This is a genomic window from Paracoccus sigandri, assembly GCF_003709565.1.
Taxonomy (GTDB): Bacteria; Pseudomonadota; Alphaproteobacteria; order Rhodobacterales; family Rhodobacteraceae; genus Paracoccus; species Paracoccus siganidrum.
Genome location: NZ_QNRC01000022.1, coordinates 1 through 55534, shown reverse-complemented (window position 1 = coordinate 55534; position 55534 = coordinate 1). Strand labels below are relative to the sequence as shown.

General features: G+C 66.1%; 55 protein-coding genes and 3 pseudogenes (1 of these 58 cut by a window edge). 35 read left to right on the top strand and 23 right to left on the bottom strand.

Annotated features, from left to right (window positions below):
• On the bottom strand, window positions 1-245 hold the 5' portion of the coding sequence (locus tag C9E82_RS17390) for a Zn-ribbon domain-containing OB-fold protein (protein ID WP_119896788.1). 142 nt of this gene lie to the left of the window's left edge; only the first 245 of its 387 coding nucleotides appear in the window; its start codon is at window positions 243-245; the stop codon falls past the left edge of the window.
• A 10-nt stretch (window positions 246-255) separates the two neighbouring features.
• A complete protein-coding gene (locus C9E82_RS17385; protein WP_119896789.1) occupies window positions 256-1530 on the bottom strand; it encodes a CaiB/BaiF CoA transferase family protein in 1275 nt (424 codons plus the stop codon).
• A 171-nt stretch (window positions 1531-1701) separates the two neighbouring features.
• Here C9E82_RS17385 and C9E82_RS17380 point away from each other — a divergent pair, with 171 nt between their 5' ends.
• From C9E82_RS17380 to C9E82_RS17355, 6 genes are read left to right on the top strand one after another with little or no spacing between them, the layout of a single operon-like run.
• Window positions 1702-2463, top strand: coding sequence for an SDR family NAD(P)-dependent oxidoreductase (locus tag C9E82_RS17380; RefSeq protein WP_119896790.1), 762 nt, complete (start codon window positions 1702-1704; stop codon window positions 2461-2463).
• Window positions 2464-2483: 20 nt separating this feature from the next.
• Entirely contained in the window at window positions 2484-3764 is a 1281-nt protein-coding gene (locus tag C9E82_RS17375) for an aromatic ring-hydroxylating oxygenase subunit alpha (RefSeq protein ID WP_183154106.1), read from the top strand.
• Window positions 3751-4215, top strand: coding sequence for a MaoC/PaaZ C-terminal domain-containing protein (locus tag C9E82_RS17370; protein WP_119896792.1), 465 nt, complete (start codon window positions 3751-3753; stop codon window positions 4213-4215). Before C9E82_RS17375 ends, C9E82_RS17370 begins: the two co-directional genes overlap by 14 nt.
• Before the next feature lie 3 nt (window positions 4216-4218).
• On the top strand, window positions 4219-4971 hold the full coding sequence (locus tag C9E82_RS17365; protein ID WP_119896793.1) for a ThuA domain-containing protein: 753 nt from the start codon (window positions 4219-4221) through the stop codon (window positions 4969-4971).
• Entirely contained in the window at window positions 4968-5861 is an 894-nt protein-coding gene (locus C9E82_RS17360) for an alpha/beta fold hydrolase (RefSeq protein WP_119896794.1), read from the top strand. Before C9E82_RS17365 ends, C9E82_RS17360 begins: the two co-directional genes overlap by 4 nt.
• Window positions 5854-6657 carry an SDR family NAD(P)-dependent oxidoreductase gene (locus tag C9E82_RS17355; RefSeq protein ID WP_119896795.1) on the top strand — a complete coding sequence of 268 codons (804 nt, stop codon included), beginning with the start codon at window positions 5854-5856 and terminating at the stop codon, window positions 6655-6657. Before C9E82_RS17360 ends, C9E82_RS17355 begins: the two co-directional genes overlap by 8 nt.
• A gap of 97 nt (window positions 6658-6754) precedes the next feature.
• On the opposite strand, the gene C9E82_RS17350 is transcribed toward C9E82_RS17355, so the two are convergent.
• The 3 genes from C9E82_RS17350 to C9E82_RS17340 are packed head-to-tail and all read right to left on the bottom strand — an operon-like array spanning window position 6755 to window position 10065.
• Window positions 6755-8455, bottom strand: a complete 1701-nt coding sequence (locus C9E82_RS17350; protein ID WP_119896796.1) for a class I adenylate-forming enzyme family protein — start codon at window positions 8453-8455, stop codon at window positions 6755-6757.
• Between the two features lie 9 nt (window positions 8456-8464).
• Window positions 8465-9292, bottom strand: coding sequence for a ThuA domain-containing protein (locus C9E82_RS17345; RefSeq protein ID WP_119896797.1), 828 nt, complete (start codon window positions 9290-9292; stop codon window positions 8465-8467).
• 11 nt (window positions 9293-9303) lie between these two features.
• On the bottom strand, window positions 9304-10065 hold the full coding sequence (locus C9E82_RS17340; protein WP_119896798.1) for an SDR family NAD(P)-dependent oxidoreductase: 762 nt from the start codon (window positions 10063-10065) through the stop codon (window positions 9304-9306).
• Between the two features lie 181 nt (window positions 10066-10246).
• Between C9E82_RS17340 and lpdA the strand changes: the two genes are divergently transcribed.
• Window positions 10247-11686 carry a dihydrolipoyl dehydrogenase gene (gene lpdA / locus C9E82_RS17335; RefSeq protein ID WP_119896799.1) on the top strand — a complete coding sequence of 480 codons (1440 nt, stop codon included), beginning with the start codon at window positions 10247-10249 and terminating at the stop codon, window positions 11684-11686.
• Window positions 11687-11732: 46 nt separating this feature from the next.
• On the opposite strand, the gene C9E82_RS17330 is transcribed toward lpdA, so the two are convergent.
• The 6 genes from C9E82_RS17330 to C9E82_RS17305 all read right to left on the bottom strand — a co-directional run bounded on the left by C9E82_RS17330 (window position 11733) and on the right by C9E82_RS17305 (window position 18490).
• Entirely contained in the window at window positions 11733-13457 is a 1725-nt protein-coding gene (locus C9E82_RS17330; RefSeq protein WP_119896800.1) for an FAD-binding protein, read from the bottom strand.
• Between the two features lie 72 nt (window positions 13458-13529).
• On the bottom strand, window positions 13530-14711 hold the full coding sequence (locus tag C9E82_RS17325; protein WP_170161982.1) for a class I adenylate-forming enzyme family protein: 1182 nt from the start codon (window positions 14709-14711) through the stop codon (window positions 13530-13532).
• A 19-nt stretch (window positions 14712-14730) separates the two neighbouring features.
• The gene (locus tag C9E82_RS17320; protein ID WP_205962127.1) at window positions 14731-15612 is read right to left on the bottom strand and encodes an SDR family oxidoreductase; all 882 of its coding nucleotides are present in this window, start codon (window positions 15610-15612) and stop codon (window positions 14731-14733) included.
• Between the two features lie 5 nt (window positions 15613-15617).
• A complete protein-coding gene (locus tag C9E82_RS17315; RefSeq protein WP_119896803.1) occupies window positions 15618-16418 on the bottom strand; it encodes an enoyl-CoA hydratase/isomerase family protein in 801 nt (266 codons plus the stop codon).
• 3 nt (window positions 16419-16421) lie between these two features.
• Complete coding sequence (locus tag C9E82_RS17310) at window positions 16422-17648, bottom strand: aromatic ring-hydroxylating oxygenase subunit alpha (RefSeq protein WP_240643425.1); 1227 nt, start codon at window positions 17646-17648, stop codon at window positions 16422-16424.
• Between the two features lie 167 nt (window positions 17649-17815).
• Complete coding sequence (locus C9E82_RS17305; protein WP_119896804.1) at window positions 17816-18490, bottom strand: GntR family transcriptional regulator; 675 nt, start codon at window positions 18488-18490, stop codon at window positions 17816-17818.
• Between the two features lie 304 nt (window positions 18491-18794).
• Between C9E82_RS17305 and C9E82_RS17300 the strand changes: the two genes are divergently transcribed.
• The 9 genes from C9E82_RS17300 (at window position 18795) to C9E82_RS17260 (ending at window position 26801) form a co-directional block, all read left to right on the top strand.
• A complete protein-coding gene (locus C9E82_RS17300) occupies window positions 18795-19352 on the top strand; it encodes a VOC family protein (protein WP_170161983.1) in 558 nt (185 codons plus the stop codon).
• A gap of 24 nt (window positions 19353-19376) precedes the next feature.
• A complete protein-coding gene (locus C9E82_RS17295) occupies window positions 19377-19694 on the top strand; it encodes a 2Fe-2S iron-sulfur cluster-binding protein (protein ID WP_119896806.1) in 318 nt (105 codons plus the stop codon).
• Window positions 19695-19749: 55 nt separating this feature from the next.
• Complete coding sequence (locus C9E82_RS17290; RefSeq protein WP_170161984.1) at window positions 19750-21405, top strand: class I adenylate-forming enzyme family protein; 1656 nt, start codon at window positions 19750-19752, stop codon at window positions 21403-21405.
• Window positions 21406-21575: 170 nt separating this feature from the next.
• Window positions 21576-22703, top strand: a complete 1128-nt coding sequence (locus tag C9E82_RS17285) for an ABC transporter substrate-binding protein (RefSeq protein WP_119896808.1) — start codon at window positions 21576-21578, stop codon at window positions 22701-22703.
• A 67-nt stretch (window positions 22704-22770) separates the two neighbouring features.
• A complete protein-coding gene (locus C9E82_RS17280; protein ID WP_119896809.1) occupies window positions 22771-23661 on the top strand; it encodes a branched-chain amino acid ABC transporter permease in 891 nt (296 codons plus the stop codon).
• Window positions 23658-24557: a branched-chain amino acid ABC transporter permease gene (locus tag C9E82_RS17275; protein WP_119896810.1), complete on the top strand. Its 900-nt coding sequence runs from the start codon at window positions 23658-23660 to the stop codon at window positions 24555-24557. The genes C9E82_RS17280 and C9E82_RS17275 overlap by 4 nt, the downstream gene beginning before the upstream one ends.
• Entirely contained in the window at window positions 24538-25308 is a 771-nt protein-coding gene (locus C9E82_RS17270; protein ID WP_119896811.1) for an ABC transporter ATP-binding protein, read from the top strand. Before C9E82_RS17275 ends, C9E82_RS17270 begins: the two co-directional genes overlap by 20 nt.
• Window positions 25298-26002: an ABC transporter ATP-binding protein gene (locus C9E82_RS17265; protein WP_119896812.1), complete on the top strand. Its 705-nt coding sequence runs from the start codon at window positions 25298-25300 to the stop codon at window positions 26000-26002. Before C9E82_RS17270 ends, C9E82_RS17265 begins: the two co-directional genes overlap by 11 nt.
• Before the next feature lies 1 nt (window position 26003).
• Complete coding sequence (locus tag C9E82_RS17260) at window positions 26004-26801, top strand: sugar phosphate isomerase/epimerase family protein (RefSeq protein WP_119896813.1); 798 nt, start codon at window positions 26004-26006, stop codon at window positions 26799-26801.
• A gap of 12 nt (window positions 26802-26813) precedes the next feature.
• Here the strand turns inward: C9E82_RS17260 and C9E82_RS17255 are convergent, their stop codons facing one another.
• Together C9E82_RS17255 and C9E82_RS17250 are read right to left on the bottom strand one after the other, a co-directional pair.
• Complete coding sequence (locus C9E82_RS17255) at window positions 26814-27149, bottom strand: Rieske (2Fe-2S) protein (RefSeq protein ID WP_119896814.1); 336 nt, start codon at window positions 27147-27149, stop codon at window positions 26814-26816.
• A gap of 73 nt (window positions 27150-27222) precedes the next feature.
• Window positions 27223-28386 (bottom strand): acyl-CoA dehydrogenase family protein, encoded by a 1164-nt coding sequence (locus C9E82_RS17250; RefSeq protein ID WP_119896815.1) that lies wholly within the window; start codon window positions 28384-28386, stop codon window positions 27223-27225.
• Between the two features lie 126 nt (window positions 28387-28512).
• Between C9E82_RS17250 and C9E82_RS17245 the strand changes: the two genes are divergently transcribed.
• From C9E82_RS17245 to C9E82_RS17235, 3 genes are read left to right on the top strand one after another with little or no spacing between them, the layout of a single operon-like run.
• Entirely contained in the window at window positions 28513-29478 is a 966-nt protein-coding gene (locus tag C9E82_RS17245; protein ID WP_119896816.1) for a thiamine pyrophosphate-dependent dehydrogenase E1 component subunit alpha, read from the top strand.
• Window positions 29479-29487: 9 nt separating this feature from the next.
• The gene (locus C9E82_RS17240) at window positions 29488-30501 is read left to right on the top strand and encodes an alpha-ketoacid dehydrogenase subunit beta (RefSeq protein ID WP_119896817.1); all 1014 of its coding nucleotides are present in this window, start codon (window positions 29488-29490) and stop codon (window positions 30499-30501) included.
• 2 nt (window positions 30502-30503) lie between these two features.
• Entirely contained in the window at window positions 30504-31919 is a 1416-nt protein-coding gene (locus tag C9E82_RS17235; protein WP_119896818.1) for a 2-oxo acid dehydrogenase subunit E2, read from the top strand.
• Between the two features lie 45 nt (window positions 31920-31964).
• Here C9E82_RS17235 and C9E82_RS17230 read toward each other — a convergent pair whose 3' ends face one another.
• Together C9E82_RS17230 and C9E82_RS17225 are read right to left on the bottom strand one after the other, a co-directional pair.
• Window positions 31965-32438 (bottom strand): VOC family protein, encoded by a 474-nt coding sequence (locus tag C9E82_RS17230; protein WP_170161985.1) that lies wholly within the window; start codon window positions 32436-32438, stop codon window positions 31965-31967.
• On the bottom strand, window positions 32435-33001 hold the full coding sequence (locus C9E82_RS17225; protein ID WP_170161986.1) for a nuclear transport factor 2 family protein: 567 nt from the start codon (window positions 32999-33001) through the stop codon (window positions 32435-32437). Before C9E82_RS17225 ends, C9E82_RS17230 begins: the two co-directional genes overlap by 4 nt.
• A 98-nt stretch (window positions 33002-33099) precedes the next feature.
• Between C9E82_RS17225 and C9E82_RS17220 the strand changes: the two genes are divergently transcribed.
• Genes C9E82_RS17220 through C9E82_RS17205 form a run of 4 tightly spaced genes read left to right on the top strand, consistent with a single transcriptional unit; the run spans window position 33100 to window position 35903 of the window.
• A complete protein-coding gene (locus C9E82_RS17220; protein ID WP_170161987.1) occupies window positions 33100-33627 on the top strand; it encodes a PaaI family thioesterase in 528 nt (175 codons plus the stop codon).
• A complete protein-coding gene (locus C9E82_RS17215) occupies window positions 33627-34043 on the top strand; it encodes a hypothetical protein (protein WP_119896822.1) in 417 nt (138 codons plus the stop codon). The genes C9E82_RS17220 and C9E82_RS17215 overlap by 1 nt, the downstream gene beginning before the upstream one ends.
• Window positions 34036-34404, top strand: coding sequence for a MaoC/PaaZ C-terminal domain-containing protein (locus C9E82_RS17210; protein ID WP_170161988.1), 369 nt, complete (start codon window positions 34036-34038; stop codon window positions 34402-34404). Before C9E82_RS17215 ends, C9E82_RS17210 begins: the two co-directional genes overlap by 8 nt.
• Window positions 34404-35903 carry a class I adenylate-forming enzyme family protein gene (locus tag C9E82_RS17205; protein ID WP_119896824.1) on the top strand — a complete coding sequence of 500 codons (1500 nt, stop codon included), beginning with the start codon at window positions 34404-34406 and terminating at the stop codon, window positions 35901-35903. The genes C9E82_RS17210 and C9E82_RS17205 overlap by 1 nt, the downstream gene beginning before the upstream one ends.
• 19 nt (window positions 35904-35922) lie before the next feature.
• Here the strand turns inward: C9E82_RS17205 and C9E82_RS17200 are convergent, their stop codons facing one another.
• Genes C9E82_RS17200 through C9E82_RS17170 form a run of 7 tightly spaced genes read right to left on the bottom strand, consistent with a single transcriptional unit; the run spans window position 35923 to window position 42885 of the window.
• Window positions 35923-36705 (bottom strand): SDR family NAD(P)-dependent oxidoreductase, encoded by a 783-nt coding sequence (locus C9E82_RS17200; protein ID WP_119896825.1) that lies wholly within the window; start codon window positions 36703-36705, stop codon window positions 35923-35925.
• Window positions 36698-37630: an aldo/keto reductase gene (locus C9E82_RS17195; protein WP_119896826.1), complete on the bottom strand. Its 933-nt coding sequence runs from the start codon at window positions 37628-37630 to the stop codon at window positions 36698-36700. The genes C9E82_RS17200 and C9E82_RS17195 overlap by 8 nt, the downstream gene beginning before the upstream one ends.
• 12 nt (window positions 37631-37642) lie before the next feature.
• Window positions 37643-38170: a VOC family protein gene (locus tag C9E82_RS17190; RefSeq protein ID WP_119896827.1), complete on the bottom strand. Its 528-nt coding sequence runs from the start codon at window positions 38168-38170 to the stop codon at window positions 37643-37645.
• Complete coding sequence (locus tag C9E82_RS17185) at window positions 38167-38694, bottom strand: VOC family protein (RefSeq protein ID WP_119896828.1); 528 nt, start codon at window positions 38692-38694, stop codon at window positions 38167-38169. The genes C9E82_RS17190 and C9E82_RS17185 overlap by 4 nt, the downstream gene beginning before the upstream one ends.
• Window positions 38691-40058, bottom strand: a complete 1368-nt coding sequence (locus C9E82_RS17180) for an FAD-dependent oxidoreductase (RefSeq protein ID WP_170161990.1) — start codon at window positions 40056-40058, stop codon at window positions 38691-38693. Before C9E82_RS17180 ends, C9E82_RS17185 begins: the two co-directional genes overlap by 4 nt.
• A complete protein-coding gene (locus C9E82_RS17175) occupies window positions 40058-41701 on the bottom strand; it encodes a GMC family oxidoreductase (protein ID WP_119896830.1) in 1644 nt (547 codons plus the stop codon). The genes C9E82_RS17180 and C9E82_RS17175 overlap by 1 nt, the downstream gene beginning before the upstream one ends.
• A 53-nt stretch (window positions 41702-41754) precedes the next feature.
• Window positions 41755-42885: an ABC transporter substrate-binding protein gene (locus C9E82_RS17170; RefSeq protein ID WP_119896831.1), complete on the bottom strand. Its 1131-nt coding sequence runs from the start codon at window positions 42883-42885 to the stop codon at window positions 41755-41757.
• 211 nt (window positions 42886-43096) lie between these two features.
• Between C9E82_RS17170 and C9E82_RS17165 the strand changes: the two genes are divergently transcribed.
• The 4 genes from C9E82_RS17165 to C9E82_RS17150 are packed head-to-tail and all read left to right on the top strand — an operon-like array spanning window position 43097 to window position 46336.
• Window positions 43097-43987: a branched-chain amino acid ABC transporter permease gene (locus tag C9E82_RS17165; RefSeq protein WP_119896832.1), complete on the top strand. Its 891-nt coding sequence runs from the start codon at window positions 43097-43099 to the stop codon at window positions 43985-43987.
• Window positions 43987-44868 (top strand): branched-chain amino acid ABC transporter permease, encoded by an 882-nt coding sequence (locus C9E82_RS17160; protein ID WP_119896833.1) that lies wholly within the window; start codon window positions 43987-43989, stop codon window positions 44866-44868. Before C9E82_RS17165 ends, C9E82_RS17160 begins: the two co-directional genes overlap by 1 nt.
• On the top strand, window positions 44865-45623 hold the full coding sequence (locus C9E82_RS17155; RefSeq protein ID WP_119896834.1) for an ABC transporter ATP-binding protein: 759 nt from the start codon (window positions 44865-44867) through the stop codon (window positions 45621-45623). Before C9E82_RS17160 ends, C9E82_RS17155 begins: the two co-directional genes overlap by 4 nt.
• A gap of 2 nt (window positions 45624-45625) precedes the next feature.
• Window positions 45626-46336 carry an ABC transporter ATP-binding protein gene (locus C9E82_RS17150; RefSeq protein ID WP_205962130.1) on the top strand — a complete coding sequence of 237 codons (711 nt, stop codon included), beginning with the start codon at window positions 45626-45628 and terminating at the stop codon, window positions 46334-46336.
• A 30-nt stretch (window positions 46337-46366) separates the two neighbouring features.
• Here C9E82_RS17150 and C9E82_RS17145 read toward each other — a convergent pair whose 3' ends face one another.
• Window positions 46367-47548, bottom strand: coding sequence for an NAD(P)/FAD-dependent oxidoreductase (locus tag C9E82_RS17145; RefSeq protein WP_119896836.1), 1182 nt, complete (start codon window positions 47546-47548; stop codon window positions 46367-46369).
• Window positions 47549-47919: 371 nt separating this feature from the next.
• On the opposite strand from C9E82_RS17145, the gene C9E82_RS17140 reads away from it, so the two are divergent.
• From C9E82_RS17140 to C9E82_RS17105, 8 genes and pseudogenes are all read left to right on the top strand, one after another.
• Window positions 47920-48960 (top strand): ABC transporter substrate-binding protein, encoded by a 1041-nt coding sequence (locus C9E82_RS17140; RefSeq protein WP_183154105.1) that lies wholly within the window; start codon window positions 47920-47922, stop codon window positions 48958-48960.
• 54 nt (window positions 48961-49014) lie between these two features.
• Window positions 49015-50982: an oxidoreductase gene (locus C9E82_RS17135; RefSeq protein ID WP_119896838.1), complete on the top strand. Its 1968-nt coding sequence runs from the start codon at window positions 49015-49017 to the stop codon at window positions 50980-50982.
• Window positions 50983-51117: 135 nt separating this feature from the next.
• Window positions 51118-51948 (top strand): annotated as a pseudogene (locus tag C9E82_RS17130) (IS110 family RNA-guided transposase); the annotation flags it as partial.
• 2 nt (window positions 51949-51950) lie between these two features.
• Window positions 51951-52166, top strand: a pseudogene (locus tag C9E82_RS17125) (IS5/IS1182 family transposase); the annotation flags it as partial.
• A 78-nt stretch (window positions 52167-52244) separates the two neighbouring features.
• Window positions 52245-52653: pseudogene (locus tag C9E82_RS17120) on the top strand (IS21 family transposase); the annotation flags it as partial.
• A 151-nt stretch (window positions 52654-52804) separates the two neighbouring features.
• Entirely contained in the window at window positions 52805-53962 is a 1158-nt protein-coding gene (locus C9E82_RS17115; RefSeq protein WP_119896839.1) for an ABC transporter substrate-binding protein, read from the top strand.
• The gene (locus C9E82_RS17110) at window positions 53959-54723 is read left to right on the top strand and encodes an SDR family oxidoreductase (protein WP_119896840.1); all 765 of its coding nucleotides are present in this window, start codon (window positions 53959-53961) and stop codon (window positions 54721-54723) included. The genes C9E82_RS17115 and C9E82_RS17110 overlap by 4 nt, the downstream gene beginning before the upstream one ends.
• Before the next feature lie 3 nt (window positions 54724-54726).
• Window positions 54727-55284: an EthD domain-containing protein gene (locus C9E82_RS17105; RefSeq protein WP_119896841.1), complete on the top strand. Its 558-nt coding sequence runs from the start codon at window positions 54727-54729 to the stop codon at window positions 55282-55284.
• The last annotated feature ends 250 nt before the right edge of the window (window positions 55285-55534 follow it).

The following is a 55534-nucleotide window of genomic DNA, read 5'->3' as shown; positions in this document are numbered from 1 at the left end:
ATCTCGACGATGGCGATGATGCGGCTGGGCGCGGGCGGTTTTTGCGGCTGCTCGGTCACGGCATGGACCCGGCCGCGGCCCGAGGATTGCGCCCATTCCAGCGCCGCCCCGTCGCCGGGCGCGGCAAGGCGCGGCGGAAACACCGCCCGTCCCGCGGCCGTGCGCTGGAAGCAGAAGCGGCCCTCGCGCAGGGCTTGCAGATACTCAGCCTCGGGGCCCAATGACGCTGTGGATGGTGCTGCCATGGCCGGCCCCTCAGATGATCGCTTCGGCGCGCAGCTTCTCCAACTCCTCGGCGGAAAGCGAGAGGCATTGCCGCAGCACCTCGTCGTTATGCTCTCCGGCCAGCGGTGGGGCCGAGCGATAAGCCACTGGCGTCTCGGACAGCCGCAGCGGGCTGCCGACCAGTCGCACGGTGCCTGTGACGGGATGCTCCATGCTCACGAACATCCCGCGCGCCTGAAGCTGGGGATCCTCCTCGATGTCGGGCATCTCGTTGATCGGCCCGCAAGAAACCTTGGCGGCAAGGATCCTTTCCATCCAATGCGCGCGCAGGTTGGTGGACAGGACCGCGTTCATCTCGACCGTCAGCGCCACGCGGTTCTCCAACCGGTCGCGCGAACGCAGGAAGCGCGGATCCTCGGCCCATTCCGGGTGGCCCAACGCGCCGGCCAGCCGGGCGAACTCACGGTCGTTGAAGGTCGCAATCAAGACAAAGCCGTCCGCGCATTCGAAAACGCCGTTCGGCACTGCGGTCGGATGTTCGTTGCCGGTGCGCGGCAGCGGTGCGCGCGCGTTCAGCCACGACCCGATATTGTTCATCAGCAGCGCCACCTGGCTGTCGAACAGCGCGATGTCGATATGCTGGCCCGGCCCGCCGTTCTGACGATGCAGCAAGGCAGCGAGGATGGCGATGGCGGCGTTGTTGCCGGCGGTGATGTCGGCGATGGGCACGCCGACGCGGGTCGGGATGCCGCCATCGGCCTCGGGCTGGCCGGTGACGGCCATCTGCCCGCCCATGGCCTGCACCAGATAGTCATAGCCAGAGCGGTCGTTATAAGGCCCGGTCTGCCCGAAGCCGGTAATCGAGCAATAGATCAACCTGGGATTGACCTTACGCAGATCTTCATAGCCCAGCCCGTAACGCGCCAAGGTGCCGGTACGGAAGTTCTCGATGAACACGTCCGATTCGGCGGCAAGCCGACGCAGTAGCGCGGCGCCCTCGGGGCGCGCGAAATCCAGTCCGATCGAGCGCTTGTTGCGGTTGACCATCTGGAAATAGGTCGATTGCTCGGGCGCGCCAGGACGGCCTTCGATCCAGGGCGGGCCCAGGGTGCGCAGATCGTCGCCATCGCCGACCCGCTCGATCTTGATGACGTCGGCGCCCAGGTCGGCCAGGGTCTGCGCCGCCAGGGGTCCGGCAACGACCCGCGTCAGGTCCAGCACCCGGATACCCGTAAGAACGCCCCGGTAGTCGATCCGCCCCTGGCCGCCCGCCGCATCGGTGGCGTCGCCGTCGAGTTCTTGCATGTCTGTTTGTAGGGTCATGGTTCCTCTGCCCAAGGCTGTTGCCAAGCGACTTCCGCTTGTTTGAATATACAATAGTAACGTCTCATTATACAAGAGGAGTATTTATATTGTTTTCCATCGCCGGGCATGTAATATTCCGGCAGCAAGCGAAGAACGTCAGCGGAGTGCGGAATGGATCTGCGGTTGAAGGGCCTCAAGGCGGCGGTGACCGGGGGAACGCGGGGAATCGGCAATGCGATCGTGCATGTCCTGGCCGAGGAAGGCTGCGCCCTTGCCACCTGCGGCCGGGCGCCCGAGCGCATCGAATCGCTGCGTCGGCAGATGGACGCCGCGGGAGTCCGCTTCCACGGCGAAACCGTTCAGGGCCGCGATGGCGAGGCCATGCGCAACTGGACGCGGAACTCGGTCGAGGCGCTGGGCGGGCTGGACATCTTCGTCGCCTCGCTCTCGGCTGGCGGCGGCACGGACGAGGAACGCTACTGGTATCGCAATTTCGAGATCGACCTGATGTCCGCCGTCCGCGGCGTCGAGGAGGCGCTGCCCGCCCTGCGCCAGTCGAAATGCCCCTCGATCCTGATCCTGGCGACGATGGCCGCGTCCGAGACCTTTGTCGCGCCGATGGCCTATAACGCCATCAAGGCGGCGCTGGTCACCTGGTCCAAGCAGCTTTCCCAGCAGCTTGCCCCCGAAGGCATCCGCGTCAACTGCCTGTCCCCCGGCCCGACCATGTTCAAGGGCTCGAACTGGGAAATGATCCGCGTCGCCCGCTCGCGCATCTACGACAACGCCGTCCGCCAGCAGCCCACGCGCCGCATGGGGACGGCCGAGGAGATCGCGCGCTCGGCCGTGTTCCTGGCAAGCCCGGCCGCGTCCTGGTGCAACGGATCGCATCTGCTGGTGGACGGCGGCTTTTCCAAGCGCGTCCCGTTTTGAATCTCAGGAAGGTTCCATTCATGCCCGTCGAACGCATCAAGCCGACCGATTTCACTCGCACGCCGGCCACGCCTGCCGCGAAGCCAGATTTTGGCTCGGCGACGATCCCGAAGGAGCGTTACACCTCGGCCGAATACATGCGCCTGGAATGGGAACGCATGTGGACCAAGGTCTGGTTGCTGGGCTGCCGGATGGACGACATTCCGAATCCCGGCGACTATCACGTCACCTCCATCGGCAAGGAAGAGATCATCCTGGTCCGGCAAAAGGACATGTCGGTGCGCGGCTTCTTCAATGTCTGTCTGCATCGCGGAAACCGCATCATGGTCGGCGAGGGCAATGCGACCAGCTTCAAGTGCCAGTATCACTTCTGGGAATACGGGCTGGACGGCGCGTTCGAGAACATCCCCGACCTCGAGACCTTTCCGCAGGGCGCACCGCCCTGCAAGGGTCTGCGCGAGGTGAAATGCGACACCTGGAACAGCTTCGTCTGGTTCTCGATGAACCCCGAGGCCGAGCCGCTGCTGGACTATCTCGCGCCCCTGCCCGAGCATCTGGAGCCCTATCACTTCGAGCGCATGGTCAAGGTCGCCGACATGACCGTCGAATGGGACTGCAACTGGAAGACCTCGGTCGATGCCTTCAACGAATCCTATCACGTGCAGGGCATCCACCCGGAGTTGCTGTATTTCATTGAGGACAAGGACGTCCAGATCGATTGCTATGGCCGGCACAACCGCTATCTGGTGCCCTTCTCGACCATCTCGCACCGGGTCGAGGAAACCACCGAGATCCCGCATTTGATCAAGCACGCCATGAAAGAGGCGGGGATGAACCCGGCCGATTTCGACGGCCGCGTGACCGAGGTGCGCAAGGCGCTGCAAGCGTTCAAGCGCAAACACGGCCCCGCGATGGGGCTGGATTACAGCGACCTGAACGACGACCAGCTGACGGACGATTACCACTACAACATCTTCCCGAACCTGACGCTGAACACCCATGCCGACGATCTGATGCTGTTCCGCCAGCGCCCACATCCAAGCGATCCCAACAAGATGTTCTTCGACGTGTTCATCTTCAAACTGCTGAAGAAGGACGAGCCGCGCCCGAAAAAGCCACGCCACGAACAGTTCAAGCATGGCGAGAAGTCGCTGGGCCTGGTGCTGGACCAGGACGCCTACAACCTGCCGGGCGTGCAGGCGGGGATGAACTCGGACAGTTTCGACGGGCTGTGGATCGGCGACCAGGAACTGCGCATCCGCCACTTTCATCACGTGTTGGAATCTTATGTCGGATCGTGACGCGAAGCCGCCCCGCCGCTGGGAAGACCTGGTGGTGGGCGAGGAAACCCGCTCGCGCGAGATGCTGGTCGAAGAAGGGCCGATGATCGACTTCGCCACCCGCTACGACCCGCAATTCTTTCACATGGACCCGGCGACCGCCGACCAGTCGCTGTTCGGCGGTGTCATCGCCAGCGGGCTTTACACCGCCTGCCTGTGGCGCATCCTGGACCACGAGGTGAACGGCGACATCGCATGGGTCTGCGGCGTCGCCTGGGACAATGTGCGCTGGTCGCGCGCGGTGCGGCCGGGCGACCGGATTGTGGCGCATTCCCGCATCGAGGCACTGCGTCCCTCGGCCTCGCGGCCCGCGGTGGGGATGGCGACGCTGCGCCACGCGCTTACCAACCAGGACGGCGAGACGGTGTTTTCCTTTGTCTCGACCGACATGGTCTATCGGCGGGAGGGCTAGGTCATGCGCCCCGTGCGCCGGGTTCTGCTGGTGGTCGGCGGGCTTTACCACGACTTCGATTTTGTCCGGCTGGAACTGCTGGCGCAGCTGGCCCGGCACGAGCATCTGCGCGTCGATCTGCGCCACGATTATTCAGACCTGGCCGCGCTGGAGCGTTGCGATGCGCTGATCACCTATACCAGCGCGCTTTTGCCCGACGCGGCGCAGACTGCGGCGCTGGCCGACTGGGTGGGGCGCGGCGGGCGCTGGTTCGCGCTGCACGGCACCAATTCGGCGATCCAGATCCGGCCCGACGGCAAGGTGCTGACTCCGGAAATGGAGCCGCTGCTGTTCGACCTGCTGGGCAGCCAGTTCCTGGCCCATCCCGTACCCGGCCGCTATCGCATCCGCCCCGTTGAGGCCCATCCGCTGACCGAAGGGATCGAGGCGTTCTTCCTGGAGGACGAGCATTATCTCCAGCGCCATGCCGAGGGGAACCTGGTCCTGCTGGCCTCGGAGTTCCAGGGCGAGACGACGCTGTTTCAGACCCGCGACTGGCCCAAGGGGCAGCATCAGAGCTTTTACCTGCGCCCGCGCGGCAAGGGTGGCGTTCTGTATCTGACCCCCGGCCATGCCAGGGGGCGCTATGACATGCAGCCCCTGGCCGAGACCTATCCCTTCGTCGAGCGCGGCGCTTGGATCCTGCCGGTATTTCACCGGCTGATCCGGCGCGGCATCGCCTGGCTCGACCGCGACTTGCCGGAGACCATGCCATGACCAAGCCCGAGATCCTTGAACTTCGCACCTCGGACGGGCTGCGGCTGGAGGCGGAAAGCTATGGCGCGGGACCGACGATCCTGTTGGCGCATGGCGGCGGGCAGACCCGCTATTCCTGGCGAGGCGTGGCGCGGGCACAGGCGGAAAAGGGTTGGCGCACCGTCGCGCTGGACCTGCGCGGGCATGGCGCCAGCGACTGGGATCCGGCGGGGGATTACGGCTTGGAACGCTATGGCCGCGACATTGCCGAGGTCGCGCAGCAACTGGGGGGTGGCATCTATCACGTCGGCGCCTCGCTGGGCGGCAATGGGGCGCTGGCAGCGGTCGGCCGCTATGCGCCCGAACTGTTCCACGCGCTGGTGCTGGTCGATGTGGTGCCGCAAGTGGACAAGGCCGGCGTGGCCGAAGTGCTGGGCTTCATGGGCAGCCACCTGGACCAGGGCTTCGCCGACCTGGACGAAGCATCCCGCGCCGTCTCGGCCTATCGCAAGCAGGCGCCGCGCCCGGCCGGCCAGGCCACGGGGCTGGCGCGCTATCTGCGCCGGCGGGACGATGGGCGGCTGGTCTGGCATTGGGACCCGGCCTTCGTGCGCGGCCGGCGCCACGGCCGACTGACCCCGGATCTGGCGCAACGGCTGGACCAGGACCTGCGCAACATCACCTGCCCGGTCCTGCTGCTGCGCGGGATGGACAGCAACCTGGTCACGGACGAGGCCGAGGCCGCCTTTCGCCGCAGCGCGCCTCAGGCGCTGGTCTGGCATGTCGAGGATGCCGGGCACATGGTCGTCGGCGACAACAATTCGCAATTCGCGGGCGATCTGGACCGTTTCCTGAACCTGGTCCGCAACCGCGAAACAGCCATCGCAAACCAGGGGAGAGCGAATGCCTAGACTCGAGGGAAAGCGCGCCGTCATCATTGGCGCCGCCGGCAAGGACAATCTGGGCCAGGTGCTGGCCCGCCGCTTTGCCGCCGAGGGCGCGCAGGTCACCGTCGCCGGCCGCCACCAGGACGTGCTGGAGGAACTGGCGGCCGAGATCGGCGGCCATGCCGTCACCGCCGACATCACCCGGACCGAGGACAACGAGGCCTTGGCCGAGGCCGCCGTGGCGCGGATGGGCGGCATCGACATCGCGGTGAACTGTACCGGCTGGGGCCTGCTGGTGCCGTTCCTTGACACCAGCCGGGACGAGCTTGAGCGGATGACGCGGCTGCAATTCATCGGCCCGTTCGAATTCTTCCAGTCCATGCTGCGGCGGATGGCGGACGGCGGGTCGATCGTGCAGGTCTCTTCGGCCACGGCGCGGATCATGATGGACGACCACGCCGCCTATATGGGCACCAAGGCCGGGATGGATCACGTCATCCGCTGCATCGCCAACGAGTTCGGCGCGCGCGGGATCCGGGCCAACTCGGTCTCGCCGGGCTTTACCGCCTCGCCCATGACCGGGCGCGCGGCCAGGAACGAGGCACTGGTCGGCGCATTCGCGCGGGAATATCCGCTGGGCCGCGTCGGCACGCTGGAGGACACGGCCGAAGCGATCACCTGGCTTTGCACCGATGCCTGCTTCCTGACCGGCGAGAATCTTCAGGTCAACGGCGGGCTGACCCTGCGCCGCAATCCCACCAATGCCGAGATCGCCGGCGCCGTCCGGGCCGCGAAAGCCGCCCGCGCCGCCGCGGAATAGTTCCCTCCGCCGGCGGGCCGCGCCTTGCCCGACGGCACTTCAAGGCCCCGATCCAATGGACCGGGGCCTTTTTTATGCGCCGTAGAAGGGGGCGAACTCAGGCCGACCGGCGTTGGGCCATCAACTGCTTGACGTCGAAATATTCCTCGGCTGCAAATTCGCGCGGCAGCCGGAATTTCTGGATCTTGGTGGTGGACATCGGCCATTCGGTCACGAAGCGCACATAGCGCGGCACCTTGTAGCTGGCGATGCGGCCCAGACAGTAATCCACCACCTCCGCCGCCGTCAGCCGCGCGCCCGGCCGCAGCTCGACATAGGCCGCCGCCACCTCGAACAGATGGCCGTCGGGCACGGCGATGACCTGCGCCAGCTCGATGTCGGGGTGGGAGCAGAGATAGCTTTCGATCTCGAGTGCGGCAACATTCTCGCCGCCGATCTTCAGCATGTCCTTGAGCCGGCCGTCATAGGTGACGATCCCGCCGGCATCGACATAGCCGAGATCGCCGGTGCAAAGCCAGCCGTCGGCGCGCAGCACCTGCGCCGTCGCCGCGTCGTCCTTGAGATAGCCGCTGAACCGGCAAAAGCCGCGCAGCCTCAATTCGCCGCGGGTGTCGGGCGGCAGGCGCCGGTCGGTCTCGGGGTCGAAGGCGGCGATCTCGAGCCCGTCGAAGGCCTTGCCGGAATGGGTAAAGGGATCGTCGGCCGGATCCCAAGGATCGGACCAGACCGGAACGCCGCTGCCCTCGGTCAGCCCATAGGCATTGACGAAGCGCACCCCCGGCAGGCTTTCGCCATAGCGCCGCAACAGGTCCGCCGGCCCCACGCAATGCAGCAGCCGGACCGAGGACAGGTCGGCCTGGGCAAAGCCCGGATCGTTCAGGATACCGCCGACGATGGTCGGGAAGGACACATAGGCGAAGGTCGCCCGCTCGTCCTGCATCTGGCGCAGCGCCTCCTGCGGCTTGAAATGGCCGGTGCAGATCTGCATCGCGCCCACGGCCCGGCAGGCGGCCATCGGCAGCATCGAGGACATGTGAAAGAACGGCATCGGGTTATAGACCACGTCCTCGGGACCCAGCCGGAAGCGCCGGGCAAAGGACATGCCGATCTGCGACAGGTTGCGATGGCTGAGGATGCAGGCCTTGGGATGCGCCGTCGTGCCCGAGGAATAGATGATCAGCGCATCGCTTTGCGACGGGATTTCGTCGCGCAGCCGCCGGGCCTGGTCCAGATGCGCGGGCGTCGCGGCAGAAAGGAACGCGGCCTCGTCGGGCCAGACCGTCTCGTCCGGGTCGCCGAAGTTGAACAGGCGGCGCAAGTGCGGCGCCGCCGCCAGCGACAGCGGCGCCTTGCCGTCCCAGCCCTCCAATTCGGGATAGATGCGCACCAGCATGGCGCGGAAATCCATGAAGGACTTGGCCTGGCCGCCGATGAACAGGAAACCGGCCTCGGCATGGTCCAGCGCATAGACCAGATCCGCCTCCTTGAAGCGGGCGTTCAGCGTGATGGCGCAGGCGCCGATCATGCCCGCCGCGTAAACCAGCTTGACGTATTCGACCGAGTTCGGACCCAGGATGCCGATGCGCGTGCCCGGCCCCGCCCCCTGCGCCAGCAGCGCCGCGGCATAGCGTTCGGCCTCGGCCAGCATCTGCGCATAGCTCAGTCGTTCGCCGTCCAGCAGCAACAGCGGCCGGTCGGGCCAGCGGGCTGCGGATTGCGCCAGAACCCGCGCATTGGTGTGCTGCCCCGCGGCTTCGACTTCGGCCGGGGGCGTCAGGGGATTTTCGCTTTGCGACATGGTCTTTCCTTACACTTGGGCGCTCTCGCCCGCCGCCCATTCGCGCGCGTCAGGGCTCAGCAACCAGTCGAGGGTGTTTCTCAGCAGCTTGCGGAAGGCCGGATGGGCGAAAGTCGCACCGTCGTTGCCGCATTGCAGCGTGACCGTGGGCGACCGGCCGGAAACCTTGGCCCAGCCGATCAGGTCGGTCCCCCGCGGCGGCGTCCAGCCGTCCGAGGTCCACATCCGCGCCGCAAGCGCATTCTTGGCCGAGTGGAACCGCGCCGGGTCGAAATCGGTCTTGGCCCGCAAAAGCGGCACCACCTCTTCCAGCATCTCGAAAAGATAAAGCTCGTCGGTCAGCTCGAAACCGTCGCCCAGCCCCTCGGTCACGGGATGCGCGCCCACCGGCTCGGCCCGGTAGGTGACGGGGAACAGGTAGCCGGAATCGGGATGCGCCCGGCCCTTGTAGCACCCCGGTTGATAGAAGAAGCGCGCGCCGATCACCTCGGCATATTCGTCCCAAAGCGGCCAGCCGGCGATGGCGTGGTGCAGAAACAGCAAGGGCTTGCCGCTGGCTAGCAGGGCGCGGAACCCGGCCTTGAAGCCCTCGTCCGGCTCGATCAGGTCGGGCGGGTTCGGGGTGCGGAACTGGATGCCCGGCACGTCGTAGAACAGGATCAGGTCATGGTCCTGCCCGCCGCCGCAGGCGATCAGCTGCGCGGCGGCGGGTTGTTCCACATGCGTCCAGCTGATCCCCTTGAGCGAATCAAAAAGCTCGCAAAAGGCCGTGCGATCATAGGGATGGCCCTTGGTCACCACCAGAAGCCGCACCTTGGCATCGTAACGGATCAGCATCGGCGCGGCCGTCAGAACTGGACGCGCTTGGTGAAGCCGCCGTCCACGACAAGGTTGACGCCGTTGATCCAGCTTGCCGCGTCCGAGGCCAGGAAGGCGATGGCGCGGGCCACCTCGTCGGCCTCGCCCATGCGGCCGTCGGGCTGCTGCGCCAGGATCGAGCGGAAGAACGCCTCGTCCTGCTGGCGCACCTGGTCCCAGGAGCCGCCCTCGATCATGATCGGGCCGGGCGAGACCGTGTTCACCCGCAGCCCGCGCTTGGCATGGGCTTGGGACAGTTGCTTGCCATAGGTGATCAGCGCGGCCTTGAGCGCGTTGTAGGCCATCGGCCCGATGAAGGTCTCGACCGCCGCCGTGGTCGAGATGAAGACGACATTGCCCGAACCCTGCGCCTTGAAGGTCGGGAACAGCGCGTCAAAGCCGCGCACGCAGCCCATCAGGTCGATCTCGAAGGCCTTGTACCAGCTTTTCTCGCCATCCATGCCGCCGCCCGCCGAGACGCCGGGCACGAAGATATCGACGCCGCCGAGCTCCTCGGCGGCCTGTTGCAGCCAGGACTTGTAGCCCTCGGCATCCTTGACGTTGGCGGTCCCGCCGATGATTCGCGTGCCGTAAGGCTTCAGCGCCTCGACGGTGGCATCGACCTCGTCCTGCTTGCGGGCGCAGAAGGCGATATCGGCGCCTTCCTGCGCCAGAATTTCCACCAGGCTGCGGCAGATGCCGCGGGTCGCCCCCGTCACGATGGCGCGCTTGCCCTTCAGTCCCAGATCCATCCGTTCCTCCTTGGTTTTCGCGCCTTGCCGTCGGCATACGCGTCGATTGGAAAAGCCGGCGCTATGCCGGGCCGGCCGCCTCGATCAAACCGAAACTGCACCGGATCGGGCCGAATTGCAATATACAATAGCTACATTGTTTGTATAACAAACTGCAGAATCTCCTGAAACAGAGGAAGCCATGCAGGATTATGATGTCATCGTCGTGGGTGCCGGGCCGGGCGGCTATGTCGCCGCGATCCGCGCAGCGCAGCTGGGCCTGAAGACCGCCATCGTGGAACGCGAGCATCTGGGCGGCATCTGCTCGAACTGGGGCTGCATCCCGACCAAGGCGCTGCTGAAATCGGCCGAGGCGCTGGAAATCGCCCGCCGCGCCGCCGATTACGGCGTCCGGGTCACGGGCGAGGTCGCGGCCGATCTGGGGGCGATGGTCGAACGCTCGCGCGGGGTCGCGGGCCGCATGGCCGGGGGCGTCGCCATGCTGATGCGCAAGAACCGCATCGACGTGATCTGGGGCCAGGCCCGGCTGGATGGGCCGGGTGCCGTCACGGTCGAGCCCGCCCAGCCGCATCCCCGCAACGCAGCAGCCAAGCCGCCCAAGGGCGCGCTGGGGGCCGGCCGCTATACCGCGCGGCATGTCATCCTGGCCACCGGGGCGCGCCCGCGTGTCCTGCCGGGGCTGGAGCCCGACGGCCAGCGCGTCTGGACCTATTTCGAGGCTCTGGCCGCGACCGACCTGCCCGGCCATCTTCTGGTGGTCGGCTCGGGCGCCATCGGCATCGAGTTCGCGTCCTTCTTTGCCGCGCTTGGCGCGCAGGTCACGGTGGTCGAGGCGGCGCCGCGCATCCTGCCAGCCGAGGATACCGAGATCGCGGATTTCGCCCGCCAGCAATTTGCCCGGCGCGGCATCGCCTTTCATACCGACTGCACGGTGACACAGCTTGATCGGGGCGCCGAAGGCGTGACCGCCACGCTGCGCGACGGCAAGGGCGAGACGCGCAGCATCGAGGCCAGCCATGTGCTGGTCGCCGCGGGGGTTCAGCCCAACAGCGAGAACCTGGGCTTGGCCGAGGCCGGCGTGGCGCTGGAGCGGGGTTTCGTGCGCACCGACGACCTGGGCCGCAGCAATGTCGCGGGTATCCATGCCATCGGCGATCTGGCCGGCGGCCCGATGCTGGCGCACAAGGCCGAACACGAGGCGGTGATCTGCGTCGAGGCCATCGCCGGCCAGAATCCCCATGCGCTGAACCGCAACCGCATTCCCGGCTGCACCTATTGCGATCCGCAGATCGCCTCGGTCGGGCTGACCGAGGAGCGGGCGCGGGCCGAAGGGCACGACATCGCGGTCGGCAAGTTCCCGTTCTTGGCCAATGGCAAGGCCATCGCGCTTGGCGCCGACCAGGGGCTGGTCAAGGTCATCCACGACCGCAAGACCGGCGAGCTTCTGGGCGCGCATATGGTCGGGGCCGAGGTGACCGAGATGATCCAGGGCTTCGTCCTGGCAATGGAGCTCGAGACCACGGATCGCGAACTGGCCGAAGCGGTCTTTCCGCACCCGACCCTTTCCGAGACGATGAAGGAGGCGGTTCTCGCCGCCATGGGCCGGGCGATCAACATCTGACGGCCGACCGCCGGGGGCCGGATCGTTCCGGCCCCCGGCGGTTTCGTCAAGCGCCGCCAGGCACTTCGCGCCCCGCCTGCCGGGCGATGTCGCGCGCGGCGATCCAGCCGAAGGTCACGGCCGGGCCGATCGTCGCCCCTGCCCCGGGATAAGAGCCGCCGAACACGTTGGACTGATCGTTGCCCGCCGCGTAAAGCCCGGCGATGGGCTGGCCGCCCTGCCCGATCACCCGCGAATGTTCGTCGGTCTTCAGGCCCTTATAGGTGCCGATTTCGCCCGGATAGATGCGCACCGCGAAATAGGGGCCCTTGTCCAGCGGCCCCAGAGCCGGGTTGGGGCCGTGATTCTCATCGCCCTGATAGCGGTCATAGGCTGATTCGCCGCGGTGGAACTCTGGGTCGCGCCCCTCGGCGGCATGGCGCGAAAAGTCGCGGATCGTCTGGGCCAGCGCCTCGGCGTCGATGCCCAGCTTGCGCGCCAGCGCCTCGGGCGTGGCGGCGCGGGTCAGGTAGCCGTTGCGCAGATAGCGGCCCTTGGGAATCGGGAAGGGCCGGACGAAGCCCATGCCCCAGCGCCGGATCGCGCGGTCGTCGCCGATCAGAAAGGCACGATCGGCGCCGCGCCTTTCGAAGGCGTCCAGCATGGCCGGCACAAGGTCGTGATAGGGCGCGCTTTCATTGGCAAAGCGCCGGCCATCCGGCAGCACCATGATAAAGCCCGGCTTGTTGCGGTCGGTCAGATGCGGCCAGACGCCGTTCTGGTCCACCGCCCCCGGCAGGCGCGAGGTCGGCAGCCAAGCGGCGGGCTGCAACAGATCGGCATTGAACTGCGCGCCGACCTCCTCGGCCATGCGGATGCCGTCGCCGACATTGGTGACGGGCGCGGGCGTCACCGGCTCCATCGTCCGGGCATGGCCGGGGTATTGCCGGGCGCGGCGGTCCTTGTCGCGCGGAAAGCCCCCCGCCCCCAGCACGACGGCGTGGCGCGCCAGCACCCGCACCGGCTTGCCGTCGCGCAGGATCTCGGCCCCGGCGACGCGGTCTCCCTCGCGGATCAGCCGCTGCGCCGGGGCGTTCAGCCAGAACGGCACGCCCAGGTCATGCGCCGTCCGCGCCAGCCGCGCGATCAGCGCCCGGCCGCGCACGATGCGCTGCGACGATCCCTTCAGCGCCAGGTCCATGAAATGCCGCGCCATGCGGCGGATCACATAGGCCATCGCCATGGGCGAGCGGCCCGCCGCCAGGAACTGCTTCATCTCCAGCGTCGAGCCGATGGCCAGCCCCAGGAACAGCGTCTGCGGCAACTCGCCTTTGAGCGTCTTCATCAGCTCGCCCATTTTGCCCGCGTCGTAATCCATCGTCCCGACCGAGCGGATGCGCGAGCCGCCCTCGGTTTCGGGGTGATAGTCGGGAAATTCCATCGGATAGAATTTCACCTCGGTATGGTCTTCCAGGTAATCGACCATGCGCGGGGCATGCTCCAGATAGGCCTCGATCCGCGCCTCGTCATAGCAATTGCCGGTCTCGTGCCGCAGATAGGCCCGCACCAGGTTGCCGTCGTCCTGAACCCCCAGACGGGCGCCAAGCGCCTTGGCATGCCGGCTGCCCGGCACCCACAGCACGCCGCCCGAGGTCGCCGTGGTGCCGCCGAACTGGCCGGCCTTTTCGGTGACAAGCACCTTCAGCCCCGCCTTGGCGCAGGTCACCGCCGAGGTCAGCGCCCCCGCCCCCGAGCCGATGACCAGAACGTCGCAGGTTTCTGTCTGGGCCATCCTTGCCTCCTCCATGAAATGTCTGGCCGCTGCACGCGCCTCGCGCAGCGGTCAAAAGAAAAACCGGCAGGTTCAGATCTGCGCGAAGGCGTCGCGGCAGACGATCACGCGGCCCTCGGAATCGAGATAGCCCATCTCTCCGGTCTTGAAGAAACCGCTGCGGTCCAGCACCTTGCGGCTGGCGCGCAGGTCGTCGTGATAACGCAGCATCAGCGGCGCGCCGCGGATCCAGATCTCGCCGATCTCGTAAAGCAGCATGTCCATCGAGGTGCGGGGATCGACGATCATCACCTCGACCCCGCGCAGCGGCCGGCCGGCGGTGGTCTGCGCGGTATGTGGCGGGTCACGCGGGTCCGAACAGATGGCGATGCCCGCCAGTTCGGCGCGCAGGTAGCTGTTGAAGATGCGGCTCTGCGGCAAGGCGCGCTGCCAGCCGCGGATCAGCCTTGCATCGCCGCTGAGCAGGACCATGCCCGGCTGCATCTGCGGCGGGGGCGGGGCTTGCGGCGGCGCGTCCGCGTCCGCCAGGATCAGGTGGCTTGCCGGCGCCGAAAAGGCCGGCAGGTCGCACAGCGCCGCGCCGGCCACCAGGACGGCCAGTTCGGCGGTCAGCCGCGCAGTGTGATTCAGCGGCAAGGGCACCGCCAGCCGCGACCCCGCCCCGATGCCATAGCGCGCGGCCAGTCCCTGCGCCGCGCACAGCAGCGCCCGGTGGCTCAGCACCACGCCGCGCGCGGTGTCCTGCCGGCCCTCGCCGTAAAGCACGACGGCGGGATGGTCGGGCAGGACGCGCCCGGCGCGTTCGGCCAACTGCGCAAGGTCGGGCGCATCGCCACGAGCGAGCAGTTCCTCGCAGCCCAGATGGCGCACCGCCGCAAAGCTTCCGCCGCCGCCTGCGCCTTGCGGGTGATGCACCAACAACCGCAACCCCGAGCCTTGGAGCGCCATGGTCAGCCGGGCTTGCGGCAAGCTCGGCTCCAGCGGCACCACCACGCCGCCCAGCCACCAGATCGCCGCGCAAAGCGCCGTCCGCTCGGCCGAGGGCGGCATCCAGACGCCGACCCGCTGGCCGCGGCGAAGCTCGGCCGACAGCAGCCCGGCGGCAAGGCGCAGGATGCGGTCGCGCATCGCCGCATGGCTGATCGCGCCCCCGGCCGCGACATGCGCGGGCAGGTCGCCCCAGGAGGCACCCGTCAGGGCGGCACCGATCACCGGCTCGCCCAACCGAAAGCCCGTGCCTATCGCCCTGTCCACGCCCATGCCCCGCCTGCCGTCATACCACGTTGAAATGCTCGGGCACGCCGGCGGGCCAGACCGTCCCCCACATCTGCATGCCGCCGTCGATGGTCAGCACCTCACCAGTGATGAAATTGCCGGCATCCGAGGACAGGTAGGCCACGCCCTCGGCAATGTCCCAGCCGTTGCCCATGCGCCGCTGCGGGTTGACGTTGCGAAAGCGCGCGGTGGCATGCTCGGGATATTTCGACAGCCCTTCCGAGGCGATGGCGCCAGGCGCGATGCAATTCACCCGGATGTTCAGCGGCGCCCATTCCGTCGCCACCGTCCGGCTGAGATAGATCACCCCCGCCCGCGCCGCGCAAGTATGCGCGGCCTGCGGCATGCCGCGCCCGACATGAGCCACGATCGAGATGACGTTGCCGGCTTCGTTCCGGTCGCGCCAGCGTTGGGCGGCGCCCTGCATCATCCACCACGTCCCGTTCAGGTTCAAATCAATGACCGAGTTCCAGCCCTTGCGCGAAAAGTCGATGGCGTCTTGCGGAAACTGACCGCCGGCATTGTTCACCAGCGTGTCGAGCCCGCCCCATTCGCCGAAGACCCGCTCCAGCAGCACGTCGACCTGATCGGGATCGCGGATCGACATCGAACAGTAATCGACATGCTGGCCCGTCAGGCGCTTGACCGCATCCTGCGCATCGGCCAGCATCTCTTCGCGTCGGCCGGCGATCATGACCTTGGCGCCCAGCCGGGCCAGCAGGAAGGTCATCGCCCGGCCCATACCGGTACCGCCGCCGGTGATCAGGAAGCGCTTGCCGGCGAAAAGATCCGGGGCATAGATCGTCGGCCGGCTTGCCAGTTCCTTATCGGTCAGGAACCACTGAAACCCGTGCGGGTTTCCCGCCGAGGGCTGTGCCATGTCATTCATATCCGTGTCCCATTGGCGAAATTTGCGTCACGGCCCTGGTTGAAGGCCGCAATCCCCTCGCGGCTGTCAGTCGAGTTCATCAGCGCGGGACCGTGCCGGTGACCCCAGTCGATCGAAGCTTGCAGCGTCTCGTCCCGCGCCACCTCGTAAAGCTGCTTGGCCAGGCGCAGGCAATGCCAGGAATTGGCCAGCACTTCCTCGGCCAGGGCGACGGCCTCGTCCAGCACCCGCTCGCCCGGCACCACGCGGTTGACCAGCCCCAGCGCGGCGAATGCCTGCGCCGGGTAGTGGGCGCCCGAAAAGATCACCTCGAAGGCTTTTTGCCGCGGCAGGATCTGCGCCAGCCGCTGCACGCCGCCAGCAAAGGCGACCATGCCGCGGCGGATCTCGGGCAGGCCGAAGACCGCGTGATCGGCGGCGACCACCAGGTCGCAGGCCAGCGCCGCCTCGCAACCGCCGGCAACGGCCGCACCGTTGACAGCCGCGATCAGCGGCTTGGGGCAGCGCCGCTCGGTCACGCCCAGGAAACCCGCGCCCGGAACCAGCCCGGTGCCCGAGCCGACCTGACCGGCCTCCTTCAGGTCCATGCCGGCGCAGAAGGCTCGCTCGCCGGTGCCGGTCAGCACGATGGCGCCGACGCTATCGTCGGCCTCGGCATGGCACAGCGCCTGATGCACGCCATAAGAGGTCGCGCGATCCGCGGCGTTGCGCAATTCGGGCCGGTCGATGCGGATGATCGCCACCGCGCCGCGCAGTTCATAGCGAACGGTCGGGGGAAGGACGGGCAGGTCCGGCATGGCTCAGGCCCGCTCGGTTTCCGCAGCCGTCTTGGCCGGTTTCCAGTTATCATCCCAATAGGGCCGCAACAGCGGCTTGATGCGCAGCGCCTCGGGCACGCGGTCGGCACCGATGCGGCGGTCGAGCTCCTCGTGCCAGTGATAGATCCGGCGCTCCTGATAGTTCAGCGGGAAATCCCGCAGCCCGCTGGACATGGCGGCGATCTGGATCTTATCGGCGAATTGCAGGTCTTCTTCCAGGATCGCGGCGAAATTGCGGATGCGCATGTCCCACACCTCGGGGCGCGGGCCTTCGCCCCAATGCGGCGCGAACCAATAGACGTCGATCGACATGGTGTCGATCGTCTCGGGCCAGAAGGCCAGCACCGGGATCCCCCAGGGCGAAACCGGCGTGACCAGGTTCGGATAAGCCAGCAGCGACAGGTTGGTGTCGCCGAACCAGGGATCGACGCCCTCGATCTCGGGCAGGCCGCGCACGCCGGGGTCTTTCCAGCCCTCGCGCTTGAAGGGCGTGACCATGCGGGAATGGCCGTGTTCATAAAGCGTGATCGCCGAGCCGCGGTGATCCAGGAAACGGTCCACGGTGTTCTGGTGGATCGACTTGAGGTGATAGACCTCGAGGAAGGCGTCGATCAGGATCTTGACGTTGCATTTCACCGTGATCGTGGACTTGTCGATCAGCGCCAGCGTGTCGGGCTTCATCTCGTCCAGCGCCTGCGCCACCGGGCCGAGATAGTCGCGCAGGGGCATGGCATCGGAATCGAGGTTCACGAAATACAGGTTGCCGATATTCTCGCAGCGCACCTCGACCAGAGAACGGCAGCTGAGATCCAGCCCCACGAAATCCCGCCGGTCGCGCAGGTTGATCAGCTCGCCGCGCGTGTTGTAGGTCCAGCCGTGATATTTGCAGGACACGCCGCGCGACTTGCCCGAAGGTTCGGTGACGACCGGCGCGCCGCGATGGCGGCAGGTGTTGTAAAAGCAGCGGACCTTCTGGTCCTCGCCGCGGATGAAGAACAGCGGCTCGCCCAGTCGCGACCATTGGATGTAAGAGCCGACCTCGGGCAGTTCGTCGGCATGGACGGCATAGAGCCAGGTCTTGCGCCAAAGGTGCTCCATCTCCAGCGCGAAGAAGGCGGGATCGGTATAGCGCAGGCCCGGCAGGTCGGGAAATTGCGGGAATCCCTCGGGTGGACCCCCGCGCGCGCTTTCATAAGCCTGCTGATCCAAGATGCGCTGCTTTTCTTGCGGATTCATCGCCATTCCTCCCCAGAAGACGCTGATGCGCCCAAGCCATCGGCGGAACAGCATCCGACCCGGCCCATCAATATGTATTTTTATAGATCATTACTGCATACGCAAGAACAAATTTTGTAGATCGAATCTGAGGGGGGGAATCAGCTGGCGCGCACGCGCTCCTCGTTCATGGCAATGTAATCGGCCAGGATGTCGCCCTGGACCTTGGTATGCTTGCGGAACTGCTCGGCCGCCTGCTCGATGTCCTGGGCCAGGATCGCCTCCAGAATCGCGCGGTGATCCTCCAGGTTGGACTGCGACTGGCCCGGATAGCCCAGCTGGAAGCGGCGATAGGGTACCAGCTTACTGCCGAGCTTGTTGGTCATGTCGATCAGTTCCTTGTTATGCGTGCCGTCGATTACCAGCAGGTGGAACTTGCGGCTCAACGCATAATAGCTGTCCTGGTCGCCAGCGGCGAAGGCCCGCTCGGCCTGCGCATGCACATCCTTCAGCGCCGCGCGCTCTTCCGCGGTCATCCGCCGGGCCGAATATTTGGCACAGATGGATTCCAGTTCGGACATAACCTCGAACTGCCGGATCAGGTCGGTGACATCGGTCATGGTGACGACTGCGCCCTGCCGGGGACGTTTTTCCACGATACCGGATTCAATCAACTGCAGGATGGCCTCGCGCACGGGGGTGCGTGAAACCTCGAAGCGGCGAGCAAGCTCCTCTTCGTCCAGCGAGCTTCCCGGCGCGATGGCGCCTGAGAAGATGTCCTGTTCGAGCGCAAGCCGAACCTTCTCCGAATGCGTCATTCCCGCAGATCGTGCCATTTTTCTTCTCCTTCTCTGCCCATGAGTTCGACCCCGGCCCCAACAGGCCTCACAAATACTCCGAGTAGCGGCAAATTGTATGCTTACCCGTCATGTCCAGCGTATTCCAAGCCCGAGTCACTCTGCAATACTGTTGCCGCCTGGCAAGCGTTACTGTTGCCGCTTGGCAAGCGTTCATACCGGCAGGAAGCAGTCCGCTTTCGCATTCTGGCGGCCTTCAGGGAGAAAATCTTGCGCCCGAAGTGATTGTATATTGAAGGACGGTAAAAAATACACAATAATTCGGCAGAGGAGGAGAGGATCAATGCCAGACAGCTTCGATCCCGCGGGAAGCAAGGCCCAGTCGCGCTTGGGCGCCATTGTCCAAATGGGCTATGTCGTGCCCGACTTGGAGCGCGCGCTGGCACATTGGACGCAGACGCTAGGCGTTGGCCCGTTCCTCGTCACCCCGCGAATCGATTATGCCGAGTTGAATTATCGCGGCCGGCCGATCCAGGTCGAGAACGCGGTGGCGCTGGCCTCCTGGGGCGGCATGCAGATCGAGATCATCCAACAGACCGGGGGCGACGATTCGATGTTCACCGATTTCATCGCGCGGCGCGGCGGCGGCCTACATCACGTCTGCCTGCTGTCCAGAGATCTGGACGCCGACCTTGCCGCCTGGCAGGCCGAGGGCATAGGGGTATTGATGGGCGGGCGCACAGCGGCCGGCATCCCCTTTGCCTATCTAGACAGCGACCCACTGGACCAGGGCCGGGTGATCGAGATCGTGCAGCCTTCCGCCGGGTTGGAACGTTTTTTTGCCCGGCTGGAGTCGCTGGCGGCCGCTTGGGACGGCTCCCGACCCATCCGCTATCTCTAGCCGATCGACAGACAAGGACGCCAGATGCCACGAATCACAGCCACCGATCGCGACGGAAGCGTGAAGGAGTTCGACGCAGCACCCGGAATCAGCCTGATGGAGGCCCTACGCGATGTGGCCGGCCTTGACGTCGCCGCGATCTGCGGCGGCTCTTGCTCTTGCGCGACCTGCCACATCTATGTCGCGTCCGATTGGCTCGGCCGCCTACCGGAGCAGCAGCCCGACGAGCGGGAGCTGCTTGAATTCATGGAAACCTACCATGAAACATCGCGGCTGAGCTGCCAGATCCCCGTGACCGACGACCTTGCCGGCCTCCAGGTGACGCTGGCGCCCGAGGAATAGCCGCAATCATCACAACAATATGGGGTCCGGCGCGAACGGGCCGGGGAGGGAAAAATTGTCAGCTACGCTCACCTACACGGCCATCACCACGGTCGGCGATCTTCTGGTCCGGGCAACGGCACGGACGCCAGACAAGGACGCGATCCGGTTTCCCGACCAAAAACGCAGCTTTCGCCAACTGCACCAGGCCGCCATGCTGCGCGCCCGCGAACTTTACGGTCTGGGCGTGCGGCCCGGCGACCATGTCGGGATCTTCCTGCCGAGCTGCATCGAATATCTGGAGTATTACTTCGGACTGGCCTATCTGGGCGCGGTTTCGGTGCCGATGAACGCGCGCTACCGCGAACACGAACTGCGTTACCAGACCGTCAACGCCGACCTCGTACATATCGTCTCGACGACGCGGGTGGCCGAGGGGCTGGACTTCCGTGCGCGGCTGTACCAGGCCTTTCCGGCTCTGCGCGACGCGCCCGCGGACCAGCCGATCAACCTGGCCGAGGCCCCTCACCTGCGCGGCATCACCCTGCTGACCGACGAGCTATCGCCCGGCTGCCTGCGCCAGTCGGCGTCGCAGGGCTTCGCCGCCGCTGTCGAGGATACACTGATCGACCGGCTGCGTCGTGCCGTCACGCTGCGGCAGACGGCGTTGATGCTGTATACGTCGGGGACGACCTCGAATCCGAAAGGCTGCATGATCAGTCATGAGGCCCTGGTCCGCACTGGCATGGGCCTGGCCGAGCGTTACGGGATGACCGAGCAGGACGCGTTCTGGTCGCCGCTGCCCATGTTCCATGTCGGCGCGCTTTTCCCGCTCTGCGCGGCCTATCATGCCGGCGCCACCTATATCGGCATGCAGCATTTCGACGCCGGCGCGGCGCTGCGGCTGGTGCGCGAGGCGCGGCCGACCATCGGCTATCCCAGCTTTGCCCTGTTCCTGTCGGACATGGTCTATCATCCGGATTTCCGTGCCGAGGACATGGCATCGCTGCGGCTCATCAACTGCTCGATGGCGCTGAGCCCGGAACCGTTCCGCGACCTGATGCGCAAGAGCTTCCCGAACGCGGTCTTCGTCGGCACCTACGGCATGACCGAAACCGCCGGCACCGTCACCACCAGCCACCCCGCCGACAGCGAGGCCGAGCGTTTCAACCGCCTTGGCCGCCCCTTCGACGGGCTGTCAGTGCGTATCGCGCGCGAGAACGGAACCGAGGCCGCCCCGGACGAAATCGGCGAGATCTGCGTCAAGGGGTTCTCGATCTTCACCGAATATTATGGCGATCCCGAAAAGACCGCCGAGGCCAAGCGCGAGGGCTGGTTCCATACTGGCGACCTGGGTTCGATCGACGCGGCCGGTACGCTGATGTTTCACGGCCGGGCCAAGGACATGCTGAAAGTTGGCGGCGAAAACGTCGCCGCGCTGGAGATCGAGATGGTCTTGGCCCAACACCCCGCAGTCAAGACCTGCCAAGTCGTCGGAAAGCCCGATCCGCGGCTGCAAGAGGTGCCAGTGGCCTTCGTCGAACTGGTGCCGGGCCAAAGCGTGGACCCTGCCGCACTGATCACCTATTGCAAGGCGCGCATCGCCAGTTTCAAGGTGCCGCGCAACGTCCATTTCATCGCGGAATGGCCGATGTCCGCCAGCAAGATCCAGAAGTTCAAGCTGCGCGACATGGCGCAAGAGATGGCAACGGATAGCTGCGCCGCCCAATAGCCCATCACAAGTATTTTTACTTCTCTATGCAATATTTTTATATCCATCTTTGGTATACGTAGTATTGTGGGAGGAACTGAGAATCCGTCACGGGTCGCGAGGGATCGCGATCCGGTACCGGGCGACCACAAGGTCAACCCGCTGTTATCATTCCTGGGGAGGAAACCGTCGTGAAACTGTCCAATCTGTTCACCACCTGCACCGCGATGGCGTTACTGCCCGCCATGGCCGCCCAATCCGACGAATACCACGTCGTCGTCCTCCAAGCCCTTACCGGTCCCGCCGCCTTCATCGGCACTGCCGTCGCAGACGGCATGCGCCTGGCCGAGCAGCATATCAACGAACAAGGTCTTTTGGGCGAGGGCAACACACTCAAGGTTACCTATGCCGATGACGCAACCGATCGTACACAGACCATGACGCTGATCGCGCGCTATGCCAACGATCCCTCGATCCTGGGTATCCTGGGTCCGACCAGCGGCGCGGTCGCGATCGCCGGCGCGTCCTCGGGCAACCAATACGAGATGCCGGTCGTCACCACGACGAACACGCCCGAGGTGCTGGAACAGGGACCCTGGTCGTTCATCCTAACCCAGCCGCCGGAAATCACCATCCCCTATCTCGTCGATTACGCGGCCGACGTGGCAGGCGCGAAAGAATGCGCTGTCATCGGCATTCGCGACATCGAGGCCTATGTTGCGCTGCAAAAACAGTTCGAGAAGCTGATGATGGACAAGGGCGTGAAGATCACTACCGTCGAACAGGTCGGCGGCACCGATTCCGACTTCTCGTCGGTGGCGACCAAGATCGCCACCTCTCAGCAGGATTGCGTCTTCGTCTCGGCTTCGGCCTCGCAAGGGGCGAACATCATCGTCCAGCTACGCCAAGCGGGGCTGGACCCGGCGACGCCGGTCTTTGGCCACAATGCCTTCGCCTCGCCCGAGTTTCTGGACCGCGGCGGCGCAGGCGTCGAAGGCGTCACCTTCATAGCCGACTGGGTGCCAGGCGGCTATGATGATTTCACCACGGCCTTCGCTACCGAATTCCGCGAGAGGTTCGGCCACGAGGCCGACAACTGGAACGCCGTCGGCTATGGCGGGATGCTGGTGATGGCCAATGCGTTGAAATCCATGGAAGAACCTAGCCGCGAGGCGTTGCGTGACCAGTTGGGCAAGACCAGCGAGGTCCGCGTGGCTGCCGGCCAGGGCAGCTATTCGGTGGACGAGAAACGCTATCCGCATGTCGGCATGAATGTGCTGACGGTGCAGGACGGTGCCTTCGTCCAGGCTCCGCGCTGATCGCTCCCGCGCCATGGGCCAGGGCGCCTGGCGCGCTGGCCGCAACCCTTTTGGACGGACCACCGAAATGCTACTGCAACAGATACTCAATGGAACGGTGTCCGGCGCGATCTATGCCCTGTTCGCGCTTGGCTTTACGCTGATCTTCGGCGTGCAGAAACTGCTGAACCTAGCCCACGGCGCGATCTTCATGGCCGGCGCCTTCATTGCTTATTACGCGACGGCGCAGGGACTGCCCTTCTGGTTCGCGCTACTGCTGGCGACCATCGCGACCGGGACGATCTCGGTCGTGGTGGATTTCGTGGCCTTCCGGCAATTGCGCAAGGCGGGCCATGCCGAATTCGCCGCCATCGTCACCTCGATCGGGGTAGACCTGATCCTGATGAACATCGCCCAGCAGGTCTCGAACACCAAGGTGTTGAGCTTTCCCTTCGGCACATTCCCGGTCAAGTTCTTCAGCTTCTGGGGGATGCGCATCTCTCTGTTGCAACTGACTATCCTGGGGCTGGTCCTGTTCCTGGTGCTGGCACTGGCCTATTACATCAACCGCACCAGCTTCGGCCGCCAGGTGCGGGCGGTGTCCAGCAACGAACACGCTTCGGCGCTGCTGGGCGTCTCAGCCAGCGCAGTCTATCGCCAGACCTTCTTCATCGCCGGGGCGCTGGCGGGGCTGGCGGGCGTGCTCATCGGGCTGTCCTTCAATTCGATTCACTTCATGATGGGCGAGCCCTTCCTGCTGCAAGCCTTCGTCGTGGTGGTGATCGGCGGGCTGGGCTCGCTTCAGGGCGCGGTGGTCGCAGCAATCCTGATCGGTATCGTGCAGTCGCTGACCATCGCCTATCTGTCCAGCGAACTGTCCACCGCGATCATCTTCGCGCTGCTGTTCGTCACGCTGCTGTTCTTTCCGAACGGCCTGTTCGGACGCGCCAGCAACTATGCAGGAGGAAGCCGCAGATGATGTCCTTTTACTATTCCTATCAGCCCCTCATCGACTTCTTCCTGATAGCGGTCGGACTGGGCTACAGCCAGCAACTGGCCCTGCGTGCGGGCGTGTTCTCGATCGCGACGGCGGGCTTCTCGGCGCTTGGCGCCTATGCCACGGCAATCCTGGTGACGCGATACGGCGCGCCGGTGCCGCTGGCCATCCTGGTTTCGGCCGTGGTGGGGATGGCGGTCAGCTATGTGCTGTCGGTGCCGCTGGCGCGGCTGCGCGGCGCGTTCCAGGCCATCGCCACGCTGGCCTTCGTGCAGGTGGTGATCGCGCTGCTGTTGTATTTCGAAGGCTTCACCGGCGGCGCCATCGGCATCTCGGGGATCCCGCGGGTGATGAACACCGGCTGGCTGCTGCTGGCGGTGCTGGTCACGATCTACGTGATCTGGTCGATCAACCGCACCTCGGTCGGTCGAGTGTTCAACGCGCTGCGCCAGGACGATTCCGTCGCCGCCTCGCTCGGCGTGCCGATCAAGTCCTATTACGCGCTGGCCTTCGTGCTCTCGGGGTTGATCGGCGCGGTCTTCGGGGCGCTGCGCTCGCTTTACGTCTTCAACATCGAGCCGGTGGATTTCGGCTTTCACGCCATGGTCGCCAGCCTGACCGTGGTGGTCCTGGGTGGGCGCAACACGCTGTTGGGCCCCATCGCCGGGGCGCTGATCATGGCAATCCTGCCCGAACTGGCGCGCCCGCTGGCCGAAAACCGTGGCATCCTGAACGGGGTGATCCTGATCCTGGTCATCACCTTCCTGCCGAACGGCGTGGGCGATGAACTGGTCTACTGGCTGCGTCGCCGCCTGCGCCGCACGCCCAAAACCATGTCCAAGCGGGAGGAGGGGACCGATGTCGTCGCTGCGGATTGAGGGCGCCTGCAAGTATTTCGGTGGGCTGAAGGCCGTCGATGGCATCAACATGACCGTCCCCGCCGGTCGGATCACCGGGCTGATCGGCCCGAACGGGGCCGGCAAAAGCACCGTCGTCAACATGATCTCGGGCGTCTACAGCCTGACCAAGGGTGAGGTCTACCTGGACGACCAGCAACTTACCCGGCTGCATGTGGACGAGGTGGCACGCCGCGGCATCGCCCGCACCTTCCAGAACATCCGCCTGCTGCCCGAGGAAAGCGTCCTCGACAATGTGGTGATCGGCTATTTCCGCAAGCAGCACAGCGGCGTGATGTCCAGCCTGATGGGCCTGCCCGCCGCGCTGGCCGAGACCCGCCGCCTGCGGGAGCAGGCTTGGGAGTTGCTGGGCCGCTTCGGCATCCAGGCATATGCCGATTACGAGGCGGGCAGCCTGCCCTACGGCCACCAGCGCCGGGTCGAGATAGCCCGCTCGATCGCCGCGGAGCCGCTCGTCGTCATGCTGGACGAGCCGGTCGCCGGCATGAACGAGGTCGAATCCGCCGAAATGGCTGAGATCTTCGAGGATCTGGCACGCTCTGGTATGGGGCTTTTGCTGATCGAGCACAATGTGACCTTCGTCTCGCGCCTGTGCAACCAGGTCTATGTGCTGGATTCTGGCCGCATGATCGCCGAGGGCCCCCCCGACGCGGTCACCCGCGATCCAAAGGTCATCGAAGCCTATATCGGAGGCAAGGCTGATGCTGCTTGAAGTCAGGAATCTGAGCGTCTCCTACAAGGGCATCCAGGCGCTGCGCGATGTCAGCCTGCATGTGAACCGCGGCGAGATGGTGGCGCTGGTCGGCTCGAACGGAGCGGGGAAATCGACGCTTCTGAACGCGCTGAGTCGGACCGTGGTACCGCAAAGGGGACAGGTCGTCTTTGACGGCAAGGATCTGGGGCGCATGGCTGCCTTCCAGGTCTCGCGCCAGGGCCTGCTGCATGTCCCCGAAGGGCGGCAGGTGCTGGCCGACATGTCGGTCTGGGAAAACCTGCAACTGGGCATGCTAGCCCTGGGCCAGCGGCCGGCGCGCTACAGACTGGAACAGGTCTACGCCCTCTTCCCGATCTTGGAAGAGCGCACCGAACAGATCGCCGGCACGCTCTCGGGCGGCCAGCAGCAGATGCTGGCCATAGGCCGCGCCTTGATGGGCGCGCCCGAGATCCTGCTTCTGGACGAGCCCTCGTTGGGCCTGTCACCACTGATGAGCGACCAGGTATTCGACGCGCTGACACGGCTCAACCGCGAGGGACTGACCATTCTGCTGGTCGAGCAAAACGCCTATCGCGCGCTGGAATGCACGCAGCGGGCCTATGTGCTGGATCGCGGCCAGATCGTGATGGAGGGCGCCTCGGACGTGCTGATGCGTGACCAGCGGGTGATCGAAAGCTATCTGGGCGCCTGAGATGGTCGAGCGCATCCTGACCCTGCACCAGCTCAGCCTGCGCGACACCGATCCGATGGCACTGGTCCACACCGCCGCGGCGACGGGCTTTCCCTTCGTCACGGTGTTCCTGCATCCGCCGGCGCCGCAGCTCGACATCTTTCCGCGGCTGCTGCCCGGCGCCCCCACACGGGCCTTCGCGCAGGCGCTGCGGGCGGACGGCGTTCAGGTCCACAATATCGAGGCCTTGCCATTTTCCAGCCGCACCGATCCCGCCGACTACCTGCAGGTGCTGGACCATGCCGCCGAGATCGGGGCGCGGCGCACCACCGTGCTGATCTATGACCGCGACCTGGCGCGCGCCTCGGATCGGCTGTCGCAGACCTGCGACGCGGCGGCCGCGCGGGGAATCGCCCTGTCCATCGAATTCATGGCGTTTTCCTCGCTGTCCACGGTGGGCGAGGCGGCGGATTTCGTGCGCCAGAACGGCCATGCGAACCTGAGCCTGCTGGTCGATCCGCTGCACCTGGCGCGCACCGGCGGCAGCCCGGCCCAGCTTGGCCCGCTTGCCGACACCATCGGCGCGCTGCAATTCTGCGACGCGATGCTGGCCACGCCCGAGGACGCCTTTCGTGAAGCGGTCGAGGATCGCGCGATACCGGGCGAGGGCGAGTTGCCCCTGCAAGCCCTGCTGGACGCCACCGATCCCGGCCTGCCGCTGGATGTCGAGGTGCCGATGCTGCGGCTTCAGAAGCAGGGGCTGGACCCTGTCGCCCGCGCGCAGCTGCTGAAACGGGCGCTGCAGCACTATCGGTTGTGAAGCACCTGGCCGTCAGCCGCGCCGCACCAGCACACGGCGGCCGGAAATCCTGACCTCGACCCGGGGCAGGTCGCTGCACAGCGAGGACAGCGCCTTGCCGGTCGAACAGTCGAATCGGGCGCCATGTTTGGGACAGATCACCACGTTGCCTTCGACCGCACCCTCGGACAGGCGGGCGAAGTTATGCGTGCAATTGCCGGAAAAGCCGACGATCTCGCCATCGCGCCGGCACAGGATCACCTCGCGCCCGCCGGCGGTGACGAACCAGGGGCCAGCAGTGGGCACCTGCATGACCGCGCCGACATCGACGAATTCCTCGGCATCGGCGCCCAATCCTCTCGGGATCATTCCCTGCCCTTTCTCTTCTTGCCGCCAAATTTCGGGGGAAACGCCGGGCCGGTCAACCCGGCCCGGCGCTTGGTCAGGCGCGGCGCTGGTTGAAGCGGCGTCCGACCATGGCGGCGGTGATGTTCACCTTCTGGATGTCCACCGCGCCGCCGGCGATGCCCCAGCCCCAGGAATCGCGCAGCCGGCGCTCCATCGGATATTCCTTGGAATAGCCATATCCGCCCATCAACTGCACGGCATTGCCGGTCACTTCGCGCGAGATCTCGTTGGCAAAGCATTTCGCCAGCGAGCTGTCCAGGATCGAGGGCATCCCGTCCTGGGCGTTCTGCGCCGCGCGATGGATCAGCAGCCGCGCCGCATCGACGCGCAGCCGCATCTCGGCCAGCTTGATCTGCACCGCCTGGAAATCGACCAGCGGCCGGCCGAACTGATGGCGCTCCTGGACATAGTCCAGCACATCCTCCAGCGCGCCCGAAGCCTGGCCCAGCGACATGGTGGCATTGCCGCAGCGCTCCAGGTCGAAGGCTTCCATCAGCCGCTTGAAGCCGCCGCCGGGCACGACGACATTCTCCAGCGGCAGCTCGACATTGTCGAAGAACAGGTCGCTCGACGGCACGCCGCGGAACCCCATCAGCCGCTCCTGCGGGCCGAAGCTGAAGCCGGGCGTGCCCTTTTCCACATAGACAGCCCCGATCGACCCGGCGCCCGGCGTGTCGTCGAAACGGGCATAGATCAGGTAGCCCTCGGCATGGCCGCCGCCGGAACACCAGCGTTTCGTGCCGTTCAGCACGACCTTGTCCGATTCGATGCGGGCGCGGGTCTTCAGGTCGGTCAGCGCCGATCCGGCATCGGGTTCGGACATGCCGATGGCCACCACCTTTTCGCCGCGGCAGACGGCGGGAATCACGCGCGCCTTCAGGCTTTCGGGCGCGAAATGCTCGATGGCGCGCACGGGGCCGACGCAGGATTCGAACACCGGGAATGCCACGGCCGAACTGATCTTGGCGAATTCCTCGACGACCAGCAGCGCCTCGAGGTTGCCCAGACCCATGCCGCCATAGTCCTCGGCCACGTTGATGCCAAGGAAGCCCAGTTCGGCATAGCGCCTGACCCATTCATGCGGGACGGGCTCTGCCTTCTCCTCGAGTTCGCGGGCAAGATCCACCAGTTCGCTGCGGGCGAACTTGCGTGCCGCCTCTTGCAGATCACGCTGGATCTCGGTCAGCCGGAAATCCATGCTCTCCTCCAAAAATACATTTTATGCCATCTAAGTATACATAAGACCCATTGCTTGAACATATATAAATTGACACGCCCGCAAGAATCGACCAGTTTCCGAGTGCAAGACGAGCGGGAGGGGGCCATGCAACAAAGCCGCACCGACATCCTGAAGGCCTATCGGCAGATGCGGATGATCCGGGAATTCGAGGAAAGACTGCATATCGAGAATCGCAGCGGCGAAATCGCCGGCTTCACGCATCTGTATGCGGGACAAGAGGCGATCGCCGTCGGCATCTGCGAGCATCTGACCGACCGCGACTATATCAGCTCGACCCATCGCGGGCATGGCCATTGCATCGCCAAGGGTTGCGACCCGCGGCTGATGATGCACGAGATCTATGGCCGCGCCGACGGGCTGTGCAAGGGCCGCGGTGGCTCGATGCACATCGCCGACATCGACAAGGGCATGCTGGGCGCCAACGGCATCGTCGGCGGTGGCCCGCCCATCGCGGTGGGCGCGGCGCTGGCCTGCCAGGCACGCGGCGACGGCAGCGTGGCGGTGTCCTTCGGCGGCGGCGGCTCGTCAAACCAGGGCACGGTCTTCGAAGCAATGAACATGGCCGTCGTGCTGAAGCTGCCCAAGATCTTCGTCTTCGAACTGAACGGCTATTCCGAACATACCGGCGAAGGCTATGGCATCGGCTCGGACCTGGCCGGGCGGACGCGAGGCTTCGGCCTGCCGGTCTTCGAAGCGGACGGCTTCGACTATTTCTCGGTCTACCAGGCGATGGCGGACGCGCTGGAGCATGTGCGCGCCGGCAAGGGCCCCTGTGCCCTGATCGCCGAGGCGACGCGCTATTTCGGCCATTTCGAGGGCGATCCCCAGAACTACCGCGCCAAGGACGAGGTCAAGACCCTGCGCGAGACCCGGGACGCCCTGCTGCGCTTCCGCCGCAAGGTGACCGAAGCCAAGCTGATCGAGGCAGCCGAGCTGGATGCCATCGACGCCGAGATCGTAGCCTTCATCGAGGATTGCGTGACCTCGGCCCGCAAGGCCCCGGCGCCGGGGGCCGAGATCATGCTCTCTGACGTCTATGCCGATTACTAGGACCGCATCATGACCGTGAAGACTATGCGAGAGGCGCTGAACGACGCGCTGTTTCAGGAGATGCGCCGCGATCCCGGCGTCATCGTCATCGGCGAGGACGTATCAGGCGGCGCCGGCGGGTCGTCGGGCAGCCGCGATGCGGCCGGGGGCATCTTCGGCGTGACCAAGGGGCTGATGGGCGAGTTCGGCGACAAGCGCGTCATCGACACGCCGATCTCGGAAAGCGCCATCATCGGTCTGGCCAATGGCGCGGCGCTGGCCGGCATGCGCCCGGTGGCCGAGCTGATGTTCGCCGATTTCGTCGGCGTCGCCATGGACCAGATCTATAACCAGATGGCCAAGTTCCGCTATATGTTCGGGGGCAAGGCCAAGGCGCCGATCGTCGTGCGCATGTCGATGGGCGCCGGCATGAACGCCGCTGCCCAGCACAGCCAGACCATCTATTCCATGCTTTCGGCCGTGCCGGGGCTGAAGGTGGTGGTGCCGTCGAACCCGGCCGATGCCAAGGGCATGCTGGCGGCGGCGATCCGCGACGACGACCCGGTGATCTTCCTGGAGCACAAGGCGCTTTATTCCAGCAAGGGCGAGGTGCCGGACGGCGAATATGTGGCACCGCTGCATGGCGCAAGCCTGGTGCAATCGGGCAAGGATGCCACCGTGGTCGCGCTGGGCCGCATGGTCTCCTTTGCCGGCAAGGCCGCGGCCAAGCTGGCCGCGGACGGGATCACCATCGATCTGATCGACCTGCGCTCCACCTCGCCCATTGACGAGGAGATGATCCTGGAAAGCCTGTCGCTGACCGGGCGGCTGGTGGTGGTGGACGAATCGAACCCGATCTGCTCGATCGCCTCGGAAATCGCCGCCATCGCGGCCGAAAAGGGCTTCGCCTCGCTGCGCGCGCCGGTGGCGCGGGTCACGGCGCCGCATACGCCGGTGCCCTTCGCCCGCGAACTCGAGCGCATGTACGTCCCCGGTCCTGACCGGATCGAAGCGGCCATCCGCAAAGCCGTGAAAGGAGAGTGAGCATGGCCCGGATCCATCCCGTCACCCTGCCGAAATGGGGCCTTGAAATGTCCGAGGGCCAGATCTCGCGCTGGATCGCCGCTGAAGGCGACAGCGTCGAGCCGGGCACCGAACTGGTCGACATCGAGACCGACAAGATCGTCAACACGCTGGACACCGACAAGGGTGGCATCCTGCGGCGCATCCTGGTGCCCGAAGGCGAAAGCGCCCCGGTCGGTGCCCTGATCGCCGTGCTGGCCGAGGCGGATGCCAGCGAGGCGGAACTGGCCGAATTCATTGCCGCCTATGTGCCCGTCGATGCCTCGTTCGAGCCGAAGGACGAGGATGAGGCGGAATCGACGGTTTCCGAACCCTCGCCCACCACCGATGCGAGCTCCGGGCCGAAAGCCTCTCCGCTGGCGCGCCGCATCGCGGAACAGGACGGCATCGACCTGGCCGGGATCCACGGCTCGGGCCACAGTGGCAAGATCAAGAAGGCCGACCTGCCGTCGCGCCCCGCCGCGCTGACCCCGGAAGAGGCGGCAAAGCGGAATGCCGGCTCCCATGCCAGCCCGGTCGCGGTGAATTTCGCCAATGCACTTGGCTTCGACCTGACCGGGCTGAAGCCAAGCGGCTATCGCGGCCGCATCTCGCTGGCCGATGTGCAGGCGGCGGCGCAGGCGGCCGGCCTGTGGTCGCCGCCGGCACCTGCGACTCCCGCCGCCCCGGCACCGGCGCCGGCAGCGGCTGCGGCGCAGGAGGTCGAGCAGCCCTTTACCGGGATGCGCAAATCCATCGCCAACGCGCTGCGCCATTCCAAGCAGACCGTGCCGCATTTCTACACCGCGATGGATGTCGAGATGGACGCGCTGATGGCGCTGCGCAGCCAGTTCAACAGCGGGCGCGAGGAGGCGAAGATCTCTGTCAACGACTTCCTGCTGCGCGCCGCCGCCCTGGCCCTGGCCGCCCATCCTGAGGTGAACATCCACGTCTCGGACAGCGGCATCACCCGGTTCGATCAGGTTGACCTGTGCGTGGCCGTGGCCATCGACGCCGGGCTGGTGACGCCGGTGATCCGCAATGCCGCCCGGCGTTCCCTGACCGAAACCGCAGCCGAGGCGGGACGGCTGATCGCCGCCGCCCGCGACCGCAGCCTGACCGCCGAGGATCTGCGCGGCGGCACCTTCACCCTGTCGAACCTGGGCATGTATGGCGTGCGCCATTTCGACGCGATCATCAATCCGCCGCAGGGCGCGATCCTGGCGGTGGGCGGCCCCCGGCGCGAGGCGCGCGAGGCCGACGACGGCGGGCTGCGCTTCGCCAGCGTCGCGACCCTGACGCTTTCGGCCGATCACCGCGGCATCGACGGCGCGGTGGCCGCGCAGTTCCTCTCGACCCTCAAGGCCCGGATCGAGACGCCGATGTCGCTGGTGATGTGACCCGGCATCCCGGCGCAGCGAAGGCCCCCTGTCGGGGGCCTTTTCCTATTCCGGGAGCGGCCAATGCGCCGCGAAGGGATGCGAGCCGTCGTAAAGCTCCAGCAGCTCCACGACATTGCCGTCCGGATCATGGCCATAGACCGCGTTGAAGGTCGGCCGCGGCAGGGGCGAGGAATGGAACACCACGCCCTTCTGCCGCAGCCGTTCATATTCGGCGTCCAGATTCCGCACCGCCAGGCAGAGATGCGTCAGCCCGGTCCCGAACAGGCGCTGATGCGGGCTGCGCTGTTCCGGCGCCGGGGTCTCGAACTGGAACAGTTCCAGATAGCAGTTCCGGTGCCGCAGCATCGCCAGTTGGGCGGCCGAGCCGCTGGCGCCCAGCAGCGCATTCTGGACCTCGGCATCGGCGGTCCAAGACTGGCGGTGGACCAGCTCGAACCCCAGCACCTCGGTATAGAAGCCGATCAGCCGTTCGATGTCATGGGTCGAGATTGCCGCGTGATGGACCCCCAGGATCACGCCTGCTGGTCCTCGGGCTGGTAATGCTGCACCCAGCCGGTCCAGCTGGGCAGCGATTCGGGATAGTCGCCGGGCAGCGGCGTCTCGTATCCGCGCTGGCGCAGGGGCGAGGCCAGCGCCTCGGCATAGCTTTGCACCGGCACGTAATAGAGGAACTTCAGCAGCCGCGAGGCGAAGTACCATTTCCCGTCCCGGCGGCGGTATTCGTCCTCATAGCGCAACGAGCCGACCAGCACCTGCTGGTTGCGCACCGCCTCGGCATGGCAGAACACCTCGCCGGTGGCGCGGTCGGGGTCGGCGGGGTCGAAAGTGACGACCGTGTCATGGGTCCAGTGGACGGACAGGCCCAGCACCTCGAAGCGCTTGCGATACATCTGCATGATGCCCTCAAGCCCCTCGCCCTTCATGCGCCCGTCGGCTGAACGCACCCAGGAATCCTGGCGAAACAGCGAACGCAGCAGCGGCACGTCGCGGTCGTCGCAGGCTTTGCAGTAATGCGAGATCAGCGCCAGGATCTCGGCGCGGGATTCCAGCCGGTCCAGCCGGGTTTCGATATCGGTCACGTTCTTCTCCCATATAGTGGCTTCGCAAATATTGCACACGTTGACTTGCATTTCATTATATTGTTTCATCGTGTATGTATAAATATGCAGGATCAGCCATGCCCGTCGAACTGTTCTCACGGCCGCAGGTCAGCGACAGCGCCCTGCCCGCCCCAGAAGGCTGGATCGAACTGCCCTCGCCCGGCGGGTTCTGCGACACTTTCGGCCCGGTCCATGCGACGCGTGACGGCGCGGGACAGTTTGCCGTGGGCTTTCGCTGCGCGGAACGCCACCTGAACCCCTCGGGCTATTGCCACGGCGCGGCACTGGCGGCCTTTACCGACATGCAGGCTTACGGCGTGCAGCATCTGGTCGGCTACGAGTCGGCGGTGGTGCCCACGATCTCGATGAACATCGACTTCCTGTCCATCGTCAGGCCCGGCGACTGGGTGCGCGGCGACCTCGAGGTGACGCGCAAGACCCGCAACCTGGTCTTTGCGCTGATGCGTTGCAGCGTGGACGACCGGCCGGTGATGAATGCGCGCGCGCTTTTCAAGGTCATGGCGATGCAGGATCTGGCCGACACGACCTATTTCGACCGCGTCGGCCCCGAAATCGAGCGCCGCTTCGCGCAGATCGGCCGCTGATGGCAGGCCGGCAGCCCGTCCCCGGCCTTCGATACGACCTGACCGCGACGCTGGATGACCGGGTGCGCGCGCTTTGCGCCGCCCCGGCGCGGCAGGGCGAACTGGCGCATCCGATCCACGCCTATCTGGGCGGGCTGGCGGCGATGCCGCAGCCCATCGGGGATTTCAGTCGCGCGCTAGGTCTGGCCTTCGATGCCGGGCCGGTCCTGGGCGAATGTCGGCTGTCCTTTCCGGGCCGGCTGCGGGTCGGTCAGGCCTATGATGCCACGGTCGAGGTTCTGGACCTGACGCGCAAGCCCAGCCGCCGCTTTGGCCGGGCCGACCATCTGGCGCTGGCCATCACGTTGTCGGACCCGTCCGGCCCGGCCAGCCTGCTGCACTTCAAGATGATTACCCCGGTGGTGGATGATGGCTGACAGGCAGGACGAAACCGGCTGGCGCTTTGGACCGGTCAGCGGCCCCGACATGGCGGAATGGTGCGCGTTCCTGCGCGACGACAACGCCATCCACCTGCGGCGCGAGGCCGCCGAGGCGGCGGGCTTCGGCCCCCGGCGCGTCAATCCCGGCCCGGCCAATCTGGCCTATGTCATCAGCGCCGTGATGGCCGCCCACCCGCAGGCCGAATTCGTCGAGATCGCCGCCTTTTTTGCCGGCAACGTTTTCGAGGACGACCGGCTTGCCGTCGCCCTGACCCCCGAACCCGGCGCCACGCTGCACGCCGAAGGCCGCGAGACGCCGGTCCTGCGGGTCCAATTCCGCTTCAAGGAGCATGAGTGATGTCGGACATCCTGACGGCCGGCGGCACGACGGTCTGGCGCCTGGTCGCCGGGCGCGCCCATGACCACCCCGAAGCGCCGGCGCTGATCGAGGGCGAGCGGGTGCTGAGCTATGCGGAGATGATCGCCGCCGCCGACCGCATCGCCGCCGATCTGACGGCGCGCGGCGTGACGCGCGGCGACCGCGTGGCCGTCCTGTCCGAGAACTGCATAGAATATGGCCTGACGCAGTTGGCCTGCGCCAAGCTGGGGGCGATGGTCGCCTGCCTGAACTGGCGGCTGGTTGCACCGGAACTGGCCTGGTGCATCGACCTGGTGCAGCCGCGGCTGCTGCTTGGCTCGACCCGCCACAGCGACCTGGCCCGCGCCGCCTGCCCCGCGCGCGAGGTGCTGGACCTGCGCAGCCTCGGATGCGCAGGCGAGACCCCGGACCAGTCCCAGCCCGAGGACGGCTTCATCATCATCTATACTTCGGGTACCACCGGCCGGCCCAAGGCCGCCGTCATCAGCCAGCGGGCACAGATCGCGCGCATGTGCGCCTTTCGGCTGGACCTGGGACTGGCGCGCGAGGACGGCTATATCTCGTGGGCGCCGATGTTCCACATGGGCGGCACCGAGCATCTGTTCTCGACCCTGCTGATCGGCGGTGCCGTCACCGTCATGGATGGGTTCGACGCCGACCGGATCATCGACACGCTGGAACGGCAGCGCATCGGCTGGCTGATGACCGTGCCCGCCACCACCGAGCTGCTGCTGGCCCGGTTGCGGACGCGTCGCCCCCGGATCAAGGGCGTACGCGTGGTCGGCGCCATGGCCGACATGACGCCGGCCGCGGTCATCGACGAGGTGACGCGGCTGCTGGGCGCGCCCTATCTCAATTCCTTCGGCGCGACCGAGACCGGGATGCCCCCGCTCTCCGGCGATCTGATCCGGCCCGGAGAGATGCCGCGCAGCCTTGCCAAGACGCTCAGCGTCCTGACCGAGCTGCGCCTGGTCGGTCCCGACGGCCGCGACGTGGCCGAGGGCGAGACCGGCGAAGCCTGGGTCCGGGGCCCGACGCTTTTCAGCGGCTACTGGAATGCCGACGCCGTCAACCGCGACAGTTTCAGCGGCGGCTGGTTCCACATGGGCGACCTGTTCCGCCACACGCCCGCGGGCTATGAGTTCGCCGGGCGCTCGAAATATCTCATCAAGTCCGGGGGCGAGAACATCTATCCAGCCGAGATCGAACGGGTGATCCTGGCCGATCCTCGCGTTGCCGACGCCATCGTCATACGCCGCCCCGACCCGCAGTGGGGCGAGGTGCCGGTGGCGGTGGTGGCGCGCTGCGACGACAGCTTGGACGAAGCCGGCGTGATTGCGCTGTGCCGCGCCGACCTCGCCGGCTACAAGCGTCCCAAGCACGTGGTCTTCGTCCCGGTCGAACAGTTCCCGCGCAGCACCAGCGGCAAGATCATCCGCGAAGAGGTCGAAGCCATGGTGCTGGGCGCCACGACCTGAGCGGTCGCGGCGCCCCGCTTCATTCGACGAAACGGCCCGGCGCCTGATGATAGGACGGCGAGACCACCGCAACATCAAGCCCGCTGTCGATCACCAGCACCTGCCCGGTAATGCCGCGGGCCGAGGGGCTGGCCAGATAGGCGAAGGCATCGGCGATGTCGTCGGCCGTGCAGACGTAGGGGATGGGATTGCGGGCTAGGGCGCGGTCATAAGCCTCCTGCTCGCCGCCGCTGAGGCTGCTGGTCATGCCCGTCACCACATTGCCCGGCGCCAGCGCGTTCACCCGGATGGCACGCGGCGCCAGTTCCACCGCGCTGGACCGCGTCAGCCCGACAACCGCGTGCTTGGCGGTGGTATAGGAATGGTTGGCCCAAGCCCCGACCCCGGCGAGGCTGGCGGTGTTCAGGATCACCCCGCCGTGGTCACCCATGGCATTCGCCGCGTGCTTGGTGCCATAGAAGACCCCACTGACCATCACCTCCAACACGCGGTTGAAATCGCGCGCGGCGGTCTCTCCGATCGGGCCAATGGCGCCCAGAATGCCGGCATTATTGATCATGCAATCCAGCCGGCCGTGCAGGTTCAGCGCCGCCTGCACCAGCGCCGCGACCCGATCCTCATCCGCGACGTCGCAGGCCAGGGCGGTCGCGCCAAGCTTCTGCGCCAGGGCCTGCGCGCCCTCGACCCGCAGGTCGCCCAGGACCAGCTTCCAGCCGTCGCGGTGAAAGCGCCGTGCGGTCGCCGCGCCCAGGCCCGAGCCCGCGCCGGTAATGACGGCGACCTTGTCCATCTGTTCATTCATCTTGCAGCAGCGCCTCCAACTCGCCGATCTGAGTCTCGTTCAGCCGCAATTCGGCGGCCTTGGCATTGGCCGTCACCTGTTCGGCCTTGGTCGCCCCGGCCATGACCGAGGCCACGACGGGTTTCGAGAGCAGCCAGGCAAAGGCGACCTCGGTCATGGCAAGCCCGTTCTGCCCGCACCAATCCGCGATGCGGTCCACGCGGGCCAGGTTCTCGGGCGTCAGATAGCGGTCGGCCAGCCGCGCGATCTTGCCAAAGCGCCCCTCGCCCGCGTCGCCGCCGCGGTATTTCCCGGTCAGCAGCCCCGAGGCCAGCGGGAAATAGGGCAACAGCCCCATCCCCAGCGTCGTCAGGCAGGGGATCGTCGTCGCCTCGGCTGCACGCCGGATCAGCGAATATTCTGCCTGGAGCGAGATGAAATGCTGCACGCCCAGTTCCCGCGCCAGATGGTGGGCATGGGCGATTTCCCAATCCGCCATGTTCGAGGTGCCGATATAACGGACCTTGCCCTGCGCAATCAGGCGGTCGAGCGCGTGCAGCGTTTCCTCGATGGGGGTGGTCGGGTCCGATTCATGCAGCTGGTAAAGGTCGATCCAGTCGGTGCCCAGCCGGCGCAGGCTGTCCTCGACGCAGCGGATGATATAGGAGCGGTCGGCGCCGCGGCTGCCGTCGGCCATTTCCATGCCGAACTTGGTCGCCACCACGGCATTGCCGCGCCGCGGGCCCAGGGCGCGGCCCAGGAATTCCTCGGAACCGCCGGAACGGCCATAGATGTTGGCGGTGTCGAAAAAGGTGATCCCGGCATCCAGCGCCGCATCGACCACGCGGCGCGATTGCGCCTCGTCCGTGGTCCAGTTGAAATTGTTGCAGCCCAGCCCGACTGCCGAGATGGTCAGGCCCGAACGGCCCAGCTTGCGATAGTCCATCCTTGCACCTTTCTAGAGTTCGCGGATCACGTCGCGCCCTTCCCAGCCGACCGAGGGCAGCCGCATCCGATCGAACATCTGCCGCCGCTCGGGTTTCAGGTCGACCAGCTCGATCATCGGCGCATCGGGATCGGCGGGGTCGCAAAGATAGCACATGCGCGACAGCGCCTGATGCCCCTCGATGGCGCGGACCATTCCGCGCGCCTCGGCCGCCGCCACTTGCGCCTCGAAATCGTCGCAGAGAAAGCCGAAATGCTGAAGTCCGCCGCCGCGGCTTTCCAGGAAGTCACGATAGGGCGAGGCTGCGTCGGTCGGCTCGATCAGTTCGATCTGCACCGGGCCGGTATAGCCCATCAGCACCCGCTTGTGGACCTGGACAGAGACCGGCTTGTCCCAGATCTTCAGCACCTGGAACGGGATCGGCACCGGATAGACGAAAAACGGCCCGACCCCCATGCGTTCGGCCCAGTCATGGGCGGCGACATCGGCATCGGCGACCACATATCCGTGCTGGAACAGGGTTCCGAAATGGCGGCTCATGCTTTTTCCTCCTTGGTGGATGATGGGGGCCGCGATCCGGGCGGCGCAACGGTCGCCGGGTCCGGCCGCAGCGTGGTGAAGGAAAAGGGATGGCTGTCATCCGTCACCTCCAGCAGTTCCAGCACATTGCCGTCGGGATCGTGGCCGTAGACCGAAACATGCGTCGGCCGGCGCTGCGGGGCCGAGCGAAAGCGGATGCCCGCCGCCTCGAGCCGGGCGACCTCGGCGGCAAGGTCGCTCACATGCAGGCAAAGGTGGGTGATGCCGTGATCCTGGATGCCGCGCTCGGGCCGGCTGGGGGCGGGGCTGGAAAACTCGAAAAGCTCCAGGAAGCAGTTGCCGGCGCGCAGCTTGGCCTGGCGCGCCGCCGATCCCTTCAGGCCCAGGATGGTGTCGGGCAGCGCCGTGCCCGGTGCCCAATCCATGCGCGAGGCGACGGTGAAGCCCAGCAGATTGCAATAGAAATCCAGCGCCCGGTCCAGGTCCGGGGTCGAGATGGCGGCGTGATGGATGCCAAGGATCATTGCACCGCCTCGGCCGCCGCATTGCTGCCGGCCACCCGGCCGAAGACGACGGCATTGCCGATCGAGGCGCCGCCGCCAGCATAGCACGGGCCGAACATGCCGCCCGTCGTCTCTCCGGCGGCATAAAGGCCGGCAATCGGCCGGTCGGCCTGATCCAGCACCCGCGCCTCGGGGTCGATCCGCAGCCCGGTGCCGGTCCAGCACACGATAGCCGGCCGGATGCGCGCGCCGTAGAAGGGCGGGGACGAAATCGGCTTCAGATGCTCGGCCGACTTGAAGAAATGCGCGTCCCACCCGGTTTCGGCGGCGCGGTTGGCGGCGGCGACGGTGGTGGCCAGCGTCGCCGCGTCGATGCCAAGCTGCGCGGCCAAACCCTCGAGCGTATCGGCCTGCGCGATCTGCCCGCGGGCGGCGAAATGCGCCAGCCGATCCGCCGACCAGTTCGGGGCGGTGGTCGAGCGGGCCTCGCGCCGCGCCGCCTCGTCGAAGATCGCGAAGCATTCGCGCGCGGTCTGTTCATTCAGCAGTTCGGACAGGATGGAATATTCGCAGGATTCGTCGACGAAGCGGCGTCCCTCATGCGTGACATGGATCAGCCACGGCGGCAGATAGGTCTCCAACTCCTTTTCCCAGCCCGGCGTCATCAGCAGCAGGCCGCGGTCGGGACGGGTGATGCCGGCGCCCAGGCGGCGGCCAATGCGGATGCCATCGCCCTGGGAATGGGCCGAACCGATATACCAGGACAGCTCGCCCTGCGCCGCGGCCGTGGGGTAAAGTTCGGCCAGCAATTGCCGGTTGGCGCCGAATCCGCCGGTAGCCAGCACCACCGCCCCCGCCGTCACCCGGTCGCCCTCGACCAGGATGCCGGCGACGCGACCATCCTCGACCAGCAGGTCCTGCACCCGGCTGCGCAGCGCCATGTCCACGGCAAGGCCGCTCAGCGAGCCCTCCAGCACCTCGGCAATCTCGGCGCCGTGGCCGCGGGCGCGGTGGCCGCGCCGGATCTTGTCCACGCCCGAGCAATAAAGGTTTTCCTCGGGGAAATCGACGCCCAGCCCGACCAGCCATTCGAAGGCCGGCGCCGCATCGTAGCACAGCCGTCTGACCAGCGCCGGGTCGAGCTTGTACTGGTTGATATGCAGGTAATAGCGGTAAAGCGCCTCGGGCGTGTCCTCGATCCCCGCCCGGCGCTGAAGCGAGGTGCCCGCCGCATAGAACACGCCCCCCGACAGGGCTGTCGAGCCGCCCGCCTTGTCACCCGCCTCGACCATCAGCACGCGGGCACCGGCCCGGGCCGCCATATGCGCCGCCGCAAGCCCGGCCCCGCCGGCGCCCACCACGATGACGTCGTAATCCCTGTCCATCACGCTGCTCCCTTCATTCCCGCCTTGCCGCCCTGGACCATGTCTTCCAGGACCATTGCCGCGCATTTCTCGCCGATCATGATCGAGGGTGCGTTGGTATTCCCGGCCGGCAGCCGCGGCATGATCGAGGCATCCGCCACGTAAAGCCCGCCGATGCCATGCACGCGCAGCCGGTGATCGACGACGCCCCCCGCGGCCAGGGGCAGCATGGCGCAGGAACCCACAGGATGCAGATTCGCGATGCCATTGCCCCGCAGCCAGTCCACGATCTCGGCTTCGGTCCGCACCGCGGGGCCGGGACGGATCTCCTCGGCCATATAGCGGGCCAGCGCCGACTGGCCGGCGATATGGCGCGTAATGCGGACGGCATTGGCCATGGCCCTCCGGTCCACCTCGTCGCGAAAGAAATTGTGCCGGATCACCGGATCGGCAAAGGGGTCGGGCGAGCGCAGCCGGACATCACCGGCCGCAACCGGGTCCAGATGCACCGGGCTCATCGTGAAGCCGGGAAAGTCGTGGACCCGCATCCCCCGCCGGTCACGCGAGGCCACCGACCAGATATTGGTGTTGATCTGAAGGTTGGGCCGGTTCTTCGTCTCGTCCGTGCGGGTGAAGATGCCGGCAAATATGCCGTTCGCGGCCAGTGGCCCGCGCCGGGCCAGCACATATTGCGCCCCGGCGATGGCCTTGCGCAGCGGGCTGCGCGCCAGTTCGTTGATCGTCACCGGCTCGCGGCAGCGAAAGATCAGCGAGCAATAGAAATGGTCGCGCAAGTTGGCGCCAACGCCGGGCAGGTCGTGCAGCACTTCGATGCCGTGCCCGCGCAGGTGCTCAGCCGGCCCGATCCCCGAAAGCTGCAAGAGCTGGGGCGAGCCGAAGGCCCCGCCGCAGACCACGACCCCGTGCCGCGCCCGCGCGCGCAGGATGCGCCCGTCCCGGCGGTATTCGATGCCGATGGCCTTGCGGCCCTGAAACAGCAGTCGCGTGGCATGGGCGCCGGTGTCGATGCGCAGGTTGCGGCCCGCCGCCGAGAGATAGGCGCGGGCGGAGTTGCAGCGCCGCCGGTTCCGCGTGGTGGTCTGGTACAGCCCGGCGCCCTCTTGGCTGGCACCGTTGAAATCGGGGTTTCCGGGGATGCCGGCTTGTTTCGCAGCCTCGATGATCGCCAGCGCCACCGGCGAAGGGTCGGGCTGGTCAGAGACGGTCAGCGGCCCGCCGGTGCCGTGATAGTCGTCGGGGCCGCGCGCCTGGTCCTCGGCCTTCTTGAACCAGGGCAGCACATCCTGCCAACCCCAGCCGGGGTTTCCCATTTGCGCCCAGGTGTCGTAATCGGTCGGATGACCGCGGATATACAGCATGCCGTTGATCGAGCTGGTGCCGCCCAGAACCTTGCCGCGCGGATTGTACATCGGCCGCCCGTTCAGTTCCGGCTCGGGTTCGGATTCGAACATCCAGTTCACTTTGGGATTGGTGAACAGCATGGGATAGCCCATCGGCACCTTGATCCAGAAGGCGCTGTCGCGCGGGCCCGCCTCCAGCAGCAGGACACGGTATTTGCCCGATTCCGCCAGCCGTCCGGCCACCGCGCAGCCTGCGGAACCGGCGCCCGACACGATGAAGTCGAACTCGCTGTCGAAATGCATTGCGTCCTCCTCGCGCAACGGGCGCGTCCTTGCCGGCGCGCCCTTGCGGTGCCTTACAGATCCTCGGGGCGCACGAAGCTGCCGTCCTTGACGGTCAGGATGCCCATGCCGAAGGTGGCGGCGCGCTCCGGGGTGAAGTTGTAGACGCCCTCGCCCACGATCACCGGAACGTCCTTGATGCCGGCCAGGGCATCGCGCAGTTCCTCGCGCGTGGCATCCGGCCCGGCGCGGCGCAACGCGTCGGCAAAGACCATCATCGTCGAATAGCCCTGCGGCGCCCAGTTGTCGGCCTCGACCCCGTGCTTGGCCTTGTAGGCTTCGGCAAAGGCGCGCGAGGGTTCGTCAAAGCCGCCAGGGGTCCATTCGCCGATCACGGTCACGCCCTCGACCGCGCTGCCGCCAGTGTTGAGAAACTCGGGCGAGGCCAGCGATTGCAGCCCGAAGATCTGCACCTCGGGGTCAAGGCCCGCCTGCTTGAACTGCATGATGACATTGGCGCCAAGCGCGGCCGGGGTGGCGATGAACAGGCAGTCGGCATCGCTTTGCGCCACCTTCACCGCCAGCGCCGAAAAATCAATGTCGGACAGCTTGACCCCATCAAGCTGCGCCTTCACCCCATGTTCACTGGCACGCTCCATGAACACGTTCGCCATGGCGACATAGGCTTCGTTGTCCATAACGGTGATGACCGAGCAATTCTGCACGCCGCGCTTCTGGGCGGCATAGTCGGCGATCGGCGGCGTCGCAATCGAGGCCGGTTGCGAAAACGGGAAGGACCACGGCCCGGCCTGCGGAACGGCGTCGTTGTTGGACTGCATATAGGCCAGGATGCCCAGATCGTTGGCCGCGGCCGCGGCCGCCGGGGCGATGGCGCCGGTGGTCGGGCCGATGATGGCGATGTTTTCGGAATCGGCGGCGCGCCGCCCGATCAGGCCCAGCGCCTGGCCGCGGTCGCCCGCGTCATCGTCCAGCGTATACTGGATGGTGACGCCCTCGCCCGCCAGGCCCTTGGCGTTGATTTCCTCGATGGCCATGACCACGCCGTCGGCGATGCCACGACCGATAAAGGCCGGGCTGCCGGTCAGCGACTGGATGATCGCCACCTTGACCTCCTTGGCCATGCCCATCGGCGCAAAGGCGGCAGAGGCGGCAAGCGCCGTGCCCATCAGGATTCTCAGTGACATTCGTTCTCCCTCCCTGGGGTGCCCGGCGCATTGATCCGGGCGCCCTGCTGAAATCGGCGTCCGCCACGGCCGCCTCCGAGAAGCGGCGGGCAGTGGTTGATTCGTGCCTGCCAGCAAAAGAACACAAATTTACAGTTGTTGTATACAAAAATATATGTCTATGAATTATAGATAGGAAGAATCCGAAGAACCCCGCCGGAAGGAGAGGCACGTGTTCCTGCAACAAATCATCAACGGATTGGTGATCGGCGGGGTCTATGCGCTGTTCGCGCTTGGCTTCACGCTGATCTTCGGCATCCACAAGATCATGAACCTCGCCCATGGAGGGATCTTCATGACCGGGGCCTTCATCGGCCTTTACTCTGTCCAGGCGGGGTTGCCGCTTTGGCTGGCCTTCATACTGGCGATGGTCGGCGCCGGCCTCGTCTCTGTCATCATCGAGGTCACGGCCTTTCGCCGCCTGCGCCAAAGCGGCGAGGTCGAGTTCAGCGCCCTGATCTCCTCGATCGGGGCGAACCTGGTGCTGGTCTCCATCGCGCAGATCCTGTCCAAGACCCAGGTGCTGCGCTTTCCCTTCGACACCTTCCCGGTGGTGATCTTCAAGGTCTGGGGGCTGCGGGTCTCGGCGCTGCAACTGGCGATGGCGGTGCTGGCGATCCTGCTGGTGGCTGGGCTTTCCTGGTACCTCTACAGGACCGGCTTCGGCCGGCAGGTCCGGGCCGTGGCGCAGAACGAACGCGCGGCGCTGCTGGCAGGCATCCGGCCCAGCGTCATCTACTTCCAGACCTTCATGCTGTCGGGGATGCTGGCGGGGGCCGCGGGGGTGCTGGTCGGGCTGGCCTTTAACTCGATCCATTTCATGATGGGCGACCCCTTCCTGCTGCGCGGCTTCGTCGTGGTGATCCTGGGCGGGCTGGGTTCGGTCGCCGGGGCGCTGGTCGCCTCGCTGGGTTTCGGGGTGCTTCAGACGCTCAGCGTCGCCTATCTGTCCTCGCGGCTGTCCGACATCATCATCTTCGGCCTGCTCTTCGCGGTGCTGCTACTGCGCCCCCACGGCCTTTTCGGGCGCGACGAGGCCGGCGTGCTGAGGGGGCGTCGCTGATGGACACGCTGCTGAGCTTTCGCCCGCTGTTCGATCTTTTCCTGATCCACTTGGGCTTTGCCTATTCGCAGTATATCGTGCTGCGCGCCGGCGCATTTTCCATCGGCAATGTCGGCCTGTCGGCCATCGGCGCCTATACTGCGGCCATCCTGACGGTGAACTACGGCCTGCCGCTGCCGGTGACGCTGCTGGCCGGGGCCTTGGCGGGGCTGGCATTCGGCACGCTGCTGGCGATCCCGCTGGCGCGGCTGCGCGGGGTCTATCAGGCCATCGCGTCGCTCGCCTTCGTGCAGATCGTGTTGTCTGCCAATCTTTATGCCGAGAACGTCACCGGCGGCGCCATGGGCTTTTCCGGCATTCCCAAGCTGGTCGGCACCGGGACGCTGCTGGTCTTTGCCTTGGGGACGATCTACGTGATGCTGGCGATTTCGCGCTCGCGCCTCGGCCGGGCCTTCGACGCCGTGCGCGAGGACGAGGGCATGGCCGTGTCGCTGGGCATCAACGCCGCGCGCACCCAGGCCATCGCCTATATGATCTCGGGCCTGCTGGCCGGTCTCTTCGGCAGCCTCGAGGCGCTGCATTCCTATGCGGTCGAGCCGAACCAGTTCGGCTTTCACCTGATCATCGTGATCCTGTCCTATGTCGTGCTGGGTGGCCGGCGCAGCGTCTGGGGGCCGCTGGTCGGCGTCGCCCTGCTGATCGCGCTGCCCGAGATCTCGCGCCCGCTCGCCGATGCGCGGATCATGATCTATGGCCTGATCCTGATGGTGGTGATGAACTTCATGCCGCGCGGGATCGTCGACACGCTGGTGGCCCGCCGCGCGCGCCGCCGCAGCCGCGCCGCAAACCCCGAAGTCCGCCAGGCAGAGGTGAAGGGATGACCGATCTTGTTCTTGAGAATGTTCACAAGAATTTCGGCGGGGTCGTCGCCTCGAACGATGTCAGCATGCGGGTGCCGGCAGGCCGGATCACCGGCCTGATCGGGCCGAACGGCGCCGGCAAGACCACGCTGATCAACCTGATAACCGGCATGCTGTCGCTCAGTTCGGGCAAGGTACTGTTCGGGGGCCACGACATCTCGGCCGAGCCTGCCGACAGGGTGGCTCGTGCCGGCATGGGCCGCACCTTCCAGAACATCCGCCTGCAGAAAGAGGCCAGCGTTCTTGCCAATGTCATGATCGGCTTTCACCGGCACGAAACCTGCTCGCTGATCGCGGCGATCCTGGGCCTGCCCTCCTCGCGGCGCGAGGATGCGCTGCTGCGGCAAAAGGCGATGGCGCTGCTTGGGCGGTTCGGGATGGCCGGAGATGCCGACAGCCCCGCAGGCAGCCTGGCCTATGGCCACCAGCGCAAGGTCGAGATGATGCGGGCGCTGGCCACCGATCCCGACCTGATCTTGCTGGACGAGCCGGTCGCCGGCATGAACGATGTCGAGGCGCTGCAACTGGGCCGGATCTTTCGCGAACTTGCCGACGAGGGCAAGGCGATCCTGCTGATCGAACACAACATGCGCTTCGTGCAGGAGCTTTGCGACCACGTCTATGTGCTGGACGGCGGCCGGCTGATCGCCGAGGGCACGCCCCGCGATGTGGTGGCCGACCCCGCCGTCATCACCGCCTATCTGGGAGAGGAATGATGCTGCTGACGGTGACGGACCTCCATGCCTCCTACAGCGGCATCCGCGCGCTGGCCGGCGTTTCGCTGAACGTGGCCGAGGGCGAGATGGTGGCGCTGATCGGGCCGAACGGCGCCGGGAAATCGACGCTGCTGAACTGCATCAGCGGCATCGTCCAGCCGAGTGCTGGCCAGATCCGGGTCGAGGAGGCCGAACTGGTGCGCAGGCCCGCCTGGGCCATCGCGCGCATGGGCATCCTGCAATCGCCCGAAGGACGGCAGGTGTTGCCCAACATGTCGGTGCTGGAGAACCTGCAGGTCGGCGCCAACGCCCTGCACGGCCGCCGGCCGACTCATGACCTCGACGCGGTGTTCCGCCTGTTCCCAATCCTGCAGGAGCGGCAGGAACAACTGGCCGGCTCGCTTTCCGGGGGGCAGCAGCAAATGCTGGCCATCGGCCGAGCGCTGATGGGCGGGCCGCGCCTGCTGCTGCTGGACGAACCGAGCCTGGGGCTTGCCCCGGTCATCGTGCAGCAGGTCTTTGAAGCGCTGGCGCAACTGCGCCGCGACGGCATGACGATTCTGCTGGTGGAACAGAACGCGCGCAAGGCCTTGCAGGTCTCGGATCGCGCCTATGTCATCGAACACGGCCATGTCGTGACCGAGGGGCCAAGCCGCGAGCTGGCACAGGACAACAGCGTGATGGCGCATTACCTGGGCACCGGCGGGCATTAGCCCGCCCGGCCCTTGCCGGCGCCGCACCCTTCAGGCGGCGGCTTCGGTTTCCAGCGCCCGGCGCGCGCGCATATGTTCGGCCGGCAGGTTCACCGTCTCGACGCAGACCAGCCTGCCCTCGCGGTAGCTGCGCACCAGAAGCCGCGCCGGGTCGGACGACGGCTCGACCTCGGCCCGGTCGGCGCCGTCACGCAATCCGGCGATTTGCAGCTTGTGCGGCCCTTGGTCGCTCCAGAACCACGGCGTCCTGGCATAGGACTGGGGCTGGCCCATCAACCGTTCGGCCAGGCATTTCGCCTGATCCACGGCGGCCTGCACGGATTCCAGCCGCAGATGCGGCCCGCCCGGACCCTGCGCCACGGCCGCGCAATCGCCGATCGCCGAAATGGCCGGGTCCGACGTGGCCAGGAAGCAGTCGGCAAGGATGCCGTTTTCCACCGCAAGCCCGGCCTCGCGCGCCAGCTCGACATTCGGCACCACGCCGGTCGCCATCAGCACGGCATCGGCGGCGATGCTCTGGCCATCCGCCAGTTCCACCGCGCCGACGCTGCCGTCCGGCCGCGCCAGGATGCGACGGACCGCGACATCCAAACGGATATCGACCCCCGCGCCGCAATGCGCGTGCAGGAAATAGTCAGACACAGCGGGCGAAACCGCCCGCGCCATCAGCCGCCCCGCCGCCTCGAGCAGCGTGACCCGCAGGCCGGCGGCCCGGAACACCGCCGCCGCTTCAAGGCCGATAAAGCCGCCGCCGACGATCACCACATGCCGCGCGGTGGCGGCCCGGCCGCGCATCCGGTCGGCGTCGTCCAGGCCGCGCAGCCCCATCACCCCCGGCAGGTCCGCACCCGCGATCGGGGGAAGCCGGTTGCGCGCGCCGGTGGCAAGCACCAGTTGCCCATAATCCAGCCGCCGGCCATCCGACAGGATGACGGCCCGCGCAGCGCGTTCGATCCGCTCCACCCGGCTGGAGGTCAACACGGTAATGTCGTTCATCTCATAGAACGCGGCCTTGCGCAGCAGCAGGCGCTGGGACTCGCCCTCCTTGAAATAGGTCTTGGACAGCGGCGGGCGGGCATAGGGCAGAAACCGTTCATCTCCCACGATCAGGATGGGGCCGATATGGTCCTTCTGCCGCAGGCTGGCCGCCAGTTGGCAGGCGGCCTGCCCCGCCCCGACGATGACAACGGCATGGTGCTGGCTTGGTTTCATGAGGCCTCCGCTGGAAGGGCGATCCCGACAGGCAGGCCGGGGAATCTTTGCAAACAAGAGCCGATCCGCAGCGGCATCTCAAGATAAAAATACAAACGATAGAAAATTGTATGCGGAATCTCGCCAGGACTTCTGAGATTCACGGCAAAACTCGCGCAAGTTGACGACTAGCGCCGACATTCCCGCTGCTATATCAAGAAAATCCCGGAACAGGCGCCTCCATAAAAATACAGTTGACCAAAAAATTAAATATGTCAATTCTATAAAAAAATACGTGGGAGGAAGCTATGAGACAACTGCTTGCCGCCGCTGGCGGGGCCCTGATTGCGCTTGCATTACCGACGGCCGCCGAGCAGCCGACCGTGGTCATCATGCAGTCCTTGACCGGACCTGCTGCCTTCATGGGTGCCGGCGTGTCCGAGGGCATGGCCATGGCCTTTGCCGAGGCAAACGAAAAAGCCGAGTTCGGCGCCGGCAAATCCGTCCGCGTCCTGGTCGAGGACGATGCCTCGGACCGCACCCAAGCACTGACCCTGATCACCCGCCACGCCAATGCCCCCGAGGTCAAGATGATCCTGGGCCCGACCAGCGGTGCCGTCGCCATCGCCGGGGCCGAGCTGGGTAACCGGCTGGAACTGCCCATCGTCACTCTGACCAACAATCTGGAGATTCCCGCTGCCGGACCCTGGGGCTTCATCAGCACGCAACCGCCGCGGCAGATGATGTCCTACCTGGCCGATTTCGCCGCTGACACCCGCAAGGTGGCAAGATGCTCAACCGTCTCGATCAAGGAGATCGAGGTTTATGTCGCCCTGCGCACCGCCTTCGAGGATCTGGTCCGCGAAAAAGGCGTCGCCGTCGTGGCGAGCGAATCGGTGTCCTCGTCAGACATCGACTTCTCGACGCTGGCGACCAAGATCGCCGGGCAGGACATTGACTGCCTGTTCATCTCGTCCATGGCGGCGCAGGGCGGCAATATCGTGCGCCAGCTTCGCGAGGCCGGGCTGGACGACGGGATCGAGATTTTCGGCATGAACACCTTTGCCTCGCCCGAGTTCACCCAGACCGGCGGCGGCGCGACCGAGGGCGTCTACATGCTGGCCGACTGGGTGCCGGGCGGGCTCAACGAGTTCTCGGTCGCCTTCGCCCGAAACTACGAGGCCCATGCCGGCAGGGCGCCCGACAACTGGGCGGCGCTTGGCTATACCATCGGCCGCGTGGCCATCGAAGCGATGAAGGCCGCCGGACCCGAAAGCGGACGCGACGCCATCCGCGAGGCGCTGAGCGCCACCAGGGACGTGGCCTCGGTGATCGGCAACGGCTCCTACAGCTATGTCGACGACCGCTCGCCGGTCAGCGGCAGCAACGTGGTGCAGATCAGGAACGGCACCGCCGTGCTTTATACCGAATAATCCCGGCAGGGCGCGGCAGGACAGGCCGCGCCCCACCCAGATGGAGTGAACACGATGGACGCCGAGTCCCAGCATTTCCCGCATATCTTCCGTCCCCTTAGCATCGCGGGAATGCAGCTTTCCAACCGGATCATGGCACCGCCGCATGGCCGTATCATCGCCGATCCGCTGGCCTCGCCGCAGGAAGCCGAGCGCTTTTCCGGCTATTGGCTGGAACGGGTGCGCAACGGCCTTTGCTGGGTCGACGGCGTCAATACCTTCATCGACAACCGCATGGTGCCGCGCGGCTATGCGCCCTCGGGGCTGGGCGCCATCCTGCGCGGCAGCGTGCACAACCCGCATTATCGTGACCGCATGGCGCGTCTGGCCGAGGACATCCACGCGCATGGCGCCGTGGTCACGGCCCAGATAATCAACCAGGGCGCCATGCCGCATTCCGCCTCGGGCGTGCTGGCGAACTATACCAACAATGCCGGCACCCACGCCCTGACCCGGTCCGAGATCGCGCAGGTGATCGACGATTACGCCCGAATCGCCCGGACCGTGCGCGATTGCGGGCTGGACGGGATCGAACTGCACGCCAATCACGAGGACGTGCTGCAACTGTTCCTGTCGCCCGCGACCAACCACCGGCAGGACGAATATGGCAGCAGTCCCGAAGGCCGTCTGAAGCTGCTGACCGACGTGCTGGGCGCCATCCGCGCCGAGGTGGGACGCGACCTGACCATCGGCATCCGCTTCAACATGCACGAGCTTTTCGAGGGCGGCTACGATCTGGACGAGGGCATCGCCATCGCCCGCGCCGTCGAGGCGACCGGACATATCGACTTCTTCCACGGCGTCATCGGCAACAACTGGGGTGCGCCCAGCTATATCCAGCCGCATCTCTATGGCGTCGCGCAATGGTCCGAGATGGCCGGCCGCTACCGCGCCGCCCTGTCCGTGCCGGTGGTCTATAGCGGCCGCGTCGATTCGCCCGAGGCGGCCGAGGCGGTGCTGGCGCAAGGCCATGCCGATGTCGTGGGCGTCGCGCGCGGCTTCTTCGCCGATCCGGCTTTCGTCGCCAAGGCCCGCCAGGGCCGCAGCGCGCAGATCGTGCCCTGCATCGGCTGCAACGACTGCCTGCACGCGGTCTCGGTCGAGAAGCTGCCCTTCGGCTGCGCGGTCAACCCGCGCGCGGGGCGCGAGGCCGGCCCGTCCCCCGCCCGCACCGAACAGCCGCGCCGGGTCGTCGTCGTGGGCGCCGGCCCGGCGGGGATGGAAGCCGCCGCGGTCGCCGCCGAGCGCGGTCACGCGGTGGTGCTGCTGGAACGGGCCGAGGCGCCGGGCGGGCAGATGCGGCTGGCCGCCGCCGTGCCCGAGAACCGGCAGTTCCTGACCTATATCGACCGCCAGCAAGACCGCCTGCGCGCGGCCGGCGTGGACATCCGCCTGGGGACCGAAGCCGATCCGCAGACGATCGCGGCGCTGTCGCCCGAGGTGCTGCTGCTGGCCACCGGCTCGCGCCCTCGCCGCCATGCGGTTCCGGGCGCCGAACTGCCCTTCGTGGTCGAGGGCCGCGACGTGCTGGCGGGGCGGGCGCAGCTGGGTTCCCGCGCGCTGGTCATCGCGCGCGAGGATCACATGCAGCCCCTGACCGTGGCCTCGGCGCTGGTCGAGCATGGCGTGCATGTCCGGCTGCTGTATCAGACGCCGGCGGTCGCACCGCTGGTCGGGAAATATTCCATAGGCGCCATCATGGCCCGGCTGTCCGCCGCCGGCACCGAACTGCGTGTGATGGAGCGCGTCACGACCATCACCCCCGGCCGGGTGGTGACGCGCAACGTCTATTCCGGCGCCGAGGCGCTGCATGAAGGCTTCGACAGCGTGGTGCTTGCGTGCGGGGCCGAGCCGGAGACCAGTCTGGCCGAGGCATTGCAGGCGCAGGGGGATATCGCGCCCCTGCTGCTGGGTGACGCCTATGTGCCGGGCCGCATCCTTGCCGCGACCCGGGAAGCCTATGAGATCGCCTCGCGGCTGTAATGCACTTCGGCCAAGACGGGTTTGCGGCCGCGCTGTATGCTGGCAGGACGGGGCATTGATGATGTGACCGCCCCTCCCCCCGACGACAACTGTATGCCATGGTGGGTCTGCAACGATCCACAAAGGAGAGCGGTCATGTCGGAGATTATCACGGTCGGGCTCGATCTGGCGAAGAATGTGTTTCAAGTTCACGGGCTGGTGCTGCGGGCCGAGCTGTGCTGCGCAAAAAGCTGAGAAGAGACCAGGTCCTGGGATTCTTTGGACAGCTGCCGGCCTGCGTTGTCGCGATGGAAGCCTGCGGCGGCGCACATTTCTGGGGCCGCGAGATCGGGAGGCTCGGACAGGACGTGCGGCTGATCCCGCCCGCCGACGTTAAGCCTTTCGTGAAGCGCCAAAAGAACGAAGCGGCGGATGCTGAGGCGATCTGTGAGGCGGCGCCCGACGATGCGCTTCGTGCCGGTGAAGAGCGAAGAGACCCAGGGCACGGCGATGGTCTTTCGGGTAAGGGAGCTTCTGATCCGGCAGCGGACGCAGGCGATCAATGCGCTGCGCGGCCACTTGGGTGAGTTCGGGCGGATCGTGCCGCAGGGTGCGGCGAACACTGTGCGCCTTGTCGCCATCGTCGCCGACCCCAACGGCGGCCAGCCCACGGACGCCATCACCACCCTGAAGGTGCTGGTCGCGACCCTTGCCCATCTCGAGACGGAGATTGGCAAGCTCAATGCCGAGATCGCTCGGTGTGCCAAGGAGAATGAGGTGGCGGGGCGGTTGATGACGGTGCCGGGGATCGGGCCGCTCATCGCAACAGCCATCGCTGTCCTGGCTCCGCCGCCGGAGACGTTCCGCAAAGCGCGGGACTTTGCAGCCTGGCTTGACCTCACGCCCCGGCAGCACTCGACCGGCGGCAAGCAGCGCCTCGGGGCCACCACGAAGATGGGCGAGCGATCTTTGCGACGGCTGCTGATCAAGCCGAGATCGGGCACATGAAGACCGACGGTCGCCTTGCCGGATGCCCGCTGAAGGGTCGCATCGGCGATGCGGTCTTTGCCATCCTCTGTGCCTGTGGTCACAATATCCGCAAGACCCTCGCCCACCTCAGGGCTCTTGGGATCCTATTGCTTCACATCATCAAGCTGTTCATCTGGCGAGAAAGGACCCGCCAATACGAAGCATTGGCTGCCTGATACGGTTGTTCAGAGCCGAGTAAATGCTCTCAGCCTGCCTGCCGAGGTGATCCGCTGGCGCTGTTCCCCGCATGCGCGGAGATGCTGCGCCGCCATCCCGAATCGCAGTCGGGTATTCGGCGGACGCTGGAGCGCCGGATCCGGGCTTGTCGGGCCCTGCACGGAGAAGATCAGGAGGTGATCTTCCGGCAGGTTCACGAATGGGGTCGGCTCTGCCTGTCGGACTTCACCGACATGGGCGCGCTCGGGGTTACTGTCGCGGGCGAACAGCTTGATCATCTGCTCTATCATTTCCGCTTGCCGTGGTTGGGGTTCGAGCCTGCCCATGTCATTTCTTGGGGGCGAGAGCTTTGTGGCCCTAGCCGAAGGGCTTCTCTCGGCTGCCTTCCGCAATCTTGATGCCCAAGCCCGCCCTGACCTGACGACGCGATACGACGCCCTTTGCGCACCTATGATGCCGCGGACCAAGAGGGGCATCATAATTGAATATTTAAATATTGATTTTGTGCTTATATGTGCCAGTCTTTGCATACTAAAACCTCGTGCCACAGTGGAACTGCAAGCACGATGCGTTTCGGCAATCTGCATCGGCCAGAAGGAGAAGGCTGGTCGATGCACGGCTCGTTCGGGAGGACATCATGACGACCTGTTTGACAGGATTGACGCAATTCGGTGCAGTCGCCGGCGTCATCGCAGGGGCGCTCGCCACCCCTGTGGCGGCGGGCGACATCAAGGTCGCGATCATCCATTCCCTCACGGGCGCCCCCGCCTTCATCGGGGTGCCCTATGTCGATGGCCTGACGCTCGGGATCGACCAGATCAACGAACAGAAGGCGCTCGGGCCGAATACCCGGATCGTCTATTCGCGCGACGACGACGCGGGCGACCGGGGGCAGGCCATGGGGCTGCTGACACGCCACGCGGCGGATTCCGGGGTCAGACTCATTCTTGGAACCACGACCGGCGCGATCTCGCCCGCAACGGCAGCGGCGGCTGTCGATCTCGAGGTTCCGTTCCTGTCGCTTTCGGGCGCGGATGCCGTCTCTCAGGCGGCACCATGGGCATTCCCCATGACTCAGCCTCCGCGCGTGACGGTTCCCGAAATGGCCCGCTTCGCCGGAGAGGAGCTGAGCCTCGAGAAATGCACGATATTCTCGGTCATGGAAAGCGAGGCATATATCGCCATGGCCAAGTTCTTCGAGGAGAGCGCGCGGGGCTACGGGATCGAGATCGCCGGATACGAAACCATCAAGCAGACCGATTTCGACTTTTCCGCCCTGGCGGTGAAGGTGGCCCAATCCGATGTCGATTGCGTCTTCATTTCGACGCCCGCCCCTGCCGGCGCGAACCTCGTCATGCAGTTGCGTCAGGCCGGGCTTGATCCCGAGGTGAAGATCCTCGGCCACACGGCCCTTTCCTCTCCCGACTTCCTTACCGTGGGAGAAGGCGCGGTCGAGGGCGTCTATCTCCTGTCCGAATTCCCGCCGGGCGGAACGGACGAATCGGGGCGCGCATTCGCGGAAGCCTACAAGGCGCGCTATGGCAAGGAAGCCGACAACTGGGCCGCGATCGGATACGCCACCTCGCAGGTTCTCGCCGCTGCCTTGAGCGCCGCCGGAGAGGATCCCAGCCGCGAGGCGGTGCGCGACGCAATCGCCGGAGTGAAGGACGTGCCGGTCATCGTGGGCTCGGGCCGTTTCAATTTCACCGAGGATCGCTTCGTCACGACCGGCATGAACATCCTGCAGGTCAGGGACGGCGCCTTCGCAAGCGCGGTGTCCGGAGACGCCGAATGAAGGTCGCGATCATCACTGGGGCGGCTGCGGGAATCGGCGCCGCAACCGCCCGCCGTTTCCGGGACGACGGTTACCGGCTGGTCCTGGCGGACATCGATGTTTCGGGGGCCGAGGCCATTGCAGGCGAACTCGACGCGCTTCCGATGCGATGCGATGTCAGCGATGAATCGGACGTCGCGGCCCTGATCGACGCCGCGATGAAGGCTTATGGCCGGATCGATTGCATGATCAACAATGCAGGTATCCTGGGCGCGGTGGGTCCGATCGGAAAGACGCCGGCCGAGGATTACCGGAAGGCCATGTCGATCATGTCCGACGGGGTGTTTTACGGAATCAAGCACGCCTCGAACGCCATGGAGGATGGGGGCGTCATCCTGAACACCGCCAGCATCGCGGGCATCGGGGCCTGGTCCAACCATTCCTACACCGCCGCGAAACATGCGGTCGTCGCGCTGACCCGATCCAGCGCGGTCGAACTTGCGCCGCGCAACATTCGCGTCAACGCGGTGGCGCCGGGGAACGTGGTGACCCAAATCACCATCAGCCTCACCGGGTCCGAGGAGGCGGCAGTGGAACGGGCGATGTCCCGCAACCCGCTGCCCCATGTCTGCACCGCCGAGGACATTGCGGCCAGCTTCGCCTTTCTGGCCGGTTCCGAGGCGCGCGGCATCACGGGCCAGGTTCTCGTGGTGGACAGCGGCCTCAGCGCAATTCCGATTCCGGCAAGCTATCACCTGACGGAAAGCCGCTATGTGGGATGAACCATGATAACCCGCTTTGGATTCGCCCCACGCAAGGCCGGCACGACCCGCAGCGAGTTTCAGGATCACTGGAGGAACGTGCATGGCCCGATCATTCGGGACATGCCCCATCTTCTGGGCTACCGGCAGAACCATGCGCCCGACAGCTTCACGCTGGACGGCATCCGCCATGATGCCTGCGCCGAGACCGATTTCGCCACCGAAGACGCCATGGAGCGGGCCTTCGCCTCGCAATATTATCGCGAGGTCGTGATGCCTGATGAGGCGCGGTTCGTCCAACGGGGGGAAGGGTTCGCGGTTCTCACCTTCGCACCCGAGACCCGTCTGCCCGACAGCTCGACCCGCCGCATCTTCCTGCTGCGCCGGGACCGGGACGAGAAAGCGCTGGCCGAACTCGAACAAGCCCGCCTGCCGGTCAGCATCTTCAGGCCGACCGTGCGGCAGATTTCCCCGAAAGCCGATGGCGTCCTGGCAATCATCGTGGCCGGGGAAGACCGGCAATCCGCGTTGCCGCCATTCGCCCATGCCGGGCTGCTGGCGGACTGCGCCGTGGTGGTCTAGGCGGCCGCCTGGAGCGGCCGCCATGCGGGTTCAGTTGCTGACCGCGACGTAACTGTCCCCCTCGATCTTCAGCACATAGGTGCCATAGATTGGCCGGCGATCCTCGGTGAACGAGAAGCTGCCTGTCCCCCGTCAGCGCCCATGGCACAGATTTGAGGTTGTGATTTAAGGAGGATTTGGGCTTCGTCGTAGTGACGAAGGAACGAAGATGAAGCCCAAATCCTCCAATACAAAATTGCCGGCCAAGTCC

Coding starts and splice junctions, on each gene's coding strand:
- C9E82_RS17265 (WP_119896812.1), top strand. CDS start 25,298: ATGCTGCTTGAAGTCAGGAATCTGAGCGTCTCCTACAAGGGCATCCAG.
- C9E82_RS17360 (WP_119896794.1), top strand. CDS start 4,968: ATGACCAAGCCCGAGATCCTTGAACTTCGCACCTCGGACGGGCTGCGG.
- C9E82_RS17210 (WP_170161988.1), top strand. CDS start 34,036: ATGGCTGACAGGCAGGACGAAACCGGCTGGCGCTTTGGACCGGTCAGC.
- C9E82_RS17240 (WP_119896817.1), top strand. CDS start 29,488: ATGACCGTGAAGACTATGCGAGAGGCGCTGAACGACGCGCTGTTTCAG.
- C9E82_RS17275 (WP_119896810.1), top strand. CDS start 23,658: ATGATGTCCTTTTACTATTCCTATCAGCCCCTCATCGACTTCTTCCTG.
- C9E82_RS17135 (WP_119896838.1), top strand. CDS start 49,015: ATGGACGCCGAGTCCCAGCATTTCCCGCATATCTTCCGTCCCCTTAGC.
- C9E82_RS17380 (WP_119896790.1), top strand. CDS start 1,702: ATGGATCTGCGGTTGAAGGGCCTCAAGGCGGCGGTGACCGGGGGAACG.
- C9E82_RS17260 (WP_119896813.1), top strand. CDS start 26,004: ATGGTCGAGCGCATCCTGACCCTGCACCAGCTCAGCCTGCGCGACACC.
- C9E82_RS17270 (WP_119896811.1), top strand. CDS start 24,538: ATGTCGTCGCTGCGGATTGAGGGCGCCTGCAAGTATTTCGGTGGGCTG.
- C9E82_RS17145 (WP_119896836.1), bottom strand. CDS start 47,548: ATGAAACCAAGCCAGCACCATGCCGTTGTCATCGTCGGGGCGGGGCAG.
- C9E82_RS17375 (WP_183154106.1), top strand. CDS start 2,484: ATGCCCGTCGAACGCATCAAGCCGACCGATTTCACTCGCACGCCGGCC.
- C9E82_RS17110 (WP_119896840.1), top strand. CDS start 53,959: ATGAAGGTCGCGATCATCACTGGGGCGGCTGCGGGAATCGGCGCCGCA.
- C9E82_RS17300 (WP_170161983.1), top strand. CDS start 18,795: ATGCCAGACAGCTTCGATCCCGCGGGAAGCAAGGCCCAGTCGCGCTTG.
- C9E82_RS17350 (WP_119896796.1), bottom strand. CDS start 8,455: ATGTCGCAAAGCGAAAATCCCCTGACGCCCCCGGCCGAAGTCGAAGCC.
- C9E82_RS17305 (WP_119896804.1), bottom strand. CDS start 18,490: ATGGCACGATCTGCGGGAATGACGCATTCGGAGAAGGTTCGGCTTGCG.
- C9E82_RS17190 (WP_119896827.1), bottom strand. CDS start 38,170: ATGAGCCGCCATTTCGGAACCCTGTTCCAGCACGGATATGTGGTCGCC.
- C9E82_RS17200 (WP_119896825.1), bottom strand. CDS start 36,705: ATGAATGAACAGATGGACAAGGTCGCCGTCATTACCGGCGCGGGCTCG.
- C9E82_RS17220 (WP_170161987.1), top strand. CDS start 33,100: ATGCCCGTCGAACTGTTCTCACGGCCGCAGGTCAGCGACAGCGCCCTG.
- C9E82_RS17170 (WP_119896831.1), bottom strand. CDS start 42,885: ATGTCACTGAGAATCCTGATGGGCACGGCGCTTGCCGCCTCTGCCGCC.
- C9E82_RS17115 (WP_119896839.1), top strand. CDS start 52,805: ATGACGACCTGTTTGACAGGATTGACGCAATTCGGTGCAGTCGCCGGC.
- C9E82_RS17105 (WP_119896841.1), top strand. CDS start 54,727: ATGATAACCCGCTTTGGATTCGCCCCACGCAAGGCCGGCACGACCCGC.
- C9E82_RS17345 (WP_119896797.1), bottom strand. CDS start 9,292: ATGCTGATCCGTTACGATGCCAAGGTGCGGCTTCTGGTGGTGACCAAG.
- C9E82_RS17385 (WP_119896789.1), bottom strand. CDS start 1,530: ATGCAAGAACTCGACGGCGACGCCACCGATGCGGCGGGCGGCCAGGGG.
- C9E82_RS17255 (WP_119896814.1), bottom strand. CDS start 27,149: ATGATCCCGAGAGGATTGGGCGCCGATGCCGAGGAATTCGTCGATGTC.
- C9E82_RS17365 (WP_119896793.1), top strand. CDS start 4,219: ATGCGCCCCGTGCGCCGGGTTCTGCTGGTGGTCGGCGGGCTTTACCAC.
- C9E82_RS17155 (WP_119896834.1), top strand. CDS start 44,865: ATGACCGATCTTGTTCTTGAGAATGTTCACAAGAATTTCGGCGGGGTC.
- C9E82_RS17295 (WP_119896806.1), top strand. CDS start 19,377: ATGCCACGAATCACAGCCACCGATCGCGACGGAAGCGTGAAGGAGTTC.
- C9E82_RS17330 (WP_119896800.1), bottom strand. CDS start 13,457: ATGGCCCAGACAGAAACCTGCGACGTTCTGGTCATCGGCTCGGGGGCG.
- C9E82_RS17320 (WP_205962127.1), bottom strand. CDS start 15,612: ATGGCACAGCCCTCGGCGGGAAACCCGCACGGGTTTCAGTGGTTCCTG.
- C9E82_RS17370 (WP_119896792.1), top strand. CDS start 3,751: ATGTCGGATCGTGACGCGAAGCCGCCCCGCCGCTGGGAAGACCTGGTG.
- C9E82_RS17355 (WP_119896795.1), top strand. CDS start 5,854: ATGCCTAGACTCGAGGGAAAGCGCGCCGTCATCATTGGCGCCGCCGGC.
- C9E82_RS17160 (WP_119896833.1), top strand. CDS start 43,987: ATGGACACGCTGCTGAGCTTTCGCCCGCTGTTCGATCTTTTCCTGATC.
- C9E82_RS17235 (WP_119896818.1), top strand. CDS start 30,504: ATGGCCCGGATCCATCCCGTCACCCTGCCGAAATGGGGCCTTGAAATG.
- C9E82_RS17340 (WP_119896798.1), bottom strand. CDS start 10,065: ATGGATCTGGGACTGAAGGGCAAGCGCGCCATCGTGACGGGGGCGACC.
- C9E82_RS17215 (WP_119896822.1), top strand. CDS start 33,627: ATGGCAGGCCGGCAGCCCGTCCCCGGCCTTCGATACGACCTGACCGCG.
- C9E82_RS17175 (WP_119896830.1), bottom strand. CDS start 41,701: ATGCATTTCGACAGCGAGTTCGACTTCATCGTGTCGGGCGCCGGTTCC.
- C9E82_RS17245 (WP_119896816.1), top strand. CDS start 28,513: ATGCAACAAAGCCGCACCGACATCCTGAAGGCCTATCGGCAGATGCGG.
- C9E82_RS17205 (WP_119896824.1), top strand. CDS start 34,404: ATGTCGGACATCCTGACGGCCGGCGGCACGACGGTCTGGCGCCTGGTC.
- C9E82_RS17140 (WP_183154105.1), top strand. CDS start 47,920: ATGCAGTCCTTGACCGGACCTGCTGCCTTCATGGGTGCCGGCGTGTCC.
- C9E82_RS17180 (WP_170161990.1), bottom strand. CDS start 40,058: ATGGACAGGGATTACGACGTCATCGTGGTGGGCGCCGGCGGGGCCGGG.
- C9E82_RS17195 (WP_119896826.1), bottom strand. CDS start 37,630: ATGGACTATCGCAAGCTGGGCCGTTCGGGCCTGACCATCTCGGCAGTC.
- C9E82_RS17280 (WP_119896809.1), top strand. CDS start 22,771: ATGCTACTGCAACAGATACTCAATGGAACGGTGTCCGGCGCGATCTAT.
- C9E82_RS17315 (WP_119896803.1), bottom strand. CDS start 16,418: ATGCCGGACCTGCCCGTCCTTCCCCCGACCGTTCGCTATGAACTGCGC.
- lpdA (WP_119896799.1), top strand. CDS start 10,247: ATGCAGGATTATGATGTCATCGTCGTGGGTGCCGGGCCGGGCGGCTAT.
- C9E82_RS17250 (WP_119896815.1), bottom strand. CDS start 28,386: ATGGATTTCCGGCTGACCGAGATCCAGCGTGATCTGCAAGAGGCGGCA.
- C9E82_RS17185 (WP_119896828.1), bottom strand. CDS start 38,694: ATGATCCTTGGCATCCATCACGCCGCCATCTCGACCCCGGACCTGGAC.